General features: G+C 70.4%; 57 protein-coding genes and 1 tRNA gene (1 of these 58 only partly in view). 11 read left to right on the top strand and 47 right to left on the bottom strand.

The features are described from left to right. Positions 1-141, top strand: partial view of an LLM class flavin-dependent oxidoreductase gene (locus ACZ7FF_RS37160; protein WP_470818149.1) — the 3' end only. The gene continues 888 nt to the left of window position 1, outside the view; 141 of the gene's 1,029 nt are visible here — the last part of the coding sequence; its start codon lies off the left edge, out of view; it ends in the stop codon at positions 139-141. Positions 142-256: 115 nt separating this feature from the next. Here ACZ7FF_RS37160 and ACZ7FF_RS37155 read toward each other — a convergent pair whose 3' ends face one another. Then, positions 257-649 (bottom strand): SCO5389 family protein, encoded by a 393-nt coding sequence (locus ACZ7FF_RS37155; RefSeq protein ID WP_470818148.1) that lies wholly within the window; start codon positions 647-649, stop codon positions 257-259. 277 nt (positions 650-926) lie between these two features. Here ACZ7FF_RS37155 and nucS point away from each other — a divergent pair, with 277 nt between their 5' ends. After that, positions 927-1,598, top strand: coding sequence for an endonuclease NucS (nucS, locus tag ACZ7FF_RS37150; RefSeq protein ID WP_470818147.1), 672 nt, complete (start codon positions 927-929; stop codon positions 1,596-1,598). A gap of 32 nt (positions 1,599-1,630) precedes the next feature. Here nucS and ACZ7FF_RS37145 read toward each other — a convergent pair whose 3' ends face one another. The 4 genes from ACZ7FF_RS37145 to ACZ7FF_RS37130 form a co-directional block, all read right to left on the bottom strand. Beyond that, a complete protein-coding gene (locus ACZ7FF_RS37145) occupies positions 1,631-4,078 on the bottom strand; it encodes an ATP-binding protein (RefSeq protein ID WP_470818146.1) in 2,448 nt (815 codons plus the stop codon). A gap of 269 nt (positions 4,079-4,347) precedes the next feature. Next, on the bottom strand, positions 4,348-4,671 hold the full coding sequence (locus ACZ7FF_RS37140) for an STAS domain-containing protein (protein WP_470818144.1): 324 nt from the start codon (positions 4,669-4,671) through the stop codon (positions 4,348-4,350). A 157-nt stretch (positions 4,672-4,828) separates the two neighbouring features. After that, positions 4,829-5,677, bottom strand: coding sequence for a 3-hydroxyacyl-CoA dehydrogenase family protein (locus ACZ7FF_RS37135; RefSeq protein WP_470818143.1), 849 nt, complete (start codon positions 5,675-5,677; stop codon positions 4,829-4,831). Positions 5,678-5,898: 221 nt separating this feature from the next. After that, the gene (locus tag ACZ7FF_RS37130) at positions 5,899-6,540 is read right to left on the bottom strand and encodes a TetR/AcrR family transcriptional regulator (RefSeq protein ID WP_470818141.1); all 642 of its coding nucleotides are present in this window, start codon (positions 6,538-6,540) and stop codon (positions 5,899-5,901) included. Between the two features lie 79 nt (positions 6,541-6,619). On the opposite strand from ACZ7FF_RS37130, the gene ACZ7FF_RS37125 reads away from it, so the two are divergent. From ACZ7FF_RS37125 to ACZ7FF_RS37115, 3 genes are read left to right on the top strand one after another with little or no spacing between them, the layout of a single operon-like run. After that, a complete protein-coding gene (locus ACZ7FF_RS37125) occupies positions 6,620-7,405 on the top strand; it encodes an ABC transporter ATP-binding protein (RefSeq protein WP_470818139.1) in 786 nt (261 codons plus the stop codon). 10 nt (positions 7,406-7,415) lie between these two features. Then, positions 7,416-8,165: an ABC transporter permease gene (locus tag ACZ7FF_RS37120; protein ID WP_470818138.1), complete on the top strand. Its 750-nt coding sequence runs from the start codon at positions 7,416-7,418 to the stop codon at positions 8,163-8,165. Positions 8,166-8,178: 13 nt separating this feature from the next. Then, positions 8,179-8,751, top strand: a complete 573-nt coding sequence (locus ACZ7FF_RS37115; protein WP_470818136.1) for a cob(I)yrinic acid a,c-diamide adenosyltransferase — start codon at positions 8,179-8,181, stop codon at positions 8,749-8,751. A gap of 2 nt (positions 8,752-8,753) precedes the next feature. Here the strand turns inward: ACZ7FF_RS37115 and ACZ7FF_RS37110 are convergent, their stop codons facing one another. Genes ACZ7FF_RS37110 through ACZ7FF_RS37095 form a run of 4 tightly spaced genes read right to left on the bottom strand, consistent with a single transcriptional unit; the run spans position 8,754 to position 11,612 of the window. After that, positions 8,754-8,987 carry a hypothetical protein gene (locus ACZ7FF_RS37110; RefSeq protein ID WP_470818134.1) on the bottom strand — a complete coding sequence of 78 codons (234 nt, stop codon included), beginning with the start codon at positions 8,985-8,987 and terminating at the stop codon, positions 8,754-8,756. Next, a complete protein-coding gene (locus tag ACZ7FF_RS37105) occupies positions 8,987-9,391 on the bottom strand; it encodes a hypothetical protein (protein WP_470818132.1) in 405 nt (134 codons plus the stop codon). The genes ACZ7FF_RS37110 and ACZ7FF_RS37105 overlap by 1 nt, the downstream gene beginning before the upstream one ends. Positions 9,392-9,447: 56 nt before the next feature. After that, positions 9,448-10,911: an ATP-binding protein gene (locus ACZ7FF_RS37100; protein WP_470818131.1), complete on the bottom strand. Its 1,464-nt coding sequence runs from the start codon at positions 10,909-10,911 to the stop codon at positions 9,448-9,450. Beyond that, positions 10,908-11,612, bottom strand: a complete 705-nt coding sequence (locus tag ACZ7FF_RS37095) for a response regulator transcription factor (protein ID WP_470818129.1) — start codon at positions 11,610-11,612, stop codon at positions 10,908-10,910. Before ACZ7FF_RS37095 ends, ACZ7FF_RS37100 begins: the two co-directional genes overlap by 4 nt. A 177-nt stretch (positions 11,613-11,789) precedes the next feature. On the opposite strand from ACZ7FF_RS37095, the gene ACZ7FF_RS37090 reads away from it, so the two are divergent. The 3 genes from ACZ7FF_RS37090 (at position 11,790) to ACZ7FF_RS37080 (ending at position 15,548) form a co-directional block, all read left to right on the top strand. After that, entirely contained in the window at positions 11,790-12,965 is a 1,176-nt protein-coding gene (locus ACZ7FF_RS37090) for a sensor histidine kinase (protein WP_470818127.1), read from the top strand. Further along, positions 12,962-13,603, top strand: coding sequence for a response regulator (locus ACZ7FF_RS37085; RefSeq protein ID WP_470818125.1), 642 nt, complete (start codon positions 12,962-12,964; stop codon positions 13,601-13,603). Before ACZ7FF_RS37090 ends, ACZ7FF_RS37085 begins: the two co-directional genes overlap by 4 nt. A gap of 124 nt (positions 13,604-13,727) precedes the next feature. Further along, complete coding sequence (locus tag ACZ7FF_RS37080; protein ID WP_470818124.1) at positions 13,728-15,548, top strand: glycosyl hydrolase family 18 protein; 1,821 nt, start codon at positions 13,728-13,730, stop codon at positions 15,546-15,548. Positions 15,549-15,620: 72 nt separating this feature from the next. On the opposite strand, the gene ACZ7FF_RS37075 is transcribed toward ACZ7FF_RS37080, so the two are convergent. The 26 genes from ACZ7FF_RS37075 to ACZ7FF_RS36950 form a co-directional block, all read right to left on the bottom strand. Then, positions 15,621-16,067, bottom strand: coding sequence for a DUF2550 domain-containing protein (locus tag ACZ7FF_RS37075; RefSeq protein ID WP_470818122.1), 447 nt, complete (start codon positions 16,065-16,067; stop codon positions 15,621-15,623). A 175-nt stretch (positions 16,068-16,242) separates the two neighbouring features. After that, positions 16,243-16,617 (bottom strand): F0F1 ATP synthase subunit epsilon, encoded by a 375-nt coding sequence (locus tag ACZ7FF_RS37070; protein WP_452968093.1) that lies wholly within the window; start codon positions 16,615-16,617, stop codon positions 16,243-16,245. Between the two features lie 111 nt (positions 16,618-16,728). Beyond that, positions 16,729-18,165: a F0F1 ATP synthase subunit beta gene (gene atpD, locus ACZ7FF_RS37065; protein WP_470818120.1), complete on the bottom strand. Its 1,437-nt coding sequence runs from the start codon at positions 18,163-18,165 to the stop codon at positions 16,729-16,731. Further along, complete coding sequence (locus ACZ7FF_RS37060; protein ID WP_470818118.1) at positions 18,165-19,082, bottom strand: F0F1 ATP synthase subunit gamma; 918 nt, start codon at positions 19,080-19,082, stop codon at positions 18,165-18,167. The genes atpD and ACZ7FF_RS37060 overlap by 1 nt, the downstream gene beginning before the upstream one ends. 21 nt (positions 19,083-19,103) lie before the next feature. Next, on the bottom strand, positions 19,104-20,693 hold the full coding sequence (gene atpA / locus ACZ7FF_RS37055; protein WP_470818116.1) for a F0F1 ATP synthase subunit alpha: 1,590 nt from the start codon (positions 20,691-20,693) through the stop codon (positions 19,104-19,106). Between the two features lie 140 nt (positions 20,694-20,833). Next, positions 20,834-21,649: a F0F1 ATP synthase subunit delta gene (locus ACZ7FF_RS37050; protein ID WP_470818115.1), complete on the bottom strand. Its 816-nt coding sequence runs from the start codon at positions 21,647-21,649 to the stop codon at positions 20,834-20,836. Continuing rightward, positions 21,646-22,197, bottom strand: coding sequence for a F0F1 ATP synthase subunit B (locus ACZ7FF_RS37045; protein WP_470818113.1), 552 nt, complete (start codon positions 22,195-22,197; stop codon positions 21,646-21,648). Before ACZ7FF_RS37045 ends, ACZ7FF_RS37050 begins: the two co-directional genes overlap by 4 nt. A 39-nt stretch (positions 22,198-22,236) precedes the next feature. Continuing rightward, complete coding sequence (locus ACZ7FF_RS37040; protein ID WP_003992984.1) at positions 22,237-22,476, bottom strand: ATP synthase subunit c family protein; 240 nt, start codon at positions 22,474-22,476, stop codon at positions 22,237-22,239. Positions 22,477-22,545: 69 nt separating this feature from the next. Next, positions 22,546-23,316, bottom strand: coding sequence for a F0F1 ATP synthase subunit A (gene atpB / locus ACZ7FF_RS37035; RefSeq protein WP_470818226.1), 771 nt, complete (start codon positions 23,314-23,316; stop codon positions 22,546-22,548). 273 nt (positions 23,317-23,589) lie between these two features. Continuing rightward, positions 23,590-24,027, bottom strand: a complete 438-nt coding sequence (locus tag ACZ7FF_RS37030) for a hypothetical protein (protein ID WP_470818112.1) — start codon at positions 24,025-24,027, stop codon at positions 23,590-23,592. Positions 24,028-24,330: 303 nt separating this feature from the next. After that, entirely contained in the window at positions 24,331-25,644 is a 1,314-nt protein-coding gene (locus tag ACZ7FF_RS37025; protein WP_470818110.1) for an MraY family glycosyltransferase, read from the bottom strand. Positions 25,645-25,796: 152 nt separating this feature from the next. Beyond that, the gene (locus tag ACZ7FF_RS37020) at positions 25,797-27,035 is read right to left on the bottom strand and encodes a serine hydroxymethyltransferase (RefSeq protein ID WP_470818108.1); all 1,239 of its coding nucleotides are present in this window, start codon (positions 27,033-27,035) and stop codon (positions 25,797-25,799) included. Between the two features lie 112 nt (positions 27,036-27,147). Continuing rightward, entirely contained in the window at positions 27,148-27,825 is a 678-nt protein-coding gene (locus ACZ7FF_RS37015) for an arsenate reductase/protein-tyrosine-phosphatase family protein (RefSeq protein ID WP_470818106.1), read from the bottom strand. Next, positions 27,822-28,469, bottom strand: a complete 648-nt coding sequence (locus ACZ7FF_RS37010; RefSeq protein ID WP_452968070.1) for an L-threonylcarbamoyladenylate synthase — start codon at positions 28,467-28,469, stop codon at positions 27,822-27,824. The genes ACZ7FF_RS37015 and ACZ7FF_RS37010 overlap by 4 nt, the downstream gene beginning before the upstream one ends. 61 nt (positions 28,470-28,530) lie before the next feature. Further along, positions 28,531-29,376 carry a peptide chain release factor N(5)-glutamine methyltransferase gene (gene prmC, locus ACZ7FF_RS37005; protein WP_470818104.1) on the bottom strand — a complete coding sequence of 282 codons (846 nt, stop codon included), beginning with the start codon at positions 29,374-29,376 and terminating at the stop codon, positions 28,531-28,533. Positions 29,377-29,415: 39 nt separating this feature from the next. Continuing rightward, positions 29,416-30,483, bottom strand: coding sequence for a peptide chain release factor 1 (prfA, locus tag ACZ7FF_RS37000; protein ID WP_470818103.1), 1,068 nt, complete (start codon positions 30,481-30,483; stop codon positions 29,416-29,418). A gap of 108 nt (positions 30,484-30,591) precedes the next feature. Further along, positions 30,592-30,813, bottom strand: a complete 222-nt coding sequence (rpmE, locus tag ACZ7FF_RS36995) for a 50S ribosomal protein L31 (protein ID WP_196459309.1) — start codon at positions 30,811-30,813, stop codon at positions 30,592-30,594. Positions 30,814-30,968: 155 nt separating this feature from the next. Continuing rightward, positions 30,969-32,102, bottom strand: coding sequence for an LCP family protein (locus ACZ7FF_RS36990; RefSeq protein ID WP_470818101.1), 1,134 nt, complete (start codon positions 32,100-32,102; stop codon positions 30,969-30,971). Between the two features lie 197 nt (positions 32,103-32,299). Further along, a complete protein-coding gene (locus ACZ7FF_RS36985) occupies positions 32,300-34,033 on the bottom strand; it encodes a trypsin-like serine protease (RefSeq protein WP_470818224.1) in 1,734 nt (577 codons plus the stop codon). Positions 34,034-34,251: 218 nt separating this feature from the next. Continuing rightward, positions 34,252-36,246, bottom strand: a complete 1,995-nt coding sequence (rho, locus tag ACZ7FF_RS36980; RefSeq protein ID WP_470818099.1) for a transcription termination factor Rho — start codon at positions 36,244-36,246, stop codon at positions 34,252-34,254. Positions 36,247-36,650: 404 nt separating this feature from the next. Continuing rightward, complete coding sequence (gene thrB, locus ACZ7FF_RS36975) at positions 36,651-37,568, bottom strand: homoserine kinase (protein WP_470818097.1); 918 nt, start codon at positions 37,566-37,568, stop codon at positions 36,651-36,653. A 268-nt stretch (positions 37,569-37,836) separates the two neighbouring features. Then, complete coding sequence (gene thrC, locus ACZ7FF_RS36970; RefSeq protein ID WP_470818095.1) at positions 37,837-38,895, bottom strand: threonine synthase; 1,059 nt, start codon at positions 38,893-38,895, stop codon at positions 37,837-37,839. A gap of 6 nt (positions 38,896-38,901) precedes the next feature. Further along, positions 38,902-40,194, bottom strand: coding sequence for a homoserine dehydrogenase (locus ACZ7FF_RS36965; RefSeq protein ID WP_470818093.1), 1,293 nt, complete (start codon positions 40,192-40,194; stop codon positions 38,902-38,904). Between the two features lie 146 nt (positions 40,195-40,340). Further along, positions 40,341-41,732: a diaminopimelate decarboxylase gene (gene lysA, locus ACZ7FF_RS36960; protein WP_470818091.1), complete on the bottom strand. Its 1,392-nt coding sequence runs from the start codon at positions 41,730-41,732 to the stop codon at positions 40,341-40,343. A 54-nt stretch (positions 41,733-41,786) separates the two neighbouring features. Further along, the gene (gene nrtL, locus ACZ7FF_RS36955) at positions 41,787-43,115 is read right to left on the bottom strand and encodes an ArgS-related anticodon-binding protein NrtL (protein ID WP_470818089.1); all 1,329 of its coding nucleotides are present in this window, start codon (positions 43,113-43,115) and stop codon (positions 41,787-41,789) included. A gap of 250 nt (positions 43,116-43,365) precedes the next feature. Continuing rightward, positions 43,366-43,890 (bottom strand): response regulator, encoded by a 525-nt coding sequence (locus ACZ7FF_RS36950; RefSeq protein WP_470818087.1) that lies wholly within the window; start codon positions 43,888-43,890, stop codon positions 43,366-43,368. Positions 43,891-43,997: 107 nt separating this feature from the next. Here ACZ7FF_RS36950 and ACZ7FF_RS36945 point away from each other — a divergent pair. After that, positions 43,998-44,069: transfer RNA gene (locus ACZ7FF_RS36945), tRNA-Arg, on the top strand. Positions 44,070-45,106: 1,037 nt separating this feature from the next. On the opposite strand, the gene ACZ7FF_RS36940 is transcribed toward ACZ7FF_RS36945, so the two are convergent. The 12 genes from ACZ7FF_RS36940 to ACZ7FF_RS36885 form a co-directional block, all read right to left on the bottom strand. After that, a complete protein-coding gene (locus ACZ7FF_RS36940) occupies positions 45,107-45,961 on the bottom strand; it encodes a nuclease-related domain-containing protein (RefSeq protein ID WP_470818085.1) in 855 nt (284 codons plus the stop codon). Positions 45,962-46,149: 188 nt separating this feature from the next. Then, positions 46,150-47,523 carry a tyrosine-type recombinase/integrase gene (locus ACZ7FF_RS36935; protein ID WP_470818083.1) on the bottom strand — a complete coding sequence of 458 codons (1,374 nt, stop codon included), beginning with the start codon at positions 47,521-47,523 and terminating at the stop codon, positions 46,150-46,152. Then, on the bottom strand, positions 47,520-47,714 hold the full coding sequence (locus tag ACZ7FF_RS36930; protein ID WP_125214118.1) for a helix-turn-helix transcriptional regulator: 195 nt from the start codon (positions 47,712-47,714) through the stop codon (positions 47,520-47,522). The genes ACZ7FF_RS36935 and ACZ7FF_RS36930 overlap by 4 nt, the downstream gene beginning before the upstream one ends. Next, positions 47,690-49,009, bottom strand: a complete 1,320-nt coding sequence (locus ACZ7FF_RS36925; RefSeq protein ID WP_470818081.1) for a replication initiator — start codon at positions 49,007-49,009, stop codon at positions 47,690-47,692. Before ACZ7FF_RS36925 ends, ACZ7FF_RS36930 begins: the two co-directional genes overlap by 25 nt. Positions 49,010-49,140: 131 nt before the next feature. Further along, a complete protein-coding gene (locus ACZ7FF_RS36920) occupies positions 49,141-49,398 on the bottom strand; it encodes a SpdD protein (protein ID WP_468891432.1) in 258 nt (85 codons plus the stop codon). Positions 49,399-49,412: 14 nt separating this feature from the next. After that, positions 49,413-49,607: a hypothetical protein gene (locus ACZ7FF_RS36915; protein WP_470818079.1), complete on the bottom strand. Its 195-nt coding sequence runs from the start codon at positions 49,605-49,607 to the stop codon at positions 49,413-49,415. An 18-nt stretch (positions 49,608-49,625) separates the two neighbouring features. Further along, positions 49,626-49,817, bottom strand: coding sequence for a mobile element transfer protein (locus ACZ7FF_RS36910; RefSeq protein ID WP_470818077.1), 192 nt, complete (start codon positions 49,815-49,817; stop codon positions 49,626-49,628). A gap of 11 nt (positions 49,818-49,828) precedes the next feature. Further along, complete coding sequence (locus tag ACZ7FF_RS36905; RefSeq protein WP_470818075.1) at positions 49,829-50,431, bottom strand: DUF2637 domain-containing protein; 603 nt, start codon at positions 50,429-50,431, stop codon at positions 49,829-49,831. An 87-nt stretch (positions 50,432-50,518) separates the two neighbouring features. Continuing rightward, positions 50,519-51,895: an FtsK/SpoIIIE domain-containing protein gene (locus ACZ7FF_RS36900; RefSeq protein ID WP_470818073.1), complete on the bottom strand. Its 1,377-nt coding sequence runs from the start codon at positions 51,893-51,895 to the stop codon at positions 50,519-50,521. Continuing rightward, positions 51,895-52,251, bottom strand: a complete 357-nt coding sequence (locus tag ACZ7FF_RS36895) for an SCO3933 family regulatory protein (RefSeq protein ID WP_470818072.1) — start codon at positions 52,249-52,251, stop codon at positions 51,895-51,897. Before ACZ7FF_RS36895 ends, ACZ7FF_RS36900 begins: the two co-directional genes overlap by 1 nt. Positions 52,252-52,575: 324 nt before the next feature. Then, complete coding sequence (locus ACZ7FF_RS36890; RefSeq protein WP_470818070.1) at positions 52,576-53,808, bottom strand: helix-turn-helix domain-containing protein; 1,233 nt, start codon at positions 53,806-53,808, stop codon at positions 52,576-52,578. Then, positions 53,795-54,109 (bottom strand): putative quinol monooxygenase, encoded by a 315-nt coding sequence (locus ACZ7FF_RS36885; protein ID WP_389105383.1) that lies wholly within the window; start codon positions 54,107-54,109, stop codon positions 53,795-53,797. The genes ACZ7FF_RS36890 and ACZ7FF_RS36885 overlap by 14 nt, the downstream gene beginning before the upstream one ends. 118 nt (positions 54,110-54,227) lie before the next feature. On the opposite strand from ACZ7FF_RS36885, the gene ACZ7FF_RS36880 reads away from it, so the two are divergent. After that, positions 54,228-54,728 (top strand): ATP-binding protein, encoded by a 501-nt coding sequence (locus tag ACZ7FF_RS36880; protein ID WP_470818068.1) that lies wholly within the window; start codon positions 54,228-54,230, stop codon positions 54,726-54,728. Then, the gene (locus ACZ7FF_RS36875; RefSeq protein ID WP_470818222.1) at positions 54,728-55,132 is read left to right on the top strand and encodes a hypothetical protein; all 405 of its coding nucleotides are present in this window, start codon (positions 54,728-54,730) and stop codon (positions 55,130-55,132) included. The genes ACZ7FF_RS36880 and ACZ7FF_RS36875 overlap by 1 nt, the downstream gene beginning before the upstream one ends. The last annotated feature ends 71 nt before the right edge of the window (positions 55,133-55,203 follow it).

The raw sequence follows: 55,203 nt of genomic DNA, 5'->3' as shown, positions 1-55,203 counted from the left end.
GCCGCCGACCGGCTCGCGGCCACCTCGGAGCGCACGGGCATCTCCCGCTTCGCCCTGCTCGTCGAGGGGTCGGGCGACCTCGCGGCGACGGAGGAGAACCTACGGCGCCTGGGCGCCGAGGTGCTGCCCCAGCTGCGCTGACCGGCCGGCAACGCGCAGGTCTCCTGGGGGGCTTGCCGCCCCTGTACTCGATGCACCTCCCCCGAATGGAGCGGCAAGCATGCGGCTCACGGCCTCACCGTGCCGGAGGCGCGCGTCAGCAGTCCCGAAACTCCGGCGACTGGTTCAGCAGCTGACTGCGCACCGAGGTGAAGCGGGCCAGCGTCGCGTCCGCCGAGGCGTCCGACGGGAACACCGCCACCCGGTGGCAGTTCTGGAAGGCCAGCCGCACACCGAAGTGCCGCTGCAGCGCGCCGCGGATGGCGTCACTCGCGAGCGCACGCAGCAGCTGACCGCGCGCCTGCTCGTCCGGCGGGGGCGTCTGGTTGTCGGCGAAGGGGCCGCCGTCGACCTTCAGCTGGGCCACCAGGGAGCTGATCATCTCCCATGCGTAGGGCAGGGAGGTCCGGACGCAGTCGACGAATGCTGCTTCGTCGACCTCGCCTCGCTCGGCCTGTTCGAGTAGGGCCGGTGAGACGTCGAGCGACATGGGTTCTCCTCTCGCACCCCCGAACAGCAGGGGTTGCCGGACAGATAACGGGAGTTCGCGATTTCGAACACGCTCAGTACATGGACCGCGACCTCCCGTTCCCTACGGTAGGCAACGGTAGGTGACCACACCAGCAGATTGCGTATATGGAACGGTCTCGTTAGGCCCACAATCGGCCAGGGATGAACAAGAGGTTGCAGGGACAATTGGGGCGATACACGGGGAGCCCGATGGGTGAATCGCGTGCACCGGCGCGCGTCGAGTAGCGTTGCCGACCATGCGTCTCGTCATTGCCCGATGCTCGGTCGACTACGCCGGCCGGCTCACCGCCCACCTGCCCTCGGCGCCCCGCCTGATCCTGGTCAAGGCGGACGGCAGCGTCTCCATCCACGCCGACGACCGGGCCTACAAGCCCCTCAACTGGATGTCGCCGCCCTGCACGCTGAAGGAGGGCGCCGGCGAGGACGAGGGCGTGTGGACCGTCGTCAACAAGGCGGGCGAGAAACTGATCATCACGATGGAGGAGATCCTCCACGACTCCTCGCACGAACTCGGCGTGGACCCCGGTCTGATCAAGGACGGCGTGGAAGCGCACCTGCAGGAGCTGCTCGCCGACCGCATCGAGACGCTCGGCGAGGGCTACACGCTCATCCGGCGCGAGTACATGACCGCGATCGGCCCGGTGGACATCCTGTGCCGGGACGCGGACGGCGGGACGGTGGCGGTCGAGATCAAGCGCCGGGGGGAGATCGACGGCGTCGAGCAACTCACCCGGTACCTGGAGCTGTTGAACCGCGACCCGCACCTGGCCCCGGTCCGTGGCGTCTTCGCCGCCCAGGAGATCAAGCCCCAGGCCCGCGTCCTCGCCACCGACCGCGGCATCAACTGCCACATCATGGACTACGACGCCCTGCGGGGCATCGAGGACGACAAGCTGCGGCTGTTCTGAGCGCCCCTCCCCCGGGACCTCCGGGCGGCGCCCTACAGCACCGCGCCCGAGCCGCTCGGCGACCCCGCGGCACCGCTCTGCGTCTGCGACGCGCTCGCCGAGCCGCCGGACGCCACCGGCCCGCTGGCGGTGTCCGTAGTGGTCGGGGGTGTCGGCGTGAGGGTCCCCGAAGGCGTGCCCGAGGGGCCCGTGGACGTCGGCGTGCCGGTCCCCGGGCTCGACGGGGTCGACTTGGTCGGGGTCGGCGTGCCCGGCTTCGTCGTCTTGGACCTGGACGGCGTGGGGGTGGTGTGCCCCCCGCCCGTCCGGTGCGTACCGCTCGGATCGGCCGAGGGGCTCGTGGTGACCGCCGGGGGCGTCGGGTCGTCCGTGGTGCCGTAGGTGCCGTCGGGGCCCGGGTTCGTCGGGCGGGCGCCGGCCGTACGTGTGCTGCCGGCACCGCCGCCCGTGCCGCCCTGTGTGGGGTCGGCGCCCAGGCTGCCGTCGTCCGTGCCCTGGCTGGCGGACGGGTTGACGTCGACCTTGCCCGCGGGGTTCTTGTCGGCGCTGTCGTTGGACGTCATGCCGAGGGTGACGACCGTGCCGAGCACCGCGGCGAGCAACGCCCCGGAGCCGGCCGCCACCAGGTTGCGGCGGGCCAGCCGCCGCAGTCCGGCGCCCCGCGCCGGGGCGGCCGGCGGCCGCTGGGTGACCAGGGTGTCGTAGGCGGGCGGCAGGGACGACTCCTCGTACCGCGCCTCCGGCAGCTCCTCCCCCGCGGTCGCCGCGAACCCGGGCAGCTCGCCCGCGCGGTCGGCGACCAGGGCCAGGGCGCGGCGGCCGGCCACGGTGCCCCGCTTGTCGGCGAGCGCGCCGCGCAGCCCGATGGAGGACTCCAGCTCGGCGCGGGCCCGGTCGAGCTGTCCGCCGCAGAGCGCGAGGATACCCAACTCGTGGTGGAAATAGGCTTGTTCGTGCACCTCGCCGGAGAGCAGGGCGGCCTCGGAACCGGAGCGCAGGGCCCGTTCCCAGGCGCTCCAGTCGAGCCCGGTGGCGAAGGCGGGCGCGGCCGTGCGGGCGAGCCGTACCGCGCCGCTCTCCTCGTCCTCGGCGGGCGGTGTGGTCGCCGGGACCATGGCCGAGAGCGCCGCGAGCACCGCGTCGGCCTCCGCGCACACCCGCTCGGGGGTCACCGAGGGGTGACCGGCCCACCATGCGTAGTGCCCGCCGGCGGCCGCGGCCTGCGCCGGGGCGTCGTCGGCGTATCCGGCGGCCTCCAGCTGGGTGTGCACGCCGGCCGCGAGGCGGTAGCGGGAGCCGACCGGGGAGACCAGTCCGCAGGCCGCCAGCTCACCGAGGGCGGCGTCCGCATGGGTGTCGCCGACGAGGGCGGGCAGGTGCGCCTGGTGCGGGACCTCGCCGCCCAGGGCGACCGCGAAGCGCAGGGTGGCGCGGGCGGAGCCGCTGAGCCGGGAGGCGAGCAGCGGGGCGGGGGCGGCGGCCTCGCCGAGGGAAGGCAGCGGCACGTTCTCGTCCGCCGTCCCGAACGCGGCGTCGACGGCGGGCCGTACGTCCTCGAAGACGCCGTACTCGTCCACCGCGCCGCTGTCGGCGCGCAGCTGGTCGTGCTGCCGGAGCAGGGCGCCGGCCTGGACGAAGCGCAGCGGCAGCCCCTCGGACTCGAACCACAGGTCGCCCGCCCAGTTGGCCTCCTCCTCGGTGAGCACCCGGCCGATGCTCCGCTCCAGGATCTCCACGCCGGCCGCGCGGTCGAGGCCGGCGAGGAAGACCTCCTCGACCTCGGAACCGGCGGAGGGCGCGGGCACGTCCGGGGTGGCGGCGAGCAGGAACGCGCACTCGGGGGTGGCGTCGAGCAGTTCGTCCAGGGCGGCGCCGCCGAACTCGACGTCGTCCAGGACGACGACCGCGCCGATCTGCCCGAGGAGTTCGCGCAGTTCGTCCTGTTCCGGACGGTACCGGGGGGCGTCGTGGACGGCGTGGAAGAGGTCGTGCAGCAGGTCGCCCGCGGAGCGGTGGAAGCCGTTCAGGCGCACCACGCCGTCGGGGGCGAGGTCCAGGCAGTCCTCGGCGACCAGGTCGAGCAGGGCGGTGCGGCCGGATCCGCCGGGGCCGGTCAGCCGCACGGAGCGGCCGCGGGCGAGCAGGCGGACCAGGCGTTCGCGTTCGTCCTGGCGTTCGAGCAGGGAGAGCGGCGGCTGGGCGGGGCCGGGCGGCACGGGCGGCCGGGCGGCACGCTCGGCCTCGGTGCGCTCGGCGGCGGTGCGCTTGCGGGGCCTGCCGGGGCGCTCGACCGGCGGGCAGGGCTCTATCTCGCTGCCGTCGACGGGGTTGACGGTGAGCAGCAGGTCGCCGGAGACGAGGTGCGCCGTGCGGACGGGCGTGGGCGCGCCCTGGACGAAGTCGGAGCTGAGGGAGTCCCGGGGCGGGCGGCGGCTGAGCGCCTGGCCGTGCTCCCCGGGTCCCGGGTTGATCGGGTCCATAGGTTCAAGCCCCCCAAAAGCGTCGTGTGCCCGTGATCCGGCCCCTCCCGGCCTGCTGCACACCGCGCTGTCGCTTCTGGTCCGGGCCCGCTCGATCGAGGGTGAAGAGGCGGCGGGCGACCGAACCCTAAACCTTCGGTCAGTATCTCCGACAGAGCGGGGTGCCACGCGGTCCGAGACGTCACAGTCCGGTGAGGATTGCCCTCGACGCGCGGTTCGTTGACTGCGCCCGGGTCTCCCCCGTCGCCCGGTTCACACCGGTACGCCCGTCACACACGGGGCAGTGAATCGACCCCGATGCCGCCTTCGATGGCGAGGATGCGGTGCAGCCGGGTGGCCACCAGCAGGCGCTGCATCTGCAGCGGTACGCCGCGCAGCACCAGACGGCGCCCGCAGCGGCCGGCCCGCCGGTGGGCGCCCATGATCACGCCGAGGCCGGTGGCGTCCCAGGAGTCCAGTTCGGACAGGTCGAGCACCAGGTCGCCGGCTCCGTCGTCGACGGCCGAGTGCAGGGCCGTACGGGCGTCCGCCGCGCTGCGGACGTCGAGGCGGCCCCCGACGACCAGCTCGGCGTGGTCGCCCCTGATGTACATATGCGCTCCCCGTTGAGTGCGGTTGGCGTCTTTCGTGACGGTGCTGTGCACCCTCTGACTCCGTGAGTGGCGGTGCGGTTGCTGCTTGTAAGCGAACCGATACCTAATTCACCCCTGAGAGTGAGACTCCCGGGGTGAAGGTCGGCAGCGGGCCGTCTCAGTACGTGTAGAAGCCCTGCCCGCTCTTGCGGCCGATGTCACCGGCGTCCACCATCCGGCGCATCAGCTCCGGCGGGGCGAACTTCTCGTCCTGGGACTCGGTGTAGATGTTGCCGGTGGCGTGCAGCAGGATGTCCACGCCGGTGAGGTCGGCGGTGGCGAGCGGGCCCATGGCGTGGCCGAAGCCCAGCTTGCAGGCGAGGTCGATGTCCTCGGCGGTGGCGACACCGGACTCGTAGAGCTTGGTCGCCTCCACCACGAGGGCGGAGATGAGCCGGGTGGTCACGAACCCGGCGACGTCGCGGTTGACGACGATGCAGGTCTTGCCGACGGACTCGGCGAACTCCCGCGCGGTGGCGAGGGTTTCGTCGCTGGTCTTGTAGCCGCGGACGAGCTCGACGAGCTGCATCATCGGCACCGGCGAGAAGAAGTGCACCCCGACGACCCGCTCGGGCCGCTCGGTGGCCGCCGCGATCTTGGTGATCGGGATGGCGGAGGTGTTGGAGGCGAGCACGGTGTCCTCGCGCACGAGCTTGTCGAGCGTGCGGAAGATCTCGTGCTTGACCTCCAGCTTCTCGAAGACGGCCTCCACGACGATGTCGGCGTCGGCGGCGGCGTCCAGGTCGGTGGTCGTGGTGATGCGGGCCAGGGAGGCCTCGGCGTCGGCCGCCGCCAGCTTCCCCTTGCTCACGAACTTGTCGTACGAGGCCTTGATGCCGTCGGTGCCACGCCCCAGCGCTTCGTCGGTGACGTCACGCAGGACGACCTCCCAGCCGGCCTGCGCGGCGACCTGGGCGATACCGGACCCCATGAGACCGGCCCCGATGACGGCGAGCTTCCGTGCCACTCCGACTCCCTCTCCCGCTGTGCATGTCTGCCTTCTCCGGCGGACCATAGCGCTCCGGAGCGGCTGTGTGACCGGTAAGTAACGCGCGTCACGTCTCAACTGACGGACATCACACCGGCAGCGGTACGAGGGTCCCAATTGAGACCTTTTCCTGCCCCGTTCGCCCCGTATTCTCCCGTCCCGCTTCAGCACGGCTGCACACAGGGGCAGTTGGCGTGCGGCTACCGGCGCCCGCGCACCGCGTAGCCGAGCACCCGCTCGCTCAGCAGGCCCTCCATGTCGTCGAGGAGCACCAGCACCTCGCGTGACACCTCGCGCGGTTCGCGGCCCCTGACCATCTCGCGGCCGATGACCGCGGCGACCGTGCTGTGGATCCAGCCGATCTGGCCGGCCATCAGGTTCGGCAGCTCGTCCCCGGCGTCGGCGCCGGTCTCCTCGCGCAGGGCCTCCTCCAGGTTGGCCTGCGACTCCTGGGCGATGGCCCAGAGCCGGGAGCGCAGTGCGGGGGCCTCCTCGATCACCTTCATGAAGGCCGCGTAGCCGGGCAGCAGGCCGACCCGGGGGGACACCGCCTCGACCTCCTCGCGCAGCTCGCGCAGGACCGCGGCGGCGGCCGACTCCCCCTCGGGCCTGCCGCGGACCCAGCGGGCGAGGCGGTCGACCATGCCGGCGGAGCGGTCGAAGAAGAGGTCCTCCTTGGCCGGGAAGTAGTTGTAGACGGTGTTCACGGAGACGTTCGCCGTCTCGGCGATCTCCGCGACCGTCACCGCGTCGAAGCCGCGCTCGACGAACAGCCCGGTGGCGACATCCGAGATGTACTGCCGGGTCTGCCGCTTCTTCCGCTCCCTGAGCCCCTCAGCCATGTCCGCATCCTAACTTCGCTGGACCTGCTGAAATTTTGGTGTCATTGCAAAATTTCAGGGACTCTGTTTTTCTGGGCGCATGACAGCAGTCATCAGTGCGGCGGGCCTCGCCCGCACCTTCCAGACCAGGTCCGGTCCCGTGGCGGCCGTACGCGGAGTCGACCTCGCCGTCCGCGAGGGCGAGATCCTCGGCTTCCTCGGCCCCAACGGCGCCGGAAAGACGACCACCCTGCGGATGCTCACCACCCTGCTGAAGCCGACCGGCGGCGCGGCCACCGTCGCCGGGCACGACCTGGCGACCGACCCGGCCGGGGTGCGCCGGGCCTGCGGCTACGTCGCCCAGTCCGGCGGCGTCGACCCCCAGATCACCGTGCGGGAGGAGCTGGTCACCCAGGGCCGGATGTACCGCCTACCGAAGGCCGAGGCGGTCGCGCGGGCCGCGGAACTCGCCCGCGAACTGGGCCTCACGGGCCTGCTCGACCGGAGGACCTCGGCGCTCTCCGGCGGCCAGCGGCGCCGCCTGGACATCGCGATGGCCCTGACCCACCGCCCCAAGGTGCTCTTCCTGGACGAGCCGACGACCGGTCTCGACCCCGCCAGCCGCGCAGATCTGTGGGACCTGGTCCGCCGCCTGCGCGACGCGCACGGTACGACCGTCTTCCTGACCACCCACTACCTGGACGAGGCCGACGCGCTCGCCGACCGGCTGGTGATCGTCGACGGGGGTGTCGTCGCCGCCGAGGGGACGCCGGGCGCCCTCAAGCTGGCGTACGGCGGCTCACTGGACGCCACGCTCCAGGACACCTTCCTCGCCGTCACCGGACGCGGCCCCGCCCCCGCCGACCCCGCCCCCGTCGCCGTATAGGAGCGCCAGGATGCTCATCCACGACACGGCCCTCGTCTACGGCCGCTATCTCCGCCAGTCCCTGCGCTCCCGCTTCGCGCTGCTCTTCGGTGTGCTGACACCGCTGCTGTACCTGGTCTTCTTCGGTCCGCTGCTCACCGGTCTGCCGCTGGGCGGCGCGGGCAGCTCGTGGCAGGTGCTCGTGCCCGGGCTGCTGCTGCAACTGGGCCTGTTCGGCGCCCTGTTCTCGGGCTTCACGATCATCATGGAGAACGCCCAGGGGGTGGTGGAGCGGATGCGGGTGACACCGGTCAGCCGCCTCGCGCTGCTGCTCGGCCGGGTGCTGCGCGACGCCACGGTCTTCGTGTTCCAGGCCGTGCTCCTGGTCCTGGCCGCGCTGGCGATGGGCCTGCGCGCGCCGCTGCCGGGGGTGCTCATCGGCTTCGGGTTCGTCGCGCTGCTCACGGTGTCGCTGGCCTCGCTGTCGTACGCCATGGCGATGAAGGTGCGCACCCCGCAGGAGTTCGGGCCGCTGATCAACGCGGTGTCGATGCCGTCGATGCTGCTGTCCGGCCTGATGCTCCCGATGTCCCTGGCACCGGGCTGGCTGGACGTGCTCTCGCACCTGGTCCCGTTCCGCTATCTGGTGGACGCGGTACGCGACGCCTATGTCGGCCACTACGCCACCGCCCACATGCTCTACGGCGTCCTCGTCGCCGTCGGCTTCGCCGCGCTGGCCGTGACGGCGGGCACACGGGTGTTCCGGACGGCCGGAGCATAACTACGCTGGCCACATGGTCAATCTGACGCGCATCTACACCAGGACCGGCGACCAGGGCACCACCAGCCTCGGTGACATGAGCCGGGTACCCAAGACGGACCTCCGGATCTCCGCGTACGCGGACAGCAACGAGGCCAACGCGGTGATCGGCACCGCGATCGCGCTCGGCGGTCTCGACGAGGCGGTCGTCCAGGTCCTCACCCGCGTGCAGAACGACCTGTTCGACGTGGGTGCGGACCTGTCGACGCCGGTCGTGGAGAACCCGGAGTTCCCGCCGCTCAGGGTCGAGCAGTTCTACATCGACCGGCTGGAGGGCGACTGCGACCGCTTCAACGCCGAGCTGGAGAAGCTGCGCTCCTTCATCCTGCCCGGCGGCACGCCCGGCGCGGCCCTGCTGCACCAGGCGTGCACCGTCGTACGCCGGGCCGAGCGCTCCACCTGGGCGGCCCTGGAGGTGCACGGCGAGTCGATGAACCCGCTCACCGCGACCTACCTCAACCGCCTGTCCGACCTGCTGTTCATCCTGGCCCGCACCGCGAACGTAAGCACCGGTGACGTGCTGTGGGTGCCGGGCGGGGAACGCTGAGCTCAGTTCCCGTCGCCGGCCGCGTCGCGGTCGGCGGCGGCCGCCGCGGACTCGGCGGCGTCCACCTTCTTCTCCATCTGCGCGTACCCCGAGGGAGTACCGGAGGGAGCCGGTGACGTGGACGCGGTGCCGGTCGCGGCCCCCGGGGACGCGCCGTCGCGGTGGGCGCAGCCCGAGGTGAGGGACACCAGCACGGCGACCGCCGTGACCGCGAGCGCCGGTCCCCGGGCCCGCATCAGCCGGCCGCCTTGCCGTCGCCGTTCGCCTGGCACCACGTTTTGACGCCGGCCAGGTCCTTCTGGCGCTGGTGCAGGTTGGTCCGCAGCGACGTGCGGAAGTCCAGCCGGTTCTGCAGATAGGTGGCGATCTCGGTGTGGCCGGCCTTCTTCGCGTTGTCGACCCGCTTCTGCAGCCGGGCCACCGAGCCGCGGGTGCCCGCGCCGGCGTCGAGCCGCTTCAGGGCCCGGTCGATCCGCCTGTCGATCCTCGGCACCCGCTTGCACAGCGCCTTGGCGCCGTCACCGGCCGGCTTCGCCGCGGGCGTGCTGTCGGCCGCGGCCGCCACCCCCGCCGTACCCGCCAGGGCGGCCGCCACGGCGACCCCCGCGATCAGGGTGCGCGTCCGTCGTCGAGCGTCCATCTGCCTCTCCGTTCGCTTCCGGGGCGGCTGCTTCGTCCCGCCCGTCACGCGGCAGGCTAGGGACGCTCCTTGGGGAAACTCTGTGACCGCTTTGCCCCGGCTGTGCCGATCAGCCAGTCCCGGCGGCCGGGCGGTCCGTCGCCGCCCGCGGGCAGCCGGACCTCGAAGCGTGTCCCGGTGCCGCGCGGGCCGTCCGTCACGGTGACGCTCCCCCGGTGCAGCGCCGCCTGCTGGGCGACGAGGGTGAGGCCGAGGCCCGAACCTGCGCTGTGCGCACCGCGCTGGAACCGCTCGAAGACCCGGGCGCGGTCCTCGGGCGGTACGCCGGGCCCTTCGTCGTCCACGGTGACGACGACGTGGTCCGCGGTGCCGCGCACCCCGACCCGCACCCGCGCCCGGCCCCCCGCGTCCCGGCCGTGCGCGAGGGCGTTGCCGAGCAGGTTGTCGAGCAGCAGCCTGAGGCCCGGCTCCCAGCCGTGCACGGTGAGTCCGGGCGCCGCGTCCAGGGCGAGGTCCGCGTCCGGGGCACGGCGGCGGGTCTCGGCGACGGCCGCGTCGGCCACCTCGACGAGGTCGACGTCCTGGAACGCCTCCGCCTCCACCAGGTCCCCGCGCCCCAGCTCGCGCAGCATCACCAGCAGGCCGAGCAGCCGGGCGTGCTCGCACCGCAGGTCGGCGAGGACCTCGGCGCGGTCGGCGTCCGGCAGGCCGGGGTGGTCGGTGAGGATGTCCAGGTTGGTGCCCATGCTCATCAGCGGGGTGCGCAGTTCGTGCGCGGCGGCCGAGGAGAAGGAGCGGGCGGTGTCGAGGGCCTCGGCGGTGCGGGCGGCCTGTTCGTCGTAGCGGGCGAGCACGGTCCGCACCGTCGCGGCCAGTTCGTCCACCTCCCGCACCCCGGTGCGCTGCTCGGGGAGCCGGGCGGTGCTGGTGCGCGGGTCGAGGCCGGCGGTGCGGCGGGTGAGCCGGCGCAGCGGACCGCTCACTCCGGTGGCCAGACCCCAGGCGAGCAGGCCGGACAGGGGTGCGGCGAGCAGGGCGGTGAGCAGCACGCGGCGCCGCACCAGCCGCAGTTGGGCGCGGTCGGCGGTGTCCGGCGAGAACACCCACAGCGTGCCCGAGGCCTTGGCGCCCTTCAGCGGCCGGGCCAGGGCCCGCCAGCTGCGGCCGCCGCCGGACACGGTGACGGGTCCGGCGGCCGGTGCGGGCAGGGTCACCGCGGGCCCCGGCTGGGGGCCGCCGCTGAAGGACCCGTCCGCCCCGACGACCCGGACGCCGACGTCGAGGGCGGCGCTGAACAGCCGGCGCTCCCGGGTGTCCGCGGCCTTGGGCCGCCCGCCGGCCGTGGCCCGCAGCAGCGCGCGGGCCTCCGGGGCGACGGCCACCGCCCGGCCGCGCAGGTGCTGGTCCTCGGCCCGGTGCAGATCGCGGGCGACCAGGTTCAGCATCAGCCAGCCGCAGGCCAGCACCAGCAGCGGGACGCAGGCGCCGACGGCGAGTCCGATACGGGTGGAGAGTCTCACGGCGTGTCCCGGGGTTCCCTGAGGACGAAGCCGACCCCGCGCACGGTGTGGATCAGCCGGCCGCCGCCCGTTGCCTCCAGCTTGCGCCGCAGATAGCTGACGAAGGTGTCGACGGCGTCGGTGCGCACGTCGACGTCGTAGCCCCAGACCCGCTCCAGGAGCTGGTCGCGGGTGAGGACGAGTCCCGCGTTGCGGGCGAGCACCTCCAGGAGCTCGAACTCACGCCGGGTCAGGTCGAGTTGGCTGCCGTCCCGTTCGGCGGTCCGGGCGGCCGGGTCGATCAGCAAGCCCGCCACCCGCAGCACCTCGTGGCCCACGGGCGGCCGGCGGCGCAGCAGGGCGCGCAGCCGCAGCACCAGTTCCTGCAGGGCGAAGGGCTTGACCAGGTAGTCGTCGCCGCCCGCCTGGAGCCCGGCTATCCGGTCGGCGGTCTCGTCCAGCGCGGAGAGCATGAGGACCGGCAGGTCCAGGCCCTCCCGGCGGAGCCGGCCGCACACCTCGATGCCGCTCATGCCGGGCATCGACACGTCGAGCACGACGACGTCGGGCGGCGCGTCCTCGATCGCCGCCAGGGCCGCCGGCCCGTCGGCGGCGGTCCGCACCGCGAACCCGCTCAGCCTGAGCCCCCGTTCCAGCGAACGCCGGATCGCGGCGTCGTCGTCGACGACCAGCACCGCACCGGCGCCCGACGTGTCACTCATGCACACTCCTCATCGCCGGGTCAGCGTACGGCCCCCCGCCGGGTCCGCGGCAGCCCCGGTCACCGGCCACCCGGGCCGCGGCGGCCCGCCCGGCGGTCTCGGGGTAAGCGAAAGTCGCAGTCCAGGACCGTCCTCCGGGAGCACGCGGCCCGTGCGTGGGCCGTGTTGGATGGGGGCATGGCTCTCGCACCGCTCCGCCCCCGCCGCGACGATCTGTGCATCGCCGCGGTCGGGCTGCTCGGCGGGGTGCTGCTGTGGGCGCTCGGCATCCACCCGCGCCTGCCCACGGCCCCGGTCGTGCTGTGGGCGCGGCCCTGGGCCCCGCTGGTGCCGCTGGTGGTGACGGCCGCGTGCGAGCCGCTGCGCCGGACCCGGCCGCGCCTCGGACTGCTGGCCGGCACGCTGGCGCTGGTCCTGGACGCGGTGACGGTGGGCAGCGTCGTCACCGTGGTGATGTACACCGACCTGATGTACGCGGCCGTGCTGTACGGCACCGCGTCCTCCGCCCGGCGCATCCCCTGGATCACCGGGATGCTGACGGTGCTCGGCGGGGTCGTGCCCGCCGCGCTCTGGCGCGATCCGCAGGGCCTGCTGATCGGGGTCGGTGTCGGCGTGGTCGCGTTCGCGCCGGCCGCCACCGGCTGGGTGGTGCGCAACCACCGGGACGCCGCCGAGACCGCCGGGCTGCGCGCCGAACAGACGGCGCTGCTGGCCGAGATGGACCGGGTGCAGGCCGTCACCGCCGAACGCGCGCGGATGGCAAGGGAGTTGCACGACATGGTCGCCAACCACCTGTCGGCGATCGCCATCCACTCCACGGCCGCGCTGTCGCTCGACGACCCGGACACCTCCCGGGAGGCCCTGACCGTCGTCCGGCAGAACAGCGTCGCGGGGCTGGCCGAGATGCGGCGGCTGATCGGCGTCCTGCGGGACAGCGGCGACGACGTCGAGCCGTCGGCCACCCCGTCCCTGGAGGGCCTGACCGCCCTGGTGGACGGCGCCCGCGCCAACGGCCTGGACGTCACCCTCGACGCCGGCCACGGCACGGTGCCCGCACCCGTCGGGCTGGCGGCCTACCGCATCGTGCAGGAGTCGCTGACCAACGCCCTGAAGCACGCGGCGACGGGGGCCGTCGACGTCGTCCTGCAGCAGGCGGACGGCACCCTGCGGGTCCGGGTGACCAGCCCCTACCGGCCCGGTGACACGCCCCGCGCCCCCGGCTCGGGCGCCGGGCTCACCGGGATGCGGGAGCGGGCCGCGCTGCTCGGCGGCAGCCTGGCCGCCGGACCCGACGGCGCCCGGTGGACCGTGCGCGCCACGCTTCCGCTCACCGAAGGAGAGGTCACCGCATGATCCGTGTCCTGGTCGCCGAGGACCAGTCCGCCGTACGCGCCGGTCTCGTGCTGATCCTGCGCAGCGCGCCCGGCATCGACGTGGTGGGCGAGGCGGAGGACGGCGCCCGGGCGGTCGAGCTGACGCGGGAGCTGCGGCCCGACCTGGTGCTGATGGACGTGCAGATGCCCCGCCTGGACGGGGTGTCGGCGACCCGGCAGATCACCGCCGAGCGGCTCGCGGACGTGCTGGTGCTCACCACCTTCGACCTGGACGAGTACGTGTTCGGGGCGCTGCGGGCGGGGGCGTCCGGGTTCCTGCTGAAGAACGCGGAGGCGAGGGACCTGATCGACGCCGTGCGTACGGTGGCGCGGGGCGAGGGGCTGATCGCGCCGTCCGTGACCCGGCGGCTGATCGCCGAGTTCGCCGCGGGTCCCGGGCGGGGCACGAGGACGGATCCGGCCGTGCTGGACGGTCTGACCCGGCGCGAGCGCGAGGTGCTGTCCTGCCTCGGCGGGGGCCTGTCCAACGCGGAGATCGGGGTCCGGCTGGCCATGGCGGAGGGCACGGTGAAGACGCACGTCAGCCGGTTGCTGGGCAAGCTGGAGCTGCGCAGCCGCGTGCAAGCGGCCGTACTGGCACAGGAGTTGGGGATCTAGTCGACCGTCACGGGAATGGTCCAGACCTATTGACCCGTGGTCCAGACCTTTCTACCCTCGGGGCACCGTGGGCGTGAAGGCTCAGTCATGCCCCTGACACCCCCAACCACCGAGGAGGCGCAGCATGCGCTTCAGACACAGAGCCGCGGCAGGGTTCGCGACCCTGTTGCTCCCGCTGGCCGGCCTGGTCGGCCTCGCGGGCCCCGCCCAGGCCGCGGCGAACGCCACCGCCACCTACACCAAGTCCAGCGACTGGGGAACCGGCTTCGGCGGTCAGTGGACCATCAAGAACACCGGTACCTCCAGCATCAGCTCCTGGACCGTCGAGTGGGACTTCCCCTCCGGTACGTCCGTGACCTCCGCCTGGGACGCGGACGTCAGCAGCTCCGGCACCCACTGGACCGCCAAGAACAAGTCCTACAACGGCACCATCGCCCCAGGCGCCTCCGTCTCCTTCGGCTTCAACGGCGCCGGATCGGGCTCGCCGAGCAACTGCGAGCTCAACGGCGACAGCTGCGACGGCACCACCGCCCCGGGCGACGCGGCCCCGAGCGCCCCCGGCACCCCGACCGCCTCCGGCGTCACCGACACCTCGGTGAAGCTCTCCTGGGGCGCGGCCACCGACGACAAGGGCGTCAAGAACTACGACGTCCTGCGCGACGGCAAGGTCGTCGGCACGGTGACGACCACCTCGTACACCGACACCGGACTGACCGCCGGCACCGACTACTCCTACACCGTGCAGGCCCGGGACACCGCCGGCCAGACCGGCCCGGTCAGCGGCGCGGTCGCGGTGCACACCACCGGCGGCGGAACCACTCCCCCGCCCGCCGGCGGCAAGGTCAAGCTCGGCTACTTCACCGAGTGGGGCATCTACGGCCGCAACTACAACGTCAAGAACCTGGTGACGTCCGGCTCGGCCTCGAAGATCACGCACATCAACTACGCCTTCGGCAACGTCACCGGCGGCAAGTGCGCGATCGGCGACTCCTACGCCGACTACGACAAGGCGTTCACCGCCGACCAGTCGGTCAGCGGCGCCGCCGACACCTGGGACCAGCCGCTGCGCGGCAACTTCAACCAGCTGCGCGAGCTGAAGGCCAAGTACCCGAACCTGAAGGTGCTGTGGTCCTTCGGCGGCTGGACCTGGTCCGGCGGCTTCGCCGACGCGGCCAAGGACCCGGCGGCCTTCGCCCAGTCCTGCTACGACCTCGTCAACGACCCGCGCTGGGCCGACGTGTTCGACGGCATCGACATCGACTGGGAGTACCCGAACGCCTGCGGCCTGTCCTGCGACACCAGCGGGGCCGCGGCCTTCAAGAACGTGATGGCCGCGCTGCGCGCCAAGTTCGGCGGCGGCAAGCTGGTCACGGCCGCGGTCACCGCCGACGGCTCGGCCGGCGGGAAGATCGAGGCCGCCGACTACGCCGGAGCCTCCCAGTACGTCGACTGGTACAACGTGATGACGTACGACTTCTTCGGCGCCTGGGACGCCCAGGGCCCGACCGCCCCGCACTCCCCGCTCACCTCGTACTCCGGCATCCCGAAGGCGGGCTTCACCACCGCCGACGCGATCGCCAAGTACAAGGCGACCGGCGTCCCCGCGAGCAAGCTGCTCATCGGCATCGGCTTCTACGGCCGCGGCTGGACCGGCGTCACCCAGGACGCCCCGGGCGGCACGGCCACGGGACCGGCGGCCGGCACCTACGAGCAGGGCATCGAGGACTACAAGGTGCTCAAGACGTCCTGCCCGGCCACCGGCACCGTCGCGGGCACGGCGTACGCGCACTGCGGCAGCAACTGGTGGTCGTACGACACCCCCGCCACCATCGCCGGGAAGATGAGCTGGGCCAAGTCCCAGGGTCTGGGCGGCGCGTTCTTCTGGGAGTTCAGCGGTGACACCAGCAACGGCGAGCTGGTGAGCGCCATCAACAGCAACCTGTAAAAGGTCGTCTGAGCGACGTTGACGCTCCCCCGGACTTCGCCCGTGGGACCCCCACCCAGAGGGTGGATGTGGCTACGCCACATTCACCCTCTGTCCGGGCGGGGCCGCCTCCAGCCACGCGAGAAAACCGGTCAGCGCGTCATCGCTCATGGCGAGTTCGAGGCGCGTGCCCCGGTGGGCACAGGCGAGGACCACCGCGTCGGACAGCAGCGCCAGTTCCTCCTCGCCCTCGGGCAGCCGGCGGCCGGCCACCTCGATCTGCGCGCGCTCCAGGGTCCGCCGGGGGCGCAGGGCGTAGGAGAAGACCCGGTACCACTCGATGCGGTCGCCGTTGTAGCGGGCGACGCCGTAGCTCCAGCCCTTGCCGTTCGCGTCCGGTTTCTCGGCCACGTCCCAGCGCAGCGAGCAGTCGAAGGTCCCGCCGGAGCGCTGGATCAGCCTGCGGCGCAGCCCGAACAGGAACAGTCCCACCACCACGAGCGCGACCACGATCCCGCACACAGTCAGAGCGAGGACCATCGGCACCGACCTCCTCGTCTCCTAGGAACTGCTTCTGTTACTGAGTAATGAAACGGAAAAAACACCCACATCTGCCTCAGCCGCGACCGGCACCGGATTACTCCGGGCCGACCGCGGCTGAGTGATGTCATGCAGCGCTCCCCCAGAGCCTAGAGGCCCTGGGAGGTGCTCCCGGTCAGCGCGCCGACGCCGCGCGGAGGCGGACGTCCGCGCGACGCTCGGCGGCGGCGTCGCCCTCCGCCTTCGCGCGCTCCAGATCCCGCTCCGTGCGCTGGACATCGATCTCGTCCGACAGCTCGGCGATCTCGGCCAGCAGCGACAGCTTGTTGTCCGCGAACGAGATGAAACCGCCGTGCACCGCGGCGACGACCGTTCCACCATCACTCGTACGGATGGTCACCGGGCCCGACTCCAGCACACCGAGCAGCGGCTGGTGACCGGGCATGACGCCGATGTCGCCGGAGGTGGTGCGCGCGACGACCAGGGTGGCCTCGCCGGACCAGACCTGGCGGTCCGCGGCGACCAGCTCGACGTGCAGCTCAGCAGCCAAGGGTGGCTCCTCGGGTCACCACCCGGCGGTTCTGCCGGGTGTTGGGGTCAATTCTAGTGGGCGTGACGGAGGGGGCGGGACGGACCCCGCCCCCTCGGACGAGCACGGGGCTCAGGAGACGCCCAGCTCCTTGGCGTTGGCCTTGAGGTCCTCGATGCCACCGCACATGAAGAACGCCTGCTCGGGGAAGTGGTCGTACTCACCGTCGCAGATCGCGTTGAACGCGGCGATCGACTCCTCCAGCGGAACGTCCGAACCGTCCACGCCGGTGAACTGCTTGGCGACGTGGGTGTTCTGGGACAGGAAGCGCTCCACGCGACGGGCACGGTGGACGACGAGCTTGTCCTCCTCGCCGAGCTCGTCGATACCGAGGATCGCGATGATGTCCTGGAGGTCCTTGTACTTCTGCAGGATCGTCTTCACGCGCATGGCCGCGTTGTAGTGATCCGCGGCGATGTACCGCGGGTCCAGGATGCGGGACGTGGAGTCCAGCGGGTCCACGGCCGGGTAGATGCCCTTCTCGGAGATCGGACGGGACAGAACCGTCGTCGCGTCGAGGTGGGCGAAGGTGGTGGCCGGGGCCGGGTCGGTCAGGTCGTCCGCGGGGACGTAGATCGCCTGCATCGAAGTGATCGAGTGACCGCGGGTCGACGTGATGCGCTCCTGGAGGAGGCCCATCTCGTCGGCCAGGTTCGGCTGGTAACCCACCGCGGACGGCATGCGGCCGAGCAGCGTGGAGACCTCGGAACCGGCCTGCGTGAAGCGGAAGATGTTGTCGATGAAGAACAGCACGTCCTGCTTCTGGACGTCACGGAAGTACTCGGCCATGGTGAGGCCGGCCAGCGCGACGCGCAGACGGGTGCCCGGGGGCTCGTCCATCTGACCGAAGACCAGGGCGGTCTTGTCGATGACGCCCGAGTCCTGCATCTCCTCGATGAGGTCGTTGCCCTCACGGGTGCGCTCACCGACACCGGCGAACACGGAGACACCGTCGTGGTTGTTGGCGACGCGGTAGATCATCTCCTGGATGAGCACCGTCTTGCCGACGCCGGCGCCACCGAACAGGCCGATCTTGCCGCCCTTGACGTACGGGGTGAGCAGGTCGATGACCTTGACGCCCGTCTCGAACATCTCGGTCTTCGACTCGAGCTCGTCGAAGTTCGGGGCCTTGCGGTGGATGGACCAGCGCTCGCCCTCGTACTGCTCGTCGACGTTCAGCACCTCACCGAGGGTGTTGAACACCTTGCCCTTGGTGAAGTCGCCGACCGGGACGGTGATGCCGTCGCCGGTGTCGACGACCGGGGCCTGGCGGACCAGGCCGTCGGTGGGCTGCATGGAGATCGTGCGGACCAGGCCGTCACCCAGGTGCTGGGCGACCTCCAGGGTCAGCGTCTTCTTCTCGCCCGCGTTCGCCGGGTCGGCGACCTCGACGTGCAGGGCGTTGTAGATGTCCGGCATCGCGTCGACGGGGAACTCCACGTCGACGACCGGGCCGATGACCCGGGCGACGCGGCCCGTAGCCGTCGCGGTCTCAACAGTGGTGGTCATTATCGGTCACTCCCCGCGGTCGCGTCGGCCAGGGCGCTCGCGCCACCGACGATCTCGCTGATTTCCTGGGTGATTTCGGCCTGGCGGGCCGCGTTGGCAAGACGGGAGAGCGTGTTGATCAGCTCGCCCGCGTTGTCGGTGGCCGACTTCATCGCGCGCCGCGTGGCGGCATGCTTCGAAGCGGCCGACTGAAGCAGCGCGTTGTAGATCCGGCTCTCCACGTAGCGCGGCAGCAGGGCGTCGAGGACGTCCTCCGCCGAGGGCTCGAAGTCGTACAGCGGGAGGATCTCGCCCTTGGGGGCGGCCTCCTCCGCGACCTCTTCGAGGCGCAGCGGCAGCAGCCGTGCGTCGAGCGCCGTCTGCGTCATCATCGAGACGAACTCGGTGAAGACGATGTGGAGTTCGTCCACACCACCCTCGGCCGTCTCCTTCTCGATCGCCTCGATCAGGGGCGCCGCCACCTTCTTGGCGTCCGCGTACGACGGCTCGTCGGTGAAGCCCGTGAACGACTCCGCGATCTTGCGCTCGCGGAAGTTGTAGTGGGCGACACCACGCCGGCCGACGATGTACGTGTCGACCTGCTTGCCCTCGCGCTGCAGGCGCTCGGTCAGCTGCTCCGCCGCCTTGATGGCGTTGGAGTTGAAGGCGCCGGCCAGACCGCGGTCGCTCGTGAGGAGCAGGACCGCGGCACGGGTCGGGTTCTCCGTCTCCGTGGTGAGCGGGTGCTTGGTGTTCGAACCCGTACCGACCGCCGTGACCGCGCGGGTGAGCTCCTGCGCGTACGGCGCGGAGGCCGCCACCTTGCGCTGCGCCTTGACGACGCGCGAGGCGGCGATCATCTCCATCGCCTTGGTGATCTTCTTGGTCGCGCTGACGGATCGGATGCGACGCTTGTAGACCCGGAGCTGGGCTCCCATGAGTCAGGTCCCTTCCTTACGTCACTTGGCGGTGGCGGGGGTGTCCTCGCCGAGGAGCTTGCCGTCCGAGGTCTCGAACTGCTTCTTGAACTCGGCCACCGCGTCGTCGATCGCCTGGATCGTGTCGTCCGACATCTTGGCGCCCTCGCGGATGGAGGTGAGCAGGCCGCCCTCCTTGCGGTGGAGGTAGTCCAGCAGCTCGCGCTCGAAGCGGCGGATGTCGGCGACCGGGACGTCGTCCATGCGGCCGTTGGTGCCGGCCCAGACGGAGACGACCTGGTCCTCGGTGGCCATCGGCTGGTACTGGTCCTGCTTCAGCAGCTCGACCATGCGCGAACCGCGCTCCAGCTGGGCCTTCGAGGCCGCGTCCAGGTCGGAACCGAAGGCGGCGAACGCCTCCAGCTCACGGAACTGGGCGAGGTCGACACGGAGGCGGCCGGAGACCTGGCGCATCGCCTTGTGCTGGGCGGAACCACCGACTCGGGACACGGAGATACCGACGTTCAGCGCGGGACGCTGACCGGCGTTGAACAGGTCCGACTCCAGGAAGCACTGGCCGTCGGTGATGGAGATGACGTTGGTCGGGATGAACGCCGAGACGTCGTTGGCCTTCGTCTCGACGATCGGCAGACCGGTCATCGAACCGGCACCCATGTCGTCGGAGAGCTTGGCGCAGCGCTCCAGCAGGCGGGAGTGCAGGTAGAAGACGTCACCCGGGTAGGCCTCACGGCCCGGCGGGCGGCGCAGCAGCAGGGACACGGCGCGGTAGGCGTCGGCCTGCTTCGAGAGGTCGTCGAAGATGATGAGGACGTGCTTGCCCTCGTACATCCACTGCTGGCCGATGGCCGAACCGGTGTACGGCGCCAGGTACTTGAAGCCGGCCGGGTCGGACGCCGGGGCGGCGACGATGGTCGTGTACTCCAGCGCGCCGTTCTCCTCCAGCGCGCGGCGCACGCCGGCGATGGTGGAGCCCTTCTGGCCGATGGCGACGTAGATGCAGCGGACCTGCTTCTTCGGGTCGCCGGTGCGCCAGTTGTCACGCTGGTTGATGATCGTGTCGACGGCCAGGGCGGTCTTGCCGGTCTGGCGGTCACCGATGATCAGCTGACGCTGACCACGGCCGATCGGGGTCATCGCGTCGACGGCCTTGTAGCCGGTCTCCATGGGCTCGTGCACCGACTTGCGCTGCATGACCGTGGGGGCCTGCAGCTCCAGCGCACGGCGGCCGGACGTCTCGATCTCGCCGAGGCCGTCGATCGGGTTGCCGAGCGGGTCGACAACACGGCCGAGGTAGCCCTCGCCGACCGCCACGGAGAGCACCTCACCGGTGCGCTGCACCGGCTGACCCTCCTCGATGCCGCTGAACTCACCGAGGACGATGGCACCGATCTCGCGCTCCTCGAGGTTGAGGGCGAGGCCGAGGGTGCCGTCCTCGAACTTCAGCAGTTCGTTGGCCATGGCCGAGGGCAGGCCCTCGACCTTCGCGATGCCGTCGCCGGCAAGGGTGACCGTACCGACCTCCTCGCGCGAGGCCGCGTCCGGCTTGTACGACTGGACAAAGTTCTCCAGCGCGTCCCGGATCTCCTCCGGCCGGATCGTGAGCTCCGCCATCTGGGTTCCCTGCTCTCCTTGTTGGGCCCGAAGTTTCACTTGGGGGGGATGGGGACTCCCCCCTGAAAGAGGTGAATCCTCTGCACGGCCCAACCAGGGCCGTAGGTACGTACTGCTTTTCTCGAGATGCCGAGTTGCTGTTAGCTCGCCATGCGGCGGGCGGCCTCGTCGAGCCGGTCCGCGAGGGAGCCGTTGATGACCTCGTCACCGACCTGCACCCGGATACCGCCGAGGACCTCGGGGTCCACGTCCAGGTTGAGGTGCATCCGGCGGCCGTAGAGCTTCGCCAGGGACTCGCCCAGACGCTGCTTCTGCTGGTCGCTCAGCGGCACCGCCGAGGTGACGACCGCCACCAGCCGGTCCCGGCGCTCGGCGGCGAGCTTGGACAGGGACTCCAGTCCCGCTTCCAGGCTACGTCCCCGCGGCGCGGTCACGAGGCGGGCGACCAGACGCTCGGTGGCGGGCTTGGCCCGTCCGCCCAGCAGCCGGTTCAGCAGCTCGGTCTTGGCCTGTCCGCTCGCGGCGCGGTCGGTCAGCGCGGCGCGCAGCTCGGTGCTCGAGGAGACGATCCGGCCGAACCGGAACAGCTCGTCCTCGACCTCGTCGAGGGTGCCCCGCTTCTCCGCGGCCGTGAGGTCGGCGATGTCCGCCAGCTCCTCCAGCGCGTCGACCAGGTCGCGGGACTGCGACCAGCGGGCACGGGCCATCCCCGACACCAGGTCGGCGGTGGCACCGCTGACCTGGGCGCCGAGCAGGCGCTGCACCAGCTGCGCCTTGGCCTCAGCGGCCTTCGCCGGGTCGGTGAGGACCCGGCGCAGGCCGGCCTCGCGGTCGAGCAGCGCGGTGACGGCCGCCAGCTCGTCGGCGAGCGTGGTCGCGTCCACGGACGTGGAGTCCGTCAGCGCGTCGAGACGCTCCCGTGCGGCTGCCAGGGCCTCGCGGCTCGCTCCGTTCATCGCGTGGCCTCGGCCTTCTCCTCGAGCTCGTCGAGGAAGCGGTCGATGACACGGCTCTGGCGGGCGTGGTCCTCGAGGGACTCGCCGACGAGCTTGCCGGCCAGGTCGGTGGCGAGCTTGCCGACGTCCTGACGCAGCGCGGACGCGGCGGCCTTGCGGTCGGCGTCGATCTGCGTGTGACCCGCGGCGACGATCTCCTCGCGCTGCCGCTGGCCTTCGGCCCGCATCTCGGCGATGAGCGCGGCACCCTGCTCCTGCGCCTCCTGGCGCAGGCGGGCGGCCTCGTGCCGTGCCTCGGCGAGCTGTGCCTTGTACTGCTCAAGGACGCTCTGGGCCTCGACCTTCATGGCCTCGGCCTCTTCGATACCGCCTTCGATCGCCGCGCGGCGCTCCTCCAGAACCTTGTTGATGTTCGGAAGCAGCTTCTTCCAGAAGAAGAAGAACACGATGGCGAAGGCGATGGTGCCGACGACCAGCTCGGGCCACTCGGGAATGAGCGGGTTGCCGCCCTCCTCCGGGGCCGCCAGCTGTACCAGGTTGGCGATCACATCAGTGCCTTTCGTCGATGCGTGTCGGTGGGGAAGTTCTTACTTCACACCGAACACGAACGGCATGACGATGCCGATGAGGGCGAGCGCCTCACAGAAGGCGAAGCCCAGGATCTGGTTGGCACGGATCAGGCCGGCGGCCTCGGGCTGGCGGGCGAGGGCCTGGGTGCCGTTGCCGAAGATGATGCCGACGCCGATGCCGGGGCCGATAGCCGAGAGGCCGTAACCGACGGAACCGATGGAACCGGAGACAGCGGCGAGGGTCTCAGTGGCAGCCATGCTGAATCTTCCTTCTCTTTACGGACCGGTGGGGGTTGGCCACCGGACGACCTGGGGGGTGGGTGGGGCTCAGTGGTGCTCGGCGAGAGCGCCCTGAATGTAGGAACAGGCCAGCAGTACGAAGACGTACGCCTGGACGGCCTGGACGAAGAGCTCGAAGCAGATCATGGCCATCGTCATCACGAAGGAGACGCCGGCGGCCGGGACCATCCAGCTGTTCAGCAGGTACCAGGAGGCGACGGTGAACATCACCAGCATCAGGTGACCGGCGAACATGTTGGCGAACAGTCGCACCGCGTGCGTGAACGGGCGGACGAGGAGGTTCGAGAAGAACTCGATGACCATGACGAGCGGGAGCACCGCGCCCAGGGTCTTGTCGTAGCCCGTGATGTTCTTGAAGAAGCCGACGAAACCGTGGCGCTTGAAGGTCAGCCCGACCCACAGGATCCAGACGAGGGCGGCCAGGACCATCGGGTAGGCGATGATCGAGCCGACCGGGATCTGCGCCAGCGGGATCACGGACCAGACGTTCATGATCCAGACGAAGAAGAAGATGGAGACCATGAGCGGCACCCACTTCTCGCCCTCGCGCTTGCCGAGGGTCTCGTACACGATGCCGCGGCGCACGAAGTCGTAGCCGGCCTCGGCGACCATCTGCAGCTTGCCGGGAACGACCTTGGCCTTGCCGAAGGCCGCCGTGAAGAAGGCGACGATGAGGCCGGTGGTGATGAGCGCGAGCAGCATCACCTTGTTGAAGTCGAAGCCTCCGACCGAGGCGATCGGCTTGAACAGGAAGGAGTGCAGGCCCGGAGCCGGGAAGCCGCACCCGTTGTCGGACATGATCCGGCAACTCCAGTCAAAGGCGAGCTGGGTCTTGTCAGCACTCACCGCGGGCTCCTTCGGCGTGACGCATGGGTACGGCAACCTCGTTGTGTCGGCGCGGCGCACGGCCGCGGAGCGGCACCGGACAGGTGTTACGGATGTGGGGGCGGCTGAGGGGCAACGAGCCTCGCGATCGAGCAGGCGTCAGCTCAGTTGCCCGCGCCCGCGATGCCGCAGTTGGCACCGGACGATAGCAGGAGATCTCACAAGCCTTTATCTCGCCCCTACCCCTCACGACGACGGCCCCGTCTTCTCGTGCTTCTCGCTCTTCGAGGAGTCCGGGTCGACATAGAAGATCTTGGCCTTCATGTGTGCGCGCGCCTGCGCGGCCATCCACACGACGGTCGTGACCACCAGCGACAACGCGAACGCCTTCGGATTGAAGAGGGAGGTGCCCTTGAAGACGGCGACGAAGATGAAGAGGAGCAGTAGCTGGGCCATGTAGAGCATCAGGCCCATTGCCTGGAACAGCTGCGGAAGCGTTTTCGCCGTCCACTGCAGCACGTAGAGGCCGATCCCCATGAACAGGAGGGCCAGCACCGTGCCGATGGCCGCGCCGAGCGCACCTTTGCCCCCCGCGACCGCGCCGCTCACGGCGACGGCGATCACGCCGGCGGCCGCTGCGGGCACAGCGATCTGCAAGAGGTTCCGGGCGTCATTGGACGGCATGGCGGCAACTCCGCTTTCACAGGGGGCAGGGTGTCGTCATGGACGAGCGTAGTCCCGGGCCGAGTGATCGAGACCTCACACCAATGGACCGTCGCACTACGGTCCTTCGGTTCTACCCCGGGTTCTCGTGAACCGTATCACAAACTATTTGATGAGGTCTTTACCTGGTCGGTGTGCTTGCTGTCACACATGAGAGTGACAGTGCGCGTCTGTGCAAGAACCGGGGTGCCTTGTCTGATATTGGGGGGCTTTGGTCCCCCACGAGTTGGCAATGCTCTCGTCAGATTCTTACCTTGAGCCGGCTCAGTCCCGGTCAAGAAAACGCGTACGGGCGCCCAGCGCGGTCGCCCCGTTGACGCCGGGAGCCCCGGCCGTGACGGGCGTGCGCTCCTCCTCGGCCGACTCGGCGCCGGAGGCCTCCGCCCCCGCCAGGGCCTCGGCCGCGCGGCGCCGTCGCCGGTACCGGGGCGGCACGAAGTGCTGGGCCCAGACCGGCACGCGCGGCGTGAAGCGCGGGAGGAGCAGCAGGACCAGGCCGACCGCGCTGAGGAAGACGACGCCCAGCACGATCCACATGGACGCCGAGTTCACCGAGTACGCCAGCGCCCCGAAGGCGATCAGCGCGGACCAGAAGTACATGATCAGCACCGCCCGGCTGTGCGAGTGGCCGATCTCCAGCAGACGGTGGTGCAGATGGCCCCGGTCCGCGGCGAACGGGGACTGGCCCCGCCAGGTGCGGCGGACGATCGCCAGGACCAGGTCGGCGGCCGGCACGGCGATGATCGTCAGCGGCATCAGCAGCGGGATGTACACCGGCACCATCTGGTGCACGGTGTTGCGCTCGGAACCGGAGAACAGCTTCATCACGTCCGGGTCCACCTGCCCGGTGACCGAGATCGCACCGGCGGCCAGGACCAGGCCGATCAGCATGGAGCCGGAGTCGCCCATGAAGATCCGCGCGGGATGCATGTTGTGCGGCAGGAAGCCGAGGCACATGCCCATCAGCACCGCGGCGAACAACGTGGCCGGGGCGGCGGCCTCGATGCCGTACGAGTACCAGATCCGGTAGGCGTACATGAAGAACGCCGCGGCGGCGATGCACACCATGCCGGCGGCCAGGCCGTCGAGGCCGTCCACGAAGTTGACCGCGTTGATGGTGATGACGACCAGCGCCACCGTGAGCAGCGTGCCCTGCCACTGGGTCAGGGCCACCGTGCCGACGCCGGGAACCGGCAGCCACAGGATGGTCAGACCCTGCATGACCATGACGCCCGCAGCGATCATCTGGCCGCCGAGCTTGATCAGGGCGTCGATCTCGAACTTGTCGTCCAGGACGCCGATCAGCCAGATCAGCGCGGCCCCGGAGAGCAGCGCCCGCGGCTCGTTGGACTTGTCGAAGACCCAGTTCAGGTTGGTCAGGTGGTCGGCGACCAGCAGCCCCGCGCACAGGCCGAAGAACATGGCGATCCCGCCGAGGCGCGGAGTGGGTTCCCGGTGCACGTCCCGTGCCCGGATCTCCGGCATCGCCCCCGCCACGATCGCGAACTTCCGTACCGGCCCTGTCAGCAGGTACGTCACCGCGGCCGTGACGCAGAGCGTCAGCAGGTATTCACGCACGGGCTTCCCCACAGGTCTCGCTGGCCATCACAGCCCCACACCCTAGCGGCGGACGTATATGGATGGGGACTTCCGGGTAGCCAGGATGGTTGCACGTGTGGCTGTGCACGACGGTGCACAGCAGGGTCCACGACGGTACCGCCTACCCCGTTTCAGCCGGGATACGGCGGGAAAGCGGCGGTCAGCTCCCGCACCTCCTCCCGCGCCCCGGCCGGGTCCCGCTGCCCGCGCAGCACGCCGGCGAGGAGCGCGGCGATCCGCACCATCTCCGGCTGCCCCATGCCCTGTGTGGTCACCGCGGCGGTGCCCAGGCGCAGGCCGCGGCCGTCCCCGTGCGGGAGCGCGCAGCAGTCCAGGACCAGCCCCGCGGCGGCGAGCCGGCCGCGCGCGGTGCGGCCGTCCACGCCGAGCGGGGCCGGATCGGCGGTGATCAGATGGGTGTCGGTGCCCCCGGTGGTCACGGTCAGTCCCTCGGCGGCCAGGTGACCGGCGAGTACCCTGGCGTTGGCGACCACCTGGTGGGCGTACGCGGCGAACGCCGGTGTCGCCGCCTCGCCGAACGCGACGGCCTTGGCGGCGATGGTGTGCATCTGCGCCCCGCCCTGGGTGAACGGGAACACGGCCCGGTCCACGCGCTCGGCAAGCTCGCTCCCGCACAGGATCATGCCGCCGCGCGGGCCGCGCAGCACCTTGTGCGTGGTCGCGCAGACGACATCGGCGTAGGGCACTGGGTTCGGCGCCGCTCCCCCGGCGACCAGCCCGATGGGGTGCGCGGCATCGGCGATCAGATAGGCGCCGACCTCGTCGGCGACCTCGCGGAAGAAGGCGTGGTCGAAGTGGCGGGGATAGGCGATCGAGCCGCACACGATCGCCTTCGGCCGGTGGTTGCGGGCCAGGTGGCGCACCTGGTCGTGGTCGGCGAGCCCGGTCTCGGCGTCGACGCCGTAGCCGACGAAGTCGAACCAGCGGCCCGAGAAGTTGGCCGGCGAGCCGTGGGTGAGGTGGCCGCCGTAGGGCAGTCCCAGGGCCAGGACGGTGTCGCCGGGGCGCAGCAGGGCCGCGTAGGCGGCCAGGACGGCCGAGGAGCCCGAGTGGGGCTGGACGTTGGCGTGCTCGGCGCCGAACAGCGCCTTGGCGCGGTCGACGGCGAGGCGTTCGGCGACGTCGACGATCTCGCAGCCGCCGTGGTGGCGGGCACCGGGATAGCCCTCGGCGTACTTGTTGGCGAGCGGGGAGCCCAGGGCCGCGAGGACGGCGGGCGAGGTGAAGTTCTCGGCGGCGATCAGCTGGAGCGTCGTCGACTGCCGCGCGAGCTCTCCGAGCAGGATCTCGGCGAGCTCGGGGTCCTGCTGCCGCAGGACGTCGGTCTCGAGAGCAGGGGTGACCGCCATGATGGGCTCCGGGCGTCGACGGGGACGTAGGTCCAATGTAGGCCGGTGACGCGAGGGACGCCCGGTGTCGCGGACGCGCCGGGGCCCGCTCCCCCGAAGGGCCCACCGGGCCCTACATCCGCGCCGTGACCCCCGTCAGCGCGGTCACGACCGGATCCAGCGCGTCCCTTATCTCGTCGCCGATGGACCGGAAGAAGGTCAGCGGGGCGCCGTAGGGGTCGTACACCTCGTCCGCCTCGGCGGTCGGGGCCAGCAGCCAGCCGCGCAGCGCCGCGGCCGCACGCACCAGCGCACGGGCCCGCGTGACCACGCCGTCCTCCAGGGGCGGCAGCGTGGCCGGGTCTATCGCCCGGACCAGCCGGGTGAACTCCTTCAGCGTGAAGGTGCGCAGGCCCGCCGAGTGGCCCATCGAGATGACCTGGGCGCGGTGGTCGCGGGTGGCGGTCAGCACGAGGTCGGCCATGATGACGTGCTCGTCCAGCAGCTCCCGGCCGGTGAACCCGGAGGCGTCCGCGCCGAAGTCGGCCAGCACGGTCTCCGCGTTGGCCTCCATCGGCGCGCCCTCGTGGCCCCAGGTGCCCGCGCTCTCCACGATCAGCCCGCCGCCGAGCACGCCGAGGCGCTCGGCGACGAAATGCCGGGTCAGCCGCTCGGTGATGGGCGAGCGGCACACGTTGCCGGTGCTGACGTGGAGGATGCGGAAGGCGTCGCGCGGGAGACCGAACGTGGTGGTCTGCTCCGCGGCACGCTCCCCGACGCCTATGCCACGCCCCGCTTCAGGGGCCGTCAATTCGCCACCTCGAGGTCGGGTACGACCTTGCGCAGCTCGTCCGGGGAGATCGCGCCCTCGCGCAGCAGCAGCGGCACCTCACGGGAGACGTCCACGATGGACGACGGCACGTTGCCCGGGGTCGGGCCGCCGTCGAGGTAGACGGACACGGAGTCGCCGAGCATGTCCTGGGCGGCGTCGCAGGTCTCCGGAGCCGGGTGCCCGGTGAGGTTGGCGGAGGAGACGGCCATCGGGCCGACCTCGGTGAGCAGCTCGATGGCGACCGGGTGCAGTGGCATGCGCACGGCAACCGTGCCCCGGGTGTCGCCGAGGTCCCACTGCAGGGACGGCTGGTGGCGGGCGACGAGCGTGAGGGCACCGGGCCAGAACGCGTCGACCAGCTCCCAGGCCAGCTCGGAGAAGTCCGTGACCAGGCCGTGCAGGGTGTTCGGGGAGCCGATGAGGACGGGCGTGGGCATGTTGCGACCCCGGCCCTTGGCGCCGAGCAGGTCGGCGACGGCCTCGGAGGAGAACGCGTCGGCGCCGATGCCGTACACCGTGTCGGTCGGGAGCACCACCAGCTCGCCCCGGCGGACGGCGGACGCGGCCTCACGCAGACCCGTCACGCGGTCGGTCGCGTCATTGGTGTCGTATCGCCGTGCCATGTCTAGCGGGCCTCCTCGTACACGTACTGCGGGACTTCGGAAAAAGCTGCCTGGGGGGAGCTCACGGCAGCGCCTTGCGCGCCGTCGCGAACCGGGGGCGGTTGTTGAGGTCCGGGTGGTCGGCCGCGTCGGCCCAGCCCCGCTCCTCGGTGAAGATCCACGGCACCTGCCCGCCCTGGGTGTCGGCGTGCTCGATCACCACGACCCCGCCGGGACGCAGCAGCCGGTGCGCGGTGCGCTCGATGCCGCGGATCAGGTCGAGGCCGTCCTCCCCCGAGAACAACGCGAGCTCGGGGTCGTAGTCGCGGGCCTCGGGGGCGACGTACTCCCACTCGGTGAGCGGGATGTACGGCGGGTTGGACACGACCAGGTCCACCTGGCCGTCGAGGTCGGGGAAAGCGCTCAGCGCGTCGCCCTGCCGCAGGTCGACCCTGGAGCCCGCCATGTTCTTGCGGGTCCACACCAGGGCCTCCTCGGACAGCTCCACGGCGTGCACCCGCGAGCGCGGGACCTCCTGGGCGAGGGCGAGCGCGATCGCGCCGGAGCCGGTGCACAGGTCGACGATGCACGGTTCGACCACGTCCATGGCGCGTACGGCGTCTATGGCCCAGCCGACCACGGACTCGGTCTCCGGCCGGGGCACGAAGACGCCCGGCCCGACCTGCAGCTCCAGGTAGCGGAAGTAGGCTCGCCCGGTGATGTGCTGCAGCGGCTCGCGCTGCTCACGCCGGGCGATGACCTCCCAGTACCGGGCGTCGAAGTCCGCATCCTTCACGGAGTGCAGTGCGCCGCGCTTCACGCCGTGGACGAACGCGGCGAGCTCCTCCGCGTCGGTGCGCGGCGAGGGCACGCCGGCGTCGGCCAGCCGCTGGGTGGCCTGGGCCACCTCCGCGAGCAGCAGGTTCACGCGAGTCCTCCGTGTCGTGCTCGTACGTGCGTACGTGTCTTACGCGGCTGCGAGCTTCGCCGCCGAGTCGGCGTCGACGCAGGCCTGGATGACCGCGTCGAGGTCGCCGTCCAGCACCTGGTCCAGGTTGTACGCCTTGAAGCCGACGCGGTGGTCCGAGATTCGGTTCTCCGGGAAGTTGTAGGTGCGGATCTTCTCGGAGCGGTCGACGGTGCGCACCTGGCTGCGGCGGGCGTCGGCGGCCTCCCGCTCCGCCTCCTCCTGCGCCGCCGCGAGCAGCCTGGAGCGCAGGATACGCAGAGCCTGCTCCTTGTTCTGCAGCTGGCTCTTCTCGTTCTGGCAGGAGGCCACGACTCCGGTCGGCAGGTGCGTGATGCGCACCGCGGAGTCGGTGGTGTTGACGGACTGGCCGCCCGGGCCGGAGGACCGGTAGACGTCGATCCGCAGGTCGTTCGGGTTGATCTCCACGTCCACCTCCTCGGCCTCGGGGGTGACGAGGACACCGGCGGCGGAGGTGTGGATGCGGCCCTGGGACTCGGTGGCCGGGACGCGCTGCACCCGGTGCACCCCGCCCTCGTACTTCAGCCGCGCCCAGACGCCCTGGCCGGGCTCGGTCTGCCCGCGGGTCTTCACCGCGACCTGGACGTCCTTGTAGCCGCCCAGCTCGGACTCGGTGGCGTCGATGATCTCGGTCTTCCAGCCCACACGCTCGGCGTAGCGCAGGTACATGCGCAGCAGGTCGCCCGCGAACAGCGCCGACTCGTCGCCGCCGGCACCGGCCTTGATCTCCAGAATGACGTCCTTGTCGTCACTCGGGTCGCGCGGGATCAGCAGGAAGCGCAGGCGCTCGGTCAGCTCCTCGCGCTGCTTGTCCAGCTCCTTGACCTCGGCGGCGAAGTCGGGGTCGTCGGCGGCCAGCTCACGCGCTGTCTCGGTGTCGTCGCCCGTCTGCTTCCAGGAGCGGTACGTGGCGACGATCGGGGTCAGCTCGGCATAGCGCTTGTTCAGCTTGCGCGCGTTCGCCTGGTCGGCGTGGACCGACGGGTCGGCGAGCTTCTTCTCCAGGTCGGCGTGCTCTGCGACGAGCTCCTCGACTGCCTCGAACATCTTCGGCTCCTGTACTGCGGTGGAAAGGGAAGGGCGGGCGACCAAAAACGCCGGTCCCGGCGCACACCCGGCAGGGCGTGCGGCCGTGGACCGGCGAAATGGGGCTCGCTACTTCTTGGAGCCGGCGGCCTTGCCGAAGCGGGCCTCGAAGCGGGCCACACGGCCACCGGTGTCGAGGATCTTCTGCTTGCCCGTGTAGAACGGGTGGCACTCGGAGCAGACCTCGGCCCGGATGGCGCCGGACTCGATGGTGCTGCGGGTGGTGAACGACGCGCCGCAGGTGCAGCTGACCTGCGTCTCGACGTACGCGGGGTGGATGTCGCGCTTCAAGGTGTCTCCTAGGTTTCGGGAGGGCGCCGGGTCGCCGCCGCGGGGTGCGGGAGCGTGAACCGGAGCCGACGTACCAGTCTGCCAGGACTGGGGCCATCCCCCAAAACCGGGGGTGCGGTTGTTCTATTCCCCGGGGGCCGGGCGGGCGGCCGCCCTCAGGAGGCGCTGACGACGTGCTCGGCCTGGCCGCCGGCCGCGCCCTTGGTGGCCGAGCCGGGGACGGGCCGGTCGTTCCTCAGGGCGTCCCAGACCTGCTGGGCCTTCGCCTTCTCCTCCAGGACCCGGTTGAGGTTCGCGGGGTCGTACCGGACCGGCATGGTGACCATGGTCATGTCGCGGGAGCCGATGCCCTTGAGGCCGTTGGCGAAGTCGATGAGGGAGTTCACCGAGCCGAGCGCGGAGTCGGTGGTGACCGACTTGGTGGCGGTGTCGGCGAGGTCGTAGAGCCTCTTGGGGTCGCTGAACACGCCGACGTTCTTGACCTGCGTGATCAGCGCCTTCACGAAGGCCTGCTGGAGCTGGATGCGGCCGAGGTCGGAGCCGTCGCCGACGCCGTGCCGGGTGCGGACCAGACCGAGGGCCTGCTGCCCGTCCAGGGTGTGGGTGCCGGCCTTGAGGGTGAGGTGGCTCTGCGGGTCGTCGATGTTCTTCGTGGTGGTCACCGGGACCCCGCCGAGATTGTCGATCAGCTTCTGGAAGCCCGCGAAGTCGACCTCCAGATAGTGGTCCATCCGGATGCCGGTGAGGGACTCGACGGTCTTCACCGCGCAGGCCGCGCCGCCGGTGGAGTAGGCCTCGTTGAACATCACGCCGGACACCGCCTGGTGCGCGGTGCCCCTGGTGTCGGTGCACTCGGGGCGGTCCACGAGGGTGTCGCGCGGGATGGAGACCACGGCGGCCTTCTTGTGGCCCTGGTAGACGTGCACGATCATCGCGGTGTCCGAGCGGGCACTGCCGTCGTCCGTGCCGCCGCCGAGCTTCCTGTTGGAGCCGGAGCGGGTGTCCGAGCCGAGGACCAGGATGTTCTCGGAGCCGTTGTCGATCTTCGTGGGGCGGTCGCTGCCGAGGGCCTGGTCGATGTCGACGCTGCGGATGTTGCCGTTGAGCTTGAAGTACAGGTACCCGGCGCCGGCCCCGCCCAGCACGACCACGCCCGCGGCCGTCCAGGCCGCCGCGAGCAGGGCCTTGCGGCGCGTGCCGCCACCCTTGCGGCGCCCCCCGCCTCGCTGGCTGGGGCTGTTCCCGCCCGGCTCGGTTATGCCGGGCTCCGGCGTACTCTCCGCGGCCACGTCTCTCCTAGGTGTCGCTGGTTCGATTACCCCCTGTTTTCAGGGTCAGGCGCGGACCTCACCGCTCCATCGTCGCTCCGTGTGGTCAGACGGAGAAACTCGGGACAGGGTTGCACGACGCAGAGTGCCCATCGCGTGGGGCGATGGGCACTCTGCGTAGTCGTTCACGAGGGGGCGAGCTTCGCCCACCTGCGGCTTCAGCCCCAGACGTCGTACGCCTGGAAACCGGTGCCGGCCGAGACCCTTGTGGCAAAGATCTCGCTTGTGGCCTTTCCGGTGCCCTTGTACAGGTACAGGGTGCCGCCGGGGGTCCGGGCCAGGAAGTCGGCCTTGCCGTCGCCGCTCACGTCGCCGACCGCGTCGAAGGCGTTGTAACCGGTCCAGGCGCTGCGCACCTTGACGCGGGCGGAGAAGGCGCCGGTGCCGGACTTGCCGGTGCCCTTGTACAGGTACAGGTCGTCGCTGCCGGACTTGCGGGCGAGCAGGTCGGCCTTGCCGTCACCGGTGAAGTCCCCGTGCCCGCGCACCGAGTTGTACTGGTTCCAGCCCGTGCCGACCTCCACGCGGGAGCCGAAGGTGCCGTTGCCCTTGCCCGGGTAGATCCACAGCGCGCCGCCGGAGTCGACGGACAGGATGTCGGGCAGGTAGTCGCCGGTGACGTCGCCCGGGGCGATGATCCGGGTGCGGGTCTTCCAGCCGCTGAAGATCTTCGTGTCGGCCCAGGAGCCGCTCGTACGGGCGCTGTTGAGCACGTAGTGCTCCCAGTACACGTCACCGGTGGAGCTCACCCGGTAGACGAGGTCCTGGAAGCCGTCCCGGTTGAGGTCCGTCTGCAGCACCATGTTGGTGCCGCTCCAGTTGCCCCAGGAGACCCGGGAGCCGAACGCGCTGCCGCTGGAGTCCTTCTCGTAGCCGGTCTTCGAGGAGGACTCCCGCACGAAGATGTCGGCCTTGCCGTCCGCCTTGTTGTCGAACAGGCTCAGGTTGGTGTCGTCGATCTGCGGGTAGGCCGCGCCGACGTACGTCGTGACCTTGCTGAAGACGCTGTACCCGCCCTTCGCCACGCAGTCCGTGACGCCCCAGGAGACCACGCCGGCGATGCGGCCGCCCACCACGAGCGGGCCGCCGGAGTCGCCGTTGCAGGTCGCCTGGGTCCCGGTGTCGCTGCCCGACTGCGTGCCGGCGCAGACCATGTGCCCGGCGATGTACGCCGGGCCGTAGGCACCGGTGCAGGTGCTGTCGGCGTGCAGGGTCAGCGTGGCGGTCTTGAGCGTCTGGGAGATGTCGTCGCTGGTGGAGCTGGTGCGGCCCCAGCCGTAGACCTTGGCGCTGGTACCGGACTTGTAGGACGCCGTGTCGCCGGTGGTGACCATGCGGATCGGCGTGGCCCTGACCGGGACGGCCAGGGTGAGCACCGCGATGTCGTTGTCGGCGGGCGGCTGGCTCGCGGTCCTGCCCACGGTGTATGACGGGTGGTTCCACTGGCGTGTGACGGCGGTCGCCTGACCGCCGTGCAGGTCCGTCGTGCCCGTGGTGGCGGTGGTGGGCAACTGGTCGGTGCCGGTGACGACGGCGCCGTAGGCCTTCCAGTTGTAGCTCTTGCCGCTCTCGTCCTTCACGCAGTGCGCGGCGGTGAGGATCTTCGTCGGCGCCACGACCGTCCCGCCGCAGAAGAAGCCGACGTCGTCACCGGTGTCGGCGGTGCCCTTGTCGTCGTAGTACCAGAGCTGGGCCATCCAGGGCGCCGAGGAGATGGTGGTCTCGTTGCCACCCACGATCTTCGGCGACACGGCGCCGCTGCGCTTCGCCGGCGCGCTGGTGCGCGCGGCACCGGCCACACGCTTGTCCAGTGTGGCCTGCGACGGCTGGGCGACGACCGGCCTGGCCGAGGGCTGCGGCAGCGCGGTGGCCGCACCGGCGGAGGTCGTCATCAGCGCGGCGGTCACGGCGGCGGCGACCGCGGCGGCGCCGAGGGGCAGGCCGACGCGTATCCGGCGTCTGTGCCGGCCCGGCAGGGCTGTAGGCAAGGGAGTTCCCCCCAGGGAGAGATGAGAAGGAGGGGACGCCCGGGGCGTCCCACTCCCCTCAGCGCCAAAAGGCCACCCCCTGTCACATGGCGACAGGGGGTGGCCTCGGCGTCCTGGGACGGTCAGTCTCCGTTGCCCGGAGTCGGCGTCGTCTTCTGGATCTGCATCAGGAACTCGACGTTCGACTTCGTCTGCTTCATCTTGTCGAGCAGCAGCTCGATCGCCTGCTGCTGGTCGAGCGCGTGCAGCACACGCCGCAGCTTCCAGACGACCGCCAGCTCCTCGTTGCCGAGCAGGATCTCTTCCTTGCGGGTGCCGGACGCGTCCACGTCCACCGCCGGGAAGATGCGCTTGTCGGCGAGCTTCCGGTCGAGCTTGAGCTCCATGTTGCCCGTGCCCTTGAACTCCTCGAAGATCACCTCGTCCATGCGGGACCCGGTGTCCACCAGGGCGGTGGCGAGGATGGTCAGCGAGCCGCCGTCCTCGATGTTGCGGGCCGCACCGAAGAAGCGCTTCGGCGGGTACAGGGCGGTCGAGTCGACACCACCGGACAGGATGCGGCCGGAGGCCGGCGCCGCCAGGTTGTAGGCGCGGCCCAGACGGGTGATGGAGTCGAGCAGCACGACCACGTCGTGACCCAGCTCCACGAGGCGCTTGGCGCGCTCGATGGCCAGCTCGGCGACCGTGGTGTGGTCCTCGGCCGGACGGTCGAAGGTCGAGGAGATGACCTCGCCCTTCACCGACCGCTGCATGTCGGTGACCTCTTCCGGACGCTCGTCGACGAGGACGACCATCAGGTGGCACTCGGGGTTGTTGTGCGTGATCGCGTTGGCGATCGCCTGCATGATCATGGTCTTGCCGGTCTTCGGCGGGGCCACGATCAGACCGCGCTGGCCCTTACCGATCGGCGAGACCAGGTCGATGATGCGGGTGGTGAGCACGCCCGGGTCCGTCTCCAGGCGGAGGCGGTCCTGCGGGTAGAGCGGGGTCAGCTTGTTGAACTCCGGGCGGCCACGGCCGTGTTCGGGCGCCATGCCGTTGACGGAGTCGAGGCGGACCAGCGCGTTGAACTTCTCGCGGCGCTCGCCCTCCTTCGGCTGACGGACCGCGCCGGTGACGTGGTCGCCCTTGCGCAGGCCGTTCTTGCGGACCTGGGCGAGGGAGACGTACACGTCGTTCGGGCCGGGCAGGTAGCCCGAGGTACGGATGAACGCGTAGTTGTCGAGGATGTCGAGGATGCCCGCGACCGGGATCAGGACGTCGTCCTCGGTGACCTGCGGCTCGGCACCCATCTCGTCACGGCCACGACGGCCGCGGCGGTCGCGGTAACGGCCGCGCCGGCCACGGCGGCCGCCCTCGAAGTCGTCGTCGTCCTGCGGGCCGGCGTTGCGGTCCTGACGGCCGCCCTGCTGCTGGCCCTGCTGCTGGCGGTCCTGACGGCCGCCGCCCTGCTGGTCGTCGCCCTTGCCCCGGCGGTCGCGGTCACGGTCGCGGCCGCGCTCACGGCGGTCGCGGCGGCCACGGCCGTCGCCGTCACCGGCGTCGCCCTTGGCCTCGCCCTGCTGCTGCGGCTGCTGGTTCGCCGGGGCCTCGGCCTTCGCCTCGCCCTTCGCCTCGGCGGCGACGGTCTCCGCGCCGTTCGCGGCGGGGCTGCCGGCCTCGGCGGTGGCACGGCGGCGGCGCCGCTCGGCCGGTGCGTCGTCGCTGGCCGGCTGGCCGGGGATCTCGATCTGCTGCTGGGCCACGGCCTTCTCGGCGGGGGCCTCCGACTTGCCCTCCGCCTTCTTGTCGGCGGTGTCCTCGCCGGTGCGGGCCTTGGAGGTGGTCCGGCGCTTCGGCTTGGTCTCGGTGGTGGCCTCGGCCTTCGCGGCCGGGGCGCCACCGGAGGCCTGCGCCTCCTTGATGACCTCAATCAGCTGGCTCTTGCGCATCCGCGCGGTGCCCCTGATGCCGAGGCCCGAGGCGACCTGCTGCAGCTCGGCCAGCACCATGCCCTCGAGGCCGGTACCACGGCGCCGCCGGGAGCCGGCACCGGTGGCAGGCGCGGAGGCGTCCGTGGCGGGCGCGGCAGCGGTCTCCTCGACACGTGCGCCCATCAGATCGGTGGTGTCGCTCACGAAGGGTCCTTCCCTGGAGCGGACGTCGGCCTGTCTGGCTCGGCGACCGGTTGTGCTGTCCGGCTACGGTCCTGTCTTCGGTGAACCGTGCCGGGGCGGTGGTCCGCCAAAGCGGCGGAAGAGATTTGCTGGTGATGGCGCTTCCGCGAGTCGTGGCACCCAGTGTCACGTGGCGTGGTAGCACCGATTCCGGCGCGTGCCCGGCGGCCCGCTCAGTGCCCACATACGACGTACTGCCCAGGTACGGCGCAAGGAGCACGGAGTGGCGTGGGAGGCTCCCGGAAGAATGTCTGTCCCGGACGGGGACACGAGGCACCTCGCCATGGTGGGGTCGGGTGCAGACTTGAGATTAACACTACCGGATCCAACAAACATTCCCCCTCTCCAAATCCGGCAACCGTGTGTCAGGGCGCAAGCGGCAGCACGCTCGCTCCCTGCACGTCCAGGTCCAGCCGGTTGGCGGCCCAGTCGGTGCCGGCCAGGGCCTCCACCTTGTCGGCGGTCCCGGCGTCGGCGAGGGCCATGACGGTGGGCCCGGCGCCCGAGATGACGGCCGGGATCCCGTCGGCCCGCAGCCGCTCCACCAGCGCGGCGCTCTCCGGCATGGCCGGCGCGCGGTACTCCTGGTGGAGGCGGTCCTCGGTGGCGGGCAGCAGCAGCTCGGGGCGCCTGGTCAGGGCCTCGACGAGCAGGGCCGCACGGCCCGCGTTGGTGGCCGCGTCGACGTGCGGCACGGTGCGCGGCAGCAGACCGCGCGCGGTCTCCGTCAGTACCGGCTTCCCGGGGACGAAAACCACCGGAACGATGGAATCGTTCGGCTCCATCCTGATCGCCCGGGCGGCCCCCGCCTCCATCCAGGAGAGGGTGAATCCGCCGAGCAGACAGGCGGCCACGTTGTCCGGGTGGCCCTCGATCTCGGTGGCCAGCTCCAGCAGCGCGGCGTCGTCCAGACGGGTCTCGCCGCCTATGGTCACGGCGCGGGCGGCGACGATGCCGGCGCAGATCGCGGCGGACGAGGAGCCGAGGCCGCGGCCGTGCGGGATGCGGTTGGCGCAGACGATCTCAAGACCGCGCGGCTGCCCGCCGAGCAGGTCGAAGGCGGTGCGCAGGGAGCGGACGAGGAGGTGACCCTCGTCGCGCGGGAGGGTCTCGCTGCCCTCACCCGCGATGTCGATGTGCAGCCCGGAGTCGGCCACCCGGACGACGACGTCGTCGTACAGCCCCAGCGCGAGGCCTAGGGCGTCGAAGCCCGGGCCGAGATTGGCGCTGGTGGCGGGAACGCGCACCCGGACGGCGGCGGCGCGGAACGCTGGACCGGCCATCGCTCGAAGACTCTCCTTGAGCTGCGTGACGTGTCGGGTGACGCTCGATGGATTCGATGGTCACCCGGTGGACTTCCGATGACGTACGAAGACCCGTCGGGCCGCGGAGACGACGCGGCCCCGTGCCACACGCAGGGCATATGCGGTGGGCGGGTTCAGTACAGCCTATCGAAGGAAGGTTCTGTGGCGACATAGGGCGCACAGGAGGCGCACGATGCGTGTCGTAAGCCCCCTGTGCACCCGCTCCGGGGACACCCCCGGAGCCGGATCAGCCCAGGCCGAGGCGCTCGGCCGCGGTGGCCGCGTCGACCGGGACGGTGACCGGCTGCGGTGCGCCGGCGACGGCCCAGTCGGGGTCCTTCAGGCCGTTGCCGGTGACGGTGCACACGATGCGCTGGCCCGGATCGACCTTGCCCTGCTCGGCCGCCTTGAGCAGGCCGGCGACGGAGGCGGCGGAGGCGGGCTCCACGAAGACGCCCTCCTGGGCGGCCAACAGCCGGTAGGCACGCAGGATTTCACGGTCCGTCACCTCGTCGATGGCGCCGCCGGACTCGTCCCGGGCCTGCAGCGCGTACTGCCAGGAGGCCGGGTTGCCGATGCGGATGGCGGTGGCGATGGTCGACGGGTCCTTGACCACCTCGCCGCGCACGATCGGGGCGCTGCCGGAGGCCTGGAAGCCCCACATCCGCGGGGTCCGGCCGGCGATGCCGTCGGCGGCGTACTCCTTGTAGCCCTTCCAGTAGGCGGTGATGTTGCCCGCGTTGCCGACCGGGAGGACATGGATGTCCGGCGCGTCGCCGAGCATGTCCACGATCTCGAAGGCGGCCGTCTTCTGGCCCTCGATGCGCACCGGGTTCACCGAATTCACCAGCGCCACCGGGTAGTTCTCGCTCAGGGAGCGCGCGAGGGTGAGGCAGTCGTCGAAGTTGCCGTCGACCTGGAGGATCTTCGCGCCGTGCACGAGGGCCTGGCCCATCTTGCCGAGCGCGATCTTGCCCTGGGGCACGAGCACGGCGGAGACCATGCCGGCCCGTACGGCGTACGCGGCGGCCGAGGCGGAGGTGTTGCCGGTGGAGGCGCAGATGACGGCCTTGGCCCCCTCCTCCTTCGCCTTGGAGATGGCCATCGTCATGCCGCGGTCCTTGAAGGACCCGGTCGGGTTCGCGCCCTCGACCTTGAGGTGGACCTCGCAGCCGGTGCGCTCGGAGAGCACCTGCGCGGGCACGAGCGGCGTGCCGCCCTCGCGGAGCGTCACGACCGGCGTGGTGTCCGATACCGGCAGCCGGTCCCGGTACTCCTCGATGATTCCGCGCCACTGGTGGGTCATTGCTGGTTACTCTCCTTCAACCCGCATGATGCTGGCGACACCCCGCACGGTGTCGAGCTTGCGCAGTGCCTCGACGGTCCCGGTCAGGGAGGCGTCGGAGGCACGGTGGGTGACGACGACGAGGGAGGCCTCGCCGTCCTTGCCCTGCTGCCGGACCGTGTCGATGGAAACACCGTGCTCGGCGAAGACGGTGGCGACCTGGGCGAGCACGCCCGGTTTGTCCGCCACGTCCAGGCTGATGTGGTAGCGCGTGACGACGTCGCCCATCGGGGAGACGGGCAGCGCGGCGTAGGCCGACTCACCGGGCCCCGTCGAGCCGTTGAGCCGGTTGCGGCAGACGGCGACGAGGTCGCCGAGGACGGCGGAGGCGGTCGGGGAACCGCCGGCGCCGGGGCCGTAGAACATCAGCTGCCCGGCGGCGTCGGACTCGACGAACACGGCGTTGTAGGCGCCGCGCACCGAGGCGAGCGGGTGGCTGAGCGGGATCATGGCGGGATGCACGCGCGCGGTGACCGACGCACCGTCCTTGGAGCGCTCGCAGATGGCGAGCAGCTTGATGGTGCAGCCCATCTCCTTGGCCGAGTGGAAGTCGGCGGCGGTGACCTCGGTCATGCCCTCGCGGTAGACGTCGTCGAGGCGCACGCGCGTGTGGAAGGCGATCCCGGCGAGGATGGCGGCCTTGGCGGCGGCGTCGAAGGCCTCGACGTCGGCGGTCGGGTCGGCCTCCGCGTACCCGAGCGCGGTGGCCTCGTCGAGGGCCTCCTGGTAGCCCGCCCCCGTGGAGTCCATCTTGTCGAGGATGAAGTTGGTGGTCCCGTTGACGATGCCGAGCACCCGGTTGACCTTGTCCCCGGCGAGGGACTCGCGCAGCGGCCGGATCAGCGGGATGGCGCCGGCGACGGCGGCCTCGTAGTACAGGTCCCTGCCGTGCTCCTCGGCGGCGGCGTGCAGCGCGGCACCGTCCTGGGCGAGCAGGGCCTTGTTGGCGGAGACGACCGACGCGCCGTGCTCGAACGCGGTGGTGATGAGCGAGCGGGCCGGCTCGATGCCGCCGATGACCTCGACCACCACGTCGATGTCACCGCGTTTGACGAGGGCGGTGGCGTCGGTGGTGACGAGGGACGGGTCGACGCCCTCGCGGACCTTGCCGGGCCGCCGCACGGCGACCCCGGCCAGCTCCACCGGAGCGCCGATCCTGGCGGTGAGGTCGTCGGCGTGCGTCGTCATGATGCGCGCCACCTCTGAGCCGACCACTCCACAGCCCAGCAGCGCCACCTTCAGCGGACGCGTACGCATCATCCGACCTCGTTTCCTCTTACCGTCTACGGTTGGACCAGTCTCACTCACCGGACGGGAGTTTCTACCCTTCGTCCGGATCGTGAGACATCTATTTCATTTGTGCAGGGGTGGAAGACCGCAGATCTTCCACCCCCGGTGCTTTTCGGTCATCCGACGTCGAGACGCAGGAGATCGTCCTCCGTCTCACGCCGCACGATCACCCGGGCCTCGCCGTCCTTCACGGCGACCACGGGCGGCCGCAGCACATGGTTGTAGTTGCTGGCCATCGACCGGCAGTACGCGCCGGTCGCGGGTACGGCGATCAGGTCACCCGGCGCCAGGTCGCCGGGCAGGAAGGCGTTCTTGACCACGATGTCCCCGCTCTCGCAGTGCTTGCCGACGACACGCGCCAGCATCGGCTCCGCCTCGCTCGTCCGCGACACGAGGGCGACGGTGTAGTCGGCGTCGTACAGCGCGGTCCGGATGTTGTCGGACATGCCGCCGTCGACGGAGACGTACGTGCGCAGCCCCTCCAGCGGCTTGACGGTGCCCACCTCGTACAGCGTGAACGCGGTCGGGCCGACGATGGCACGGCCGGGCTCGACGGAGATCCGGGGCGTGCGCAGCCGGGCGGCCTCGCACTCGCGGCCGACGATCTCGCCGAGCGCCTTGGCGATCTCGTGCGGCTCCCGCGGGTCGTCGTCGCTGGTGTACGCGATCCCGAGCCCGCCCCCGAGGTCGATCTCGGGCAGCTCGACCCCGTGCTCGTCCCTGATGTCCCTGAGCAGCCCCACGACCCGGTGCGCGGCGACCTCGAACCCCGACATGTCGAAGATCTGCGAGCCGATGTGGGAGTGGATCCCGATCAGCTCCAGCCCGTCGAGCCGGAGCGCCCGCCGCACGGCCTCGGCGGCCTGCCCGCCGGCCAGCGGGATACCGAACTTCTGGTCCTCGTGGGCGGTGGCGATGAACTCGTGCGTGTGCGCCTCGACGCCGACGGTGATCCGGATCTGCACCTTCTGCCGCCTGCCCAGCGACTGCGCGATGTGGGCGACCCGCACGATCTCCTGGAAGGAGTCGAGCACGATCCGCCCCACCCCGGCCTCGACGGCCCGGTGGATCTCCTCGACGGACTTGTTGTTGCCGTGGAAGGCGATGCGCTCACCGGGCATTCCGGCGGACAGCGCGGTGGCCAGCTCGCCCCCGGAACACACGTCCAGGTTCAGGCCCTCCTCCTTCAGCCAGCGCACGACGGCACGGGAGAGGAACGCCTTTCCGGCGTAGAACACGTCGGCGTCGGCGCCGAAGGCGGTGCGCCAGGAACGCGCCCGGGCCCGGAAGTCGGCCTCGTCCAGGATGTAGGCGGGCGTGCCGAACTCCTCGGCGAGCCGGGTCACGGAGACCCCGCCGACGGTGACGGCCCCGTCCTCCCCACGGCCGACGGTCTGGGCCCAGACCTTCGCGTCGAGGGCGTTGAGGTCGGCGGGCGGCGCGGAGTAGTGCCCCTCGGGAAGGACGTCGGCGTGACGGGGCCCGGCGGGGTGGGCGGAACGGCTCATGACGGTGGCTCTCAGACTCTCTGTCTCTCTCCGGGGCGTCTCTCTCGCAAGGCCTCAGAGGTGTTCGGGTGCGTCGATGCCGAGCAGGGACAGGCCGCCGGCCAGCACCGTCCCGGCGGCTTCGGCGAGCGCGAGCCGGGCGCGGTGGGCGGCCGAGGGTTTCTCCTCGCCGCACGGAAGCACGAACGGCAGAAGGGGCAGCACGGCATCCGCAACGGTGACGAGATGCCGAGCCACCCGGTCCGGGGCCCGATGGGTGGCGGCCACGGCGAGGATCCGGGGGTGCGCGGTCAGGGGGGTGAGGAGGGGGGGTTGGGGGGCGGGGTGGGGGGCCCGGGGGGCTACGCCTTGTACGGCGGGGGCCGGGGTGGGGGTGCTCGCGTGGGCGGCGGCCGGGGCGGGGGTGTTCGCGGCGGCGGAGTTGTCGGGTACGACGGTGTCGGGCGCGGGGGTGCCGGCGGGGGCGGTGTCCGGGGCGAGGGTACTCGGGGCGGCGGAGTCGTCGGGTACGACGGTGCCGGGGCCGAAAGGGTCCGGTGCGCCGGGGCCCGGGACGGCGCCGGAACCGCTGCCGTTACGGAAGCCGCTGACGGGACTGCTGCCGCCGATGGGGCTGGTACCGCTGATGGGACTGCTACCGCCGATGGAACCGCTGCCGCTGCCCGGGTAGTCGCCGATGGGGCCCGGTTCGGCGGCGAAGCCGAGGCGGGCGGCGTTGCGGCTGAGGGACCGGATGCGGGCGTGGGCGTACCGCACCCGGAAGAGCGGGTTGCTCTCGCGCTGGACGAGGTGATCGGCGGTGATGCGGGGCCGGTCGTGCGGGGCGGGGTGGAGCAGGGCCCACTGGGCGGCGTCGGGTCCGAGCGGAGCGGGGTCCTCGGCGGCGGGCACGGGCCGCAGATTGACGGGTTCACCGTGCTCGACGGTGGCTCGTCCCCCCTGGGTGGCGACGATCCGCACGACGGCGTCGGCGACGACCTCGGCCCGGACCTCGTACGGCACCCGCAGCGCGACGACCTGCCCGGCGAGGGAGTCGCCGTGGCCGTACCGCTCGCCCTGCTCGAGGATCTCCCGCACGAGACCGGCGACAGGGTCGGCCTGCTCGTCGAGGCGGATGTTGAGAAACCCCGGCCCGGTGACGACGACGTCCAGGATCCCGTCCGCGCCGGCGAGCCGGGGCCGCAGGATCTCGGCGACCCTCAGCGGCGGCTGCCCGGCGGGCCGGGCGAGCTGCAGGGCGATGTTGGTGGCGAAGTCCCCGCACCCCCCGGGGCCGGGCTCGGTCACGACGACGCGCTCGGGCACGGCCACGCTCAGCTCCCCGTCGTCGACGGCACGACGCACCGCGTGCAACACGGTGCGGGAGAGCTCGACGGGGGTCACGGGACAAGGGTAGGGGAGGAGGGGGGTGGGTATGCGAGGCGGTTTCTCACTGTGGGACGGCTTCTTACCGTGGGAAGACGTCTTTCTGCGGGAGGGCCCAGGAACCCGGAGATACCGAAGTCCGTCCGAAGGCCGGAATTCCCCCTGGCAAGACACACAAGCGGGCCCAGGTATCGCCGCCCCGAACCACACACAACACTGCGGCCTGTCACCCGTCAGCCGTCAGCCGTCAGACACCAACCGTCAACCGTCAGCCGAGGAAGATCCCCCCGGGTACACCATCGGCGACGCCGTCGTCGTCACCTTCCCCCTCACCGTCCCCTCCCCCGTCGCCGGCGCCGCCCTGCCCGCTCCGGCCCTCGATCAGGTGCCGGACGAGCCGCACGAGTTCGGCGGGCTCGAAGGGCTTGGCGAGGAAGGCGTCCACGCCCACGTCGAGGCCCGTCTCGACCTCGTACTGGGTACAGGCGCTGATGATGGCGAGCGGCAGATGGTGCGTACGGGGGTCGGCACGGAGCCGGGCGGCGGTGCGCAGCCCGTCCAGCCGCGGCATGACGACGTCGAGCGTCACGAGGTCGGGCCGCACCTGGTGCACCACGTCCAGGCACTCGGCACCATCGGCCGCGGTCACGACCTCGAGCCCTTCCAGCTCGAGATTGACCCTGATCAGCTGCCGGATGACCTTGTTGTCGTCCACAACAAGCACCCGACCCGACGCGCCCGACACAACTCGAGAGTAGGTCCGGACCGGCCACCGCGTCCGGGTTTTCCCCACTTCCACCCCCTACAGGGGTCCCACCGGCAAAACGCGTTCCTGATCACCCGCCCGGACCTGCTAGTGTTCTACCCGTCGCCGCGAGCGAGCAGCTCCGCAGCCGACACGCCCCCGTAGCTCAGGGGATAGAGCAACGGCCTCCGGAGCCGTGTGCGCAGGTTCGAATCCTGCCGGGGGCACCTTGGATTAGGTGCCCAAAGACCCCGTCACCAGCGGAAACGCTGAGGCCGGGGTCTTCGCGTATGTGCAGGCGTGTGCGGCCCGGAGCGGGCGTATGTCGGGGTCTGTGGACGAGGCGTGGACGGGATCTTCGGGCATCGCCGCAGGTGGAAGCGCAGAAACAGCCAGTGGCAGGAGCAGGCTGCCATGGGACCCGTACCTTGGGCGCTCCCTGCTCGCAGATCTTCGATACGTCAGTTAGCAACGTACTACCGACCGTCGAGGCACTTCGCGTATCGGGTCAGCAAGACCTCAACGCTGTTGCCGGCGCGCTCGGCAACCCCGACGCGGTTCGACGCCGTCCCTGACGCCTACAACACCTGGCACCGCACGGCGGTCGCCGACCCCGACGCCGCCGTGCCTGACCCGGCTGGATCGTCCCCCATGTGACCTACTTGGGGCGCGGGCCGTACGCCGAATAGTTCGGCGTGCCTTGAGCTCCGTCGTTGCACCCGTCCATCCACACGACCGAGTCAACGTCATCGGGCAGCATCGCGCCGCACTCAGTATCGGAGTCCTTTGGCCATGACGCACACGCGTTTATGTATGCCGCGACATCCTTCGGATCGATTCCCTTGCCACAGTCCGGGTCCGGGTCCGGGTCCGGGGCAGTATCGACGGTTTCGCCCTGTGCGTACCCATCCCAGTAGGTGTCTTGCGGCGACGAAGCGCTGCACGCACCAGCACCGAGCAGCGCCGCCAACGCCCCCGCAGATAAAAGGCCAGCTCGCTTCATGCGCCCCCCAAGGCTCATACAGACGGCAGATCGTACCGATCGGGGGAGACACTGCCATACGCCCCGGCATGGTCGAACCCTCGCCGAGCGCACCAGCGACGTTGTACAGAGCGGGATCTTGGAGCATCGCCGCAGGGGGCCCAGGAAAAGGCGAAGCCCGCACCGACGCCAGGCGCCCTCGCCCCGCATAGAAACGTCAGGCCGCAGAGACTACCGACGGCCGACCCGGAGAAATGCCGGCAGCACACTGCGGCCACCAACTCAAGCTTGAGCCCACACCTGACGGTGGCGAGCAACGCTGTACACCTGCTCCACCTGGTCGGCCGTGAGAACGCCTGAGAGCGGAGCGAGTGCCGACACCTGGCGCTCCTGGTAGACCCGGACATCGAGCTGCGTAGCAACCACCTTCAGCTCGGTGACACCGACGAAGACGAGCACCGGCTCAACCGGTACCGGAAAGTCGCAATAGCGCTCAAGCACTCGGACGACCCGCTTGGCCTCCGCCCGGCTCTTGCGTGCGTAGGGCGCCGGTTTCCCATGATCGACTTTCACGGAATCATCTCCGACCCATACGGCCCTGTTGTGGTGGTGCTTCGTATTGATGTTGAACACCCCACCAGGCCCTATCAGCAGGTGGTCGATGTCCACTTTGTTAGCCAACGGAATGGAGTGCAGTACGCGCCACCCGTGGCGCCCTAAACGGTTCAGCTCGGCTCCTACTCGCCGCTCCCGCGCCAAGCCCTTTCGCCAGGAGTCCCACTCCGTGGGCCGGTGAAGAATCCGCGAGACGACACGCTCCAGAAGCCCCGCGCTAGATTCATCTAGCTTCTCCCGTAAGGACGCCCCTGGAGCGTTGGCGGCTAGGTCGTCGGCCGATGTCAGAGGCGGCAGTATCGGGCGCGCTTCGGCTTTGGACGTCATGTCTGGCGGGACTGTCTCGGTGAGGTTCTGCACGTGCTGTGTCAGCACGGCGATCACGTCGTCGCGATACTCTGCCCGCAAGACCGTGATGTCTCTCGTCCTGACGTCCGCCCAACCGACCGCGGTGCCGTCCGGCAAGTTGGCGTACAGACGATCACGCCCGTACCGCTTCCAGCGCGTGACGTGCAGCTCCACAAGGCCCCCTGTGCTCCCGCATTTACGTTGCCGACATGCCAGCAGCAAGCGAGACGAGGCCACAAGACCACACGGCAAGTAACGCGACCCAGCTCGCCCTTCTCGGACGAAGCATCAGCGCAGGTAGGACACGAAGCGAAGAGGCCCCAGGCGGCATGCCTGAGGCCTCAGCGTGGGTGCAGGTTGTCTCACTCGTACTCGCGGAGCAGGTCCTCGATACGCCGGTTAGCGACGTCCTGCCGTCCGTCAAGGCACTTCGCGTAGCGGGTCAGCAGTACCTCAACGCTGTTGCCGGCGCGCTCGGCAACCTCGGTTGGATCGACTCCGGCGTTGAGCCACGTCGACAGCGCCGAGTGCCGAAGGTCGTACGGCCTACTCGCGAGCGGCGAGACCGCGACCGCCGGCGGAAGCGCCAGGAGACGAGCCTCCTGCCACACTCGGTAGTAGGTCGAGGACGGGACGACCGAACCCTTCTCACTGAAGAAGAGCCGCCCGTCATCCGCCGTGCCGAACGTGGCCAGGTGTTCGCGCAGCACGGCGACGAGCTGGGGCGGAATAGGCACGCGCCGAACGTCCTCAGTCGGCCGATTCTTGAGCCCGCGGTCGTCATGGGTCTCCCCCGAGTCGGTCCACTGCTTGCCGACCGAAGGGCGAGTCCGGTGGAGCAGCACCGAGCCCCAGCCCTGCTCCGGGAGGACAAGGTCAGTCTCGACCAGGCCGACCGCCTCAGCGGGCCGGAGGCCACCGAAGTACATCGCCGCGAACAGTCCGACGAGGCGCCGGCCGCGAGCACGCCGGTAGCCGCCCACGTAGGACACCGCTGCCAGGAGGTTGCGTGCCTGCTCCGGATTGGCGACAACGCGCGGATCAACCTGGTTAGAGACCTTCGGCTTCTGCCAGCGAACCGCCGTGATCGGATTCTCTCGCAGCTCCCCCAGGTCGACCGCGTAGTTCGCAGCGTTGACGAGGGTCCGCCGCTTCCGCCGCACGGTCTCGGCGGCTGCCGCGGTGCCGTCGAGCTTCAGCTTCAGCCCGTCGAGCACCGCACGGGCGGTTGCCGGCTCAGCGAGATCCGCAAGCGGCCGGGATGCCTTGGCCACCCAGTGCAGAACGTTTCGAACGTGATCCGGAACCTCCCGGTCGTTGGGCCCCGGAATCACGAAGGCCCAGTTGCGTAAGGCCTTACGGATCTCCTCGTCGGATGGCCGCCCTGCCCGCTCCACGAGAAGTTCCATGGTCACGCTGGTAAGAGATTCGTTGATGCCGTCGCGCGTATTGGGCGCAGCATGGGGCCATTTCATCGCGAGGTACCTGAGGGCGAAGTCGTACCAGGACAACGGCGACTTCTTCTGTTCCATTGAGGCTGGAAGACCAGTCTCCGTGTCGAATTCTTCGCCGCCCCGCATGGCACTCATGAGCTTCGCTCGGTAGTGATCAGCAAGCGCCTTGGTACGGAACGAGTCGGAGAAGACGTTGCCCGCGACGGACCAGCGGACGCCATACGAGGGCGTTTTTGTGTCCCGCTTACGTACGCCCCAGACCTTGACGTCGAGAGACTTCACGCCGCCTCCTCAAGCTGCCGGAGCCACGAGGCGAAGTCACTTCGCCAGACCCGAAGCTCGCCGTTAGGGAGCTTGAACGCGGCCGGCCCCTGCCCCAGCTCGCGCCAGCGGTAAAACGTCCGCCGAGAAACGCCGCCCAGCTCGGCCAGGACTTGGCGAACAGTCATCAGTTCGTCGCGGCGGGCATCCATGTCGGTTCTCCTTCCGTTCCGGGGGCGGGCTCGAGAGATTCGGCAAGCCAGGCTTCGGCGCTCGACAGGCCGGTGCCGGCGAAGAACCAGTGCGCGAGGACGAGCGTGGTCTCACCGTCCTGCGGGACGGGCGGTGCAGCTTGGGCCCGGCGCCAGTCGGCGCGGGCGTCGCGGAGGGCGCCGAGGGTGGTGGAGTAGCGGCGGGACTTCGTGGAGAAGTGACCGCGGAAGCCGAGCATGTGAGCCCAGGCCCGCAGGCGGAGCTCTGCCAGCTCGGCACGAGCGCCCAACGTCCAAGCCGTTCGGATCAACCGCCGGGCGTGTTCGCTGATCTGGACCTGCGCCAGCTCAGTCAGGAATTTGATAGGCCGGTCCAGAGTGCCGGTCGCGGTCTCTGCTCCCTTGGTGGCGTACTTGGCGATGTACGCCGCTACGGCCCGCTCGGTCAGCTCCTGGCCGTCGTCGAAGTCAGCGGATCGGATCGTGCGGACGTCGAGCTGACGACCGAAGACGAAGGTATGAGGCCGCCCGTCGACCACCGGCCCGCCAGCACGCGCCGTAGTGGCAGCTGCCCGAATTGCATCGGTCAGCAACTCGGCGGTGGCCCAGGAGGGAGGAGCGGAGTCGCCACCCTCGGGTCCGTCGAGGCGAATCACTGCGTGGAAGTGGACGGCACCCCGCTTCTGGTACTCGGCCACCTTCGCGAAGGAGATCCGGGCGTGGTGCCGGAATGCTCGCTGAGTGAGGCCGGCCCGCTTGGCGACCTCCCGGCGGAGGTAGATCGAGAAGCGCCGCCACAGTGCCCCTGCGTGCGCGTTCCACAGCACGGCCGCTTCGTAGTCGTAGGAGTCGGGGTCGAGTGGCGTCCCTAGGACGGCGTCACCTTCCTCGTGCCGGACGCCGCAACGGCAGTTCCGGCCGCCGGAGGGTCGGTTGTGGACCGGGCCAAAGCTCGGGGCGGTGAAGGTGGCAAAGACGCGCGGGTGTGTGCCGACCCTCTCCGGGGTGCCTTTGCCACCGCGGAGTCCGGCGGTGATCAGGTGGTAGGTGTCGCGACGGTATGTCTCGGCGCAGGCCGCGCACCGGGTGGCGCGGCGGTTGTTGCAGCGGACGAGGAGCTGACCGGCGGGCAGGGCCGACGAGTCCAGGTGGTGCAGGACGCGGCCGATCTCGCCGGTCGTCTGGTCCACCGCGTATTCGGTTCGGTGGCCGTCGAGGCGGACAGGGTGGGTGCAGCCGCCCAGTCCGGACAGTTGGTGGGCCAGCTCGGGCATGGTGCCGAGGGAGGCCAGCATGGAGAGTTCCGCCAGCGGGGGCGGAGTCTGCCGGGTGATGATGGCAGTTCCTTTCGGCTGTTCTGACGGTTGGAAGGGACGGCCCCGGGGCGGCGGGATGCTTGGCGGCTTGTTGCCGCCCCGGTGGCCGGTCAGCGCTTGTTCGCGCTGCTGAGGAGGGAGCGCAGGACCACGGCGACGACGGCCACGGACACGGCCGAGACGGCGACCGCCGCCAGGAGCGCGGTGAGCACGATTCCGACGACGACCACGGCGGCGACGGCGCCGACACTGACGCCCACATAGGGAGCGACCGGGCGGCCGGCGGAGAAGGCTGGAACCTGCGTCTGCTGAGGCGTGACGGTTGCCGTCGGCAGAGTCGGGACGTCGGGCAGTCTGGGGCGGAGCACGGCGGACCTCCTTGTCACTTGTGGGTGCCATTGACGACGCCGACCCCGGAGCGGGTGCCGGATTCGATGGCGGGAGCGAGGAAGGTGTGCGAGAGCAAGAAGCCGAACAGCGCGATCACGACGGCGCCCCAAAGCCGGACGCCGAGAAACTTGATCGCGGCCCAAGCGATGACGCCCAGGACGAAGACGAGCGGCAGAGAGACGGTCACGGGAGCTCCCTGGGCGGATCAGCGGACCTGGCAGCGATGGGTACGGGCAGCCAGTTCGGCGGCTGCACGGCTGTCGTAGTCGGCGGAGAAGCCGCAGCGCGGGGCTGTACAGACAGCGGCGTGCTTCTCGCGGCCCCGGCCGTCGTAGTACGTGCCGACCTGGACGGGACCGATGCGGATGACTCGACGGAATCGGCGGTTGGCAGGCATGTGTGCTCCTCTCAGAGCCGTGCGGCGATGGCTTCGGCCAGTGGTGCCGGGATGCCGAGCCGAGCGCGAAGGGTTGATGTGTCGATGGCCGATCCGGTCCGGGCGTGGTGTTCGTCGGCGACCTTGCGGGCGTGAGCGACGAGCGCGGCCGGGACCGGTACCGGGCGAGGGGCGACGGCCGGTTGTTGTTCGAGCTCCGGGGCCGTCGCGGTCGGCTCCGGAGCAGCCGGTGTGGTCTCTTCAGCCGTTTCGTGTGTGGTGTGGGCGAGCAGCGTCCCGCCGAGGAAGGCGACCGCGGGCCATCCGGCGACGAGGATGCGCAGCCAGGCCGGCACCTGGTGCAGGTTGAGCAGACCAGCGGTGGCCACGTTGGCGCCGAGCGAGGCGGCGAGGGCGATCATGAACCAGCACCACCCGGATGCTTTCGCGTCGCCCGACCGCAGTCGGCGCCAGGCGGCGACGAGCAGGAGGTCGACGGAGACGGGGTAGGCCCATGCCTTCCACCCGGCTTGCCCAGCGGCCGAGGCGACGTCGTGCAGGTGGGCGAAGGACAGCGCCGCCGCGATGAGCGCTTGGACGAGCACCGCGTCGACACGGGCCAGGTGAGCACGCATGACACGGCTCCTTCCGGAATCGGGCATGACGGGGTAGGGGCGTGGCGCGAGAAGTCACGCCGCCCGAGGACTGAGCAGATGAAAGAGTCAGTCGGTAACCGGGACCGGTCGGACGACCGTTGCCGGGGTCACGGCCGGACTGGCCGGGAGTTCGGGCCGGAACGGTTCCAATGCGGCCAGCTCGGGTGTGAGGTGCGCCGACTCTTGGCAGATGCGGGCCGCGTCGCCGAGGGAGAGGTACGGCGGACGGATGCGGGACCAGCCGCCCGAGGTGTCGCCGGCCACGGCCAGGCCGGGGCGCTCGGGAGCGATGGCACAGGCAGCCGTGACGGCTTCGGGCGCGATGTCGCCGAGCGCCATCTTGGCGGAGGCCTCGTCGTTGACGCGATGACAGACGCGGCCGGTCAGTTGGGCGCGGAGCATGGTTGCGCCCTTGCCCAGCTCGGCGCCGAAGCGCTGCCCGCAGACTTCCAGGTAGATCCCCGCGGCCCGGCCGAGCTGGGCGAGGCGGATGAGCTGGGTGACCATCTCGTCGCGCCGTTCCTCGTCCTTCTTCGTGGCGACGAGGAAGAGTTCCGCCACCTCGTCCACGAAGAGCACGACCGGCACCGGACGTTCGCTTTCGGGCAGACCCCAGATGTCCGAGGTGATGTCCTCAGCGGGAGTGCCGGGAGCGATGCCTTGCCTGGTCTTGATCAGGTCGTACCGGTCCTCCATTTCCTTGATGAGCACGGGCAGGAGTTCGGCCGCCTGCTCCGGGTCGGTCGCAAGCGCCGACAGACGAGCGGCAAACGGCGCCAGCTCCACCCCGCGCTTGCAGTCGATGCCGACCAGGGCGACCGGTTGCCGCGCCAGTCCGGTCACCAGGTGCCGCAAGTACATCGACTTGCCCGAGAGCGTTGCGCCGAGCGTTAGCTGATGTGGGACGGCGCGATAGTCCCGTACGAAGGCCGTCGCGTCCTCCCTCAGCGCCACCGGCACCTTGAGATGCCCGCCGTCTGCTTTCCTCGGCATCCGGACGTCGCGCAGCACGTCGAAGCCGACGAGCCGCAGCTCCACCACTCCGGGCTTCACGTCCTTCACGTACACGGCGTGGACGCCCCAGGCATGCCGCAGCCGCTCAGCTGAGGCGGCGACGTCCGCCGGTTCCTGCCCAGGAGCAAGGCGCAGCCGAAGCCGCAGGCCAGTCGAGGTGGGCCGGATGATGCCCCGACGCGGGGGAACCGGCCGGACCTCACGTCGAGTCGTCGCCTTGACGGCGAAAGCGCGCAGCCGGGAAGGCTGCACCGTCAGGCCGCACGCCTCCATGACGGAGCCGTACGAGCCCAGGAGCCGGACCGTCGATAACGGCAGTCCGACCGTGGACCAGTAGACGCCCGGGTGACGAGCCCGGGTGTAGGCGGCCCCACCGCCGAACGCGGCGAGGGGACCACCCACATCCAGCAGTGTCATCCAGTCCGACATCAGGCCGATGCCCCGACGGCGGCCGGGAAGGCGGCCGGCGCGACCGCAGCGGCACGGAAGGCGATGCCGTGTCGCTGCTGGCCGTTGAACACACTCTCCCAAGGCCGTGCCACCAGGCCTACCAGCGAGACCGGAGCGCCCAGCGTCAGACCTTCGGTGATGCCGCTTTCCGGAACCGTGACCTTGATCAACGAGGACTCGCCGTCCTCGATGTAGACGACGCCGATCGTCATCAGCGCTTCGCCGCTGTTGGCGTCCTTCGCGATCTCCCCGGTCTGCCGGTCCCGGACCTTCGGTTCCGGTGCCTCGGTCAGCAGGACGGTGGCCGACGAGGTCTCCACACGGATTACACGCACAGAACTGATCTCCCTTGCGCCGCACCGCACGCATGCACGGCGGTGCAATTAGTGACGAATGACTACGCAACGGGAGGTTGACCGCATACCGACTGGGCGCGATACGCTCCAAGAGCGTTGATGCCAACGACGCACCCGGCCTGAGTGGGCTGCCTCCCGCTCAGGCCACATCTGCTTTCTGTGGCCCTTTCCGCTCACGTGCCGGCGCAGGTCTGCCTTCCTGCTCCGGCGCGTTCGCATGCCCGCATCACCAACTCCGCTGGACGCGAAGGGGCGTGCCGACAACAACCACAGTAACCCGTACTCCAAGTACTGTCTAGTACTTCAGGTACCAGTCCGTACTTCGTGTACGCCTAGCTCTCCCGCCAGGGCGCGCAGTTCCTCAGAGGGCGGCTGGCTCATGGTCAGCAGGTCGGCGATAAGTTGCTTCACCATCGGCAACGCTCGCACCAGCTCCGGTGACAGCTCACGGGCCGCCAGCAGCGCTGAAACGGCGTCAGCGACTTGGCGTCGCTGGGCATACGCCCTGGCAAGGTCGATCCGGAAGCGTGTCTGCCGTTCCGCCGACAGCCCAGAGGCGTCAACGGTCTGCGCAGCCCGCAGGGCGACTCCGGCGTCCCCCAGGTCCACCGCGACGGCCACCTCATGCAAGGCGACATTGGTGGGCCCGAACTCGGTGTTGTAGTCGTTGCGCCCGTCACCGACCTGGTCACCCAACTCACGGGCCTCACGGAGGTAGCCGTAAGCGTCATCGGCAAGGTTCAATCGAGCCGCGGCCACCGCGCGTTGCAAGGTAAGCGCACCACGCAGGGCGACTGCCTCAACCCGCCCGGACTCGGCCAGGGGCCGCAACGCATCAGCCGCACTCCCGGACACCTGGGCCGCCTGATCAAAGTGACGTGCGCCGAGGAAGACCAGCGACAGACGGAACTCGCCGGCCGCCATCAGCAGCGGATCATTCGCCCGCTCGGCAGCTACCACGGCCCGATCTACGGCGATCCAGGCAGCTTCCGGCTCGCCCATGTTCGCCAGAGCGCCACTGCACGTGTGGTACATGACCGCCAGGAGTCGGAACAGCTCGGGCCGTTCCGACTCGGAGACCGACCGGGTAGCCGACTCCAGCCGGGGCACCAGCCCTTCGAGCAGTTCGGCCAGGTCGGCGTAGTTCCCCTGGTGGGTGAGCGACCAGGCGCGGTCGACTTCGGCGCGCAGTGCCGGCACGTCAGGGGAAACGTCCTGCCGACCGAGGACCGCTTTGAGTGAGTGAGCCGCGCTCAGCACCAGCCGCAGGCGGCTCGCACCAGGCGGCTCTCCTTCGGCCACCGACGCGACGAGCGGTGCCTCTGCCGCCAGCTCAGCGATCGGAACTTCCAGGACGTCGGCGACCTTCTCGAGCACGGTCATTCGGTCGATGCGCCGTACGCCCCGCTCGACCTGGGAGACCCAGGCTTCCGAGCGCCCCAGCAGGCCGGCGAACTCCTTCTGCGACAGCCCCCGGCGTTTACGGTTGAAGGCGATCTTGCGACCAAGAGCCTTCTGGTACTCAGTGCTCAACATCCACGCCCTTGCCGGACACGTAATCCAAGCGGTCCACCTCGACGGCGGACAGGTACTGATCCCGCTGGGAGAGGAAGGCGCGCACGTAGTCCTTCGACTCGTGCTCCCCGAAGGCCTCCTTGTCCCGGTAGAGCTCGTAGAACACGCGCTCCAGCGGACGCCCGTCAACCCGGTGCACGGCGTAGACCACCGTTCCGGGTTCGTTCGCCCGGATCAGCTCCCCTGTCCGCGCCACCAGGTCATCGAACGCAGCCGCCGCCACGTCGTCCTTGCACGTGAAGCGCACAAACAGTCCGAACATGCGGAGTCCCTCCTCTTCGGCATCAGGTCAGCACCAGACCGTGCGGCGAACGCTATGCGCCCACCTGCCCGCACGAAAAGTACGAACCCACACTCCCAGTACGCGCACATTCGGTACGGTGCTAGTACTAATTGTACGGCTCTGCATCGTCCGTGTCAGCCGGTCCGTCTGGCAGACACAGAAGCAGCAGGTCACCGCCATGGAGGACGCCATGCGCACCCACCAACGCACGTTCCCGGGGGACCCCCGAGCGCTCCGCAGCGCGCGCAATTGGATCCACGCCGCCCTGAATGGCCACCCCCGCTCCGACGACGCCGCGCTGATCGTGACGGAACTCGGCACCAATGCCCTCACCTACACGGCCAGCGGAGGTCGCGCCGGCGCCTTCCACGTCACGCTCACCGTCTCCGAGCTCACCACCACGATCGCGGTGACCGACTCCGGTCAGGCCAGGACCACCCCTGAGATCCAGCATCCGCCTCTCAACGCCACCCACGGCCGCGGCCTCGGCATGGTGGCCGCCCTCGCAGACAGCGTCACGGTCCAGGGCGACGACTCCGGCCGCACGGTCACCGCGGAGCTCCGCGCAGACGGCCACCAGGGAGGAGACCCGTGCTGATGACAGGTCCTCGCCGCGGCTACTGGTGCGAGTGCTGGACAGAAGACCTCACCGAGCAGCGGCGGCCAGCGCTCTTGGCATCCTTCGACGCCTACACAGCACCCCAGGCAGACCGATGGGTCGCAGTCGCGCTCCGCACGATCTCCCCAGCTCTCGACGCGGACGCATCGGACGCGGCATGGGAGTGGCTGTACGACGGCCGCATCGAGACCAGACGAGCCCTCTTGCGCTCCGAGCCCAGCACGGTGTCAGTCACCCACGAGCAGACCCGCGTCACATGGACGATCCGACCAGTGACCTTCCTGCCGCTCGCACATCGCCAGAGCGCTGAACTACCAGCCTGCGCGTACGACTTCAAACCCAGGCGCCCCAAGCATTCGTGTCTAGTCCCAGCTGATGGCTGACGTTCTGGTCCCAGGTGATGCTTGACGGTAGGCCTAGACAACATCGGAAACCTTGTAGGGCTTGTTCGCCT

Source organism: Streptomyces sp. NPDC037126 (assembly GCF_055605965.1).
This window is presented reverse-complemented; position numbering and strand designations above follow the sequence as displayed.

Bases quoted from the DNA above. Each gene is read 5' to 3' on its own strand.
- nucS (WP_470818147.1), top strand. From the start codon at position 927: ATGCGTCTCGTCATTGCCCGATGCTCGGTCGACTACGCCGGCCGGCTC.
- prfA (WP_470818103.1), bottom strand. From the start codon at position 30,483: ATGTTCGAGGCAGTCGAGGAGCTCGTCGCAGAGCACGCCGACCTGGAG.
- thrC (WP_470818095.1), bottom strand. From the start codon at position 38,895: ATGACCCACCAGTGGCGCGGAATCATCGAGGAGTACCGGGACCGGCTG.
- ACZ7FF_RS37020 (WP_470818108.1), bottom strand. From the start codon at position 27,035: ATGGCGGTCACCCCTGCTCTCGAGACCGACGTCCTGCGGCAGCAGGAC.
- ACZ7FF_RS36985 (WP_470818224.1), bottom strand. From the start codon at position 34,033: ATGACGACCTCCGCCGGTGCGGCCACCGCGCTGCCGCAGCCCTCGGCC.
- ACZ7FF_RS37030 (WP_470818112.1), bottom strand. From the start codon at position 24,027: ATGCCGTCCAATGACGCCCGGAACCTCTTGCAGATCGCTGTGCCCGCA.
- ACZ7FF_RS37155 (WP_470818148.1), bottom strand. From the start codon at position 649: ATGTCGCTCGACGTCTCACCGGCCCTACTCGAACAGGCCGAGCGAGGC.
- atpD (WP_470818120.1), bottom strand. From the start codon at position 18,165: ATGACCACCACTGTTGAGACCGCGACGGCTACGGGCCGCGTCGCCCGG.
- ACZ7FF_RS36905 (WP_470818075.1), bottom strand. From the start codon at position 50,431: ATGCGTGCTCACCTGGCCCGTGTCGACGCGGTGCTCGTCCAAGCGCTC.
- ACZ7FF_RS37010 (WP_452968070.1), bottom strand. From the start codon at position 28,469: ATGGCACGGCGATACGACACCAATGACGCGACCGACCGCGTGACGGGT.
- ACZ7FF_RS37050 (WP_470818115.1), bottom strand. From the start codon at position 21,649: ATGAACGGAGCGAGCCGCGAGGCCCTGGCAGCCGCACGGGAGCGTCTC.
- ACZ7FF_RS36910 (WP_470818077.1), bottom strand. From the start codon at position 49,817: ATGCCTGCCAACCGCCGATTCCGTCGAGTCATCCGCATCGGTCCCGTC.
- atpA (WP_470818116.1), bottom strand. From the start codon at position 20,693: ATGGCGGAGCTCACGATCCGGCCGGAGGAGATCCGGGACGCGCTGGAG.
- ACZ7FF_RS36925 (WP_470818081.1), bottom strand. From the start codon at position 49,009: ATGCTGGCCTCCCTCGGCACCATGCCCGAGCTGGCCCACCAACTGTCC.
- ACZ7FF_RS37130 (WP_470818141.1), bottom strand. From the start codon at position 6,540: ATGGCTGAGGGGCTCAGGGAGCGGAAGAAGCGGCAGACCCGGCAGTAC.
- ACZ7FF_RS37075 (WP_470818122.1), bottom strand. From the start codon at position 16,067: ATGGTCCTCGCTCTGACTGTGTGCGGGATCGTGGTCGCGCTCGTGGTG.
- ACZ7FF_RS36890 (WP_470818070.1), bottom strand. From the start codon at position 53,808: ATGTTGAGCACTGAGTACCAGAAGGCTCTTGGTCGCAAGATCGCCTTC.
- ACZ7FF_RS37060 (WP_470818118.1), bottom strand. From the start codon at position 19,082: ATGGGAGCCCAGCTCCGGGTCTACAAGCGTCGCATCCGATCCGTCAGC.
- ACZ7FF_RS37080 (WP_470818124.1), top strand. From the start codon at position 13,728: ATGCGCTTCAGACACAGAGCCGCGGCAGGGTTCGCGACCCTGTTGCTC.
- ACZ7FF_RS37090 (WP_470818127.1), top strand. From the start codon at position 11,790: ATGGCTCTCGCACCGCTCCGCCCCCGCCGCGACGATCTGTGCATCGCC.
- lysA (WP_470818091.1), bottom strand. From the start codon at position 41,732: ATGAGCCGTTCCGCCCACCCCGCCGGGCCCCGTCACGCCGACGTCCTT.
- ACZ7FF_RS37040 (WP_003992984.1), bottom strand. From the start codon at position 22,476: ATGGCTGCCACTGAGACCCTCGCCGCTGTCTCCGGTTCCATCGGTTCC.
- ACZ7FF_RS36930 (WP_125214118.1), bottom strand. From the start codon at position 47,714: ATGGATGCCCGCCGCGACGAACTGATGACTGTTCGCCAAGTCCTGGCC.
- ACZ7FF_RS37095 (WP_470818129.1), bottom strand. From the start codon at position 11,612: ATGAGTGACACGTCGGGCGCCGGTGCGGTGCTGGTCGTCGACGACGAC.
- ACZ7FF_RS36875 (WP_470818222.1), top strand. From the start codon at position 54,728: ATGACAGGTCCTCGCCGCGGCTACTGGTGCGAGTGCTGGACAGAAGAC.
- ACZ7FF_RS36965 (WP_470818093.1), bottom strand. From the start codon at position 40,194: ATGATGCGTACGCGTCCGCTGAAGGTGGCGCTGCTGGGCTGTGGAGTG.
- ACZ7FF_RS36900 (WP_470818073.1), bottom strand. From the start codon at position 51,895: ATGTCGGACTGGATGACACTGCTGGATGTGGGTGGTCCCCTCGCCGCG.
- ACZ7FF_RS37085 (WP_470818125.1), top strand. From the start codon at position 12,962: ATGATCCGTGTCCTGGTCGCCGAGGACCAGTCCGCCGTACGCGCCGGT.
- thrB (WP_470818097.1), bottom strand. From the start codon at position 37,568: ATGGCCGGTCCAGCGTTCCGCGCCGCCGCCGTCCGGGTGCGCGTTCCC.
- ACZ7FF_RS37145 (WP_470818146.1), bottom strand. From the start codon at position 4,078: ATGGACCCGATCAACCCGGGACCCGGGGAGCACGGCCAGGCGCTCAGC.
- ACZ7FF_RS37115 (WP_470818136.1), top strand. From the start codon at position 8,179: ATGGTCAATCTGACGCGCATCTACACCAGGACCGGCGACCAGGGCACC.
- ACZ7FF_RS37105 (WP_470818132.1), bottom strand. From the start codon at position 9,391: ATGGACGCTCGACGACGGACGCGCACCCTGATCGCGGGGGTCGCCGTG.
- ACZ7FF_RS37140 (WP_470818144.1), bottom strand. From the start codon at position 4,671: ATGTACATCAGGGGCGACCACGCCGAGCTGGTCGTCGGGGGCCGCCTC.
- ACZ7FF_RS37110 (WP_470818134.1), bottom strand. From the start codon at position 8,987: ATGCGGGCCCGGGGACCGGCGCTCGCGGTCACGGCGGTCGCCGTGCTG.
- ACZ7FF_RS37125 (WP_470818139.1), top strand. From the start codon at position 6,620: ATGACAGCAGTCATCAGTGCGGCGGGCCTCGCCCGCACCTTCCAGACC.
- atpB (WP_470818226.1), bottom strand. From the start codon at position 23,316: ATGTCCGACAACGGGTGCGGCTTCCCGGCTCCGGGCCTGCACTCCTTC.
- ACZ7FF_RS37120 (WP_470818138.1), top strand. From the start codon at position 7,416: ATGCTCATCCACGACACGGCCCTCGTCTACGGCCGCTATCTCCGCCAG.
- ACZ7FF_RS36885 (WP_389105383.1), bottom strand. From the start codon at position 54,109: ATGTTCGGACTGTTTGTGCGCTTCACGTGCAAGGACGACGTGGCGGCG.